This window comes from Nonomuraea thailandensis (genome assembly GCF_024172165.1).
GTDB classification, from domain to species: domain Bacteria; phylum Actinomycetota; class Actinomycetes; order Streptosporangiales; family Streptosporangiaceae; genus Nonomuraea; species Nonomuraea thailandensis.
Genome location: NZ_JAMZEB010000002.1, coordinates 1,733,610 through 1,791,008, shown reverse-complemented (window position 1 = coordinate 1,791,008; position 57,399 = coordinate 1,733,610). Strand labels below are relative to the sequence as shown.

The following is a 57,399-nucleotide window of genomic DNA, read 5'->3' as shown; positions in this document are numbered from 1 at the left end:
CCCGTGGGACGGCGACGTGCGGCTCACGGTCGAGCGCGCGCCGGACGGCCCGTACGGGCTCCTCCTGCGCGTCCCGGGCTGGGCCCGCGGCGCGACGGTCACGGTCAACGGCCGCCCGCACGAGGCGGAGACGACGGCCAAGGCCGGCGGCGGACCGCGCGAGGCCGGGCCGCGGGACGGCTGGCTGGGCGTCGAGCGCCGCTGGCAGGTGGGCGACGAGGTGCGGCTCACGCTGCCGATGCCCGTCAGGGCGCACGGCTCGCACCCCCACCTCGACGCCACCAGGGGCGCGGTCAGCCTGGCGCGCGGCCCGCTGGTCTACTGCGTGGAGCAGCAGGACAGCCCGGACGCCGCCGTGGACGACCTGCTGATCGGCGTGCCCGAGATTGTTAACGCGAACATCGAGCGGCGGGACGACGCCGTGGTGCTGACCCTCACCACCGCCGCCGCTCCCCCGCCCTCCCCCGAGCTCTACCCCGAGCTCCCGCTGGAGCAGGCACTCCCGGAGACGACGGTCACGGCGACCTTCGTCCCCTACTTCCTCTGGGGCAACCGCGACCCCGAAGCCATGCGGGTCTGGGTCAGGACCCTCGACGCAACCAACGGAAAGAAGGCGAAATGAGGAGATCGGCGGCGCTCACGAGCGTCACGATGACCGCCGTGCTGGCACTGTCGGCGTGCGGCGGTGGTGGCGGCGCGGCCCAGGGCCCAGGCACCGGCACCGGCACCGGCGCGTCCGGCTCGTCGGCGGCCCCCGCGACGGGCGGCACGGTGCGCATCCTGGCCAACGCGGACTTCTCCCACCTGGACCCGGTGCGCGGCTTCGACGGCGGCGTGAACAACTTCTACCGGCTCATCTACCGGGGGCTGACGACGTTCGGCGCCGGGCCGGGCGCCGAGGGCACGAAGATCGTGCCCGACCTCGCGACCGACACGGGCACGCCGTCCAACGACGCCAAGACGTGGACGTTCACGCTGAAGGACAACCTCTTCTTCGAGGACGGCACGCCGATCACCAGCGAGGCGGTCAAGTTCGGCTTCTCGCGGGCCTTCGACCCGGAGGCGGGCATCGGCTCGCCGTACGGCAAGCTGCTGCTCGACGCGCCCAAGGACTACAAGGGCCCGTACCTGTCGGGCGACCTGGACACGATCGAGACGCCGGACGACAAGACGGTCGTCATCCACCTCAAGAAGCCGTTCGCCGACTTCCCGAGCGCGCTGGCGCTGGCGAACTTCACCCCGTTCCCCAAGGGCACCGGGGCGGGCGCGGCGTTCGACAGCAAGCCGATCGCGAGCGGGCCGTACAAGGTGGCCTCCTACCAGCGCAACGCGTCGCTGAAGCTGGAGCGCAACCCGCAGTGGAAGCAGGAGACCGACCAGGTGCGCACGGCCAAGCCGGACGCGTTCGAGTGGACGTTCGGCCTGGCCGCGGCCACGATCGACGAGCGCATGCTGGCCGGGCAGGGCACCGACGCCGACGCGCTCGGCCAGAGCATCCAGGCGGCGACCGTGGCCCGGGTGCAGACGCCGCAGATCAAGGCGCGCACGCTGTCCGGGCTCAACGGCTGCACGACCTACATGGGCCTGAACACCACCAAGAAGCCCCTGAACGACGTGCGCGTGCGCCAGGCGATCAACCACGCGATCGACAAGGACACCATCGTGGCGGCGATGGGCGGGTCGCTGCTGGCGCAGAAGGGCACCTCGATCCAGCCGCCCACGGTCGCCGGCCGGGTGGACTACGACCCGTACCCGCACAACGTCGAGCAGGCCAGGAAGCTGCTGGCCGAGGCGGGCCTGTCGGGCGGGTTCTCGCTGACGCTGGACACCAGGGCGCAGCCGAAGATGGCGGCGGTCTCGGTCGCCGTCCAGGAGGCGCTCAAGCAGGTCGGCATCGAGGTCAAGATCAACAACATCGACGCCTCGACGTACTACGAGGTCATCGGCACCCCGGCCAAGCAGAACGACATGGCCGTCACCGGCTGGTGCCCCGACTGGGCCTCCGGCGCGACGTTCCTGCCGCCGCTGTTCGACGGCCGCAACATCACCGCCAAGGGCAACTCCAACCTCGCCCAGCTCAACGACGAGGACGTCAACGCCAAGATCGACGAGATCGCCGCGATGACCGACGTCGAGCAGGCCAACGCGGCCTACGGCGAGCTGGACAAGCAGATCATGGAGCTGGCGCCGGTCGTGCCGCTGGCCTACGAGAAGCTGATCCTGGTCAACGGCGCGAACATCGCGGGCGCCTACCAGTCCGACTCCTACTCCGGCGGCGTCGACCTGGTCTCCGTCGGGCTGGCGAAGCCGACGAAGTAGATGACGGTCGCAGCGCATCCAGAGCAGGTGGCGGGCGGCGCGCCCGCCACCTCGGGCCGGCGCGTTCTCCGCGTGCTGCTGCGTGATCGGGGCGCCGTGGTCAGCGGCGCCTACCTCGCGCTGATCGTGCTGATGGCGATCGGCGCACCGCTGATCAGCGCGCTCACCGGGCACGGCCCCAACGACTTCGACACGGCCGCGGTCAACACCGACCTGGGCGGGGTGCCCTACGGTTCGCTCGGCGGGATCAGCGCCGACCACCTGCTGGGCGTCGAGCCGCAGAACGGCCGCGACATCCTGGCCCGCATCGCGTACGGCGCCCGGGTCTCCCTGATCATCGCGCTGTCCGCCACGGCACTCACCACGCTGCTCGGGGTGGTGCTGGGCATGCTGGCCGGGTTCTACCAGGGCTGGGTGGACCAGGTGATCTGCCGGGTCATGGACTTCCTGATGGCGTTCCCCGCGCTCATCTTCATGATCGCGATCCTGTCCGCGCTGCCGCAGGGCAACCGGCCGGTGCTGCTGGTCGTGGTGATCAGCGTGTTCGGCTGGCCGTACCTGGCCCGGGTGGTGCGCGGGCAGACGCTCACGCTGGTGAACCGGGAGTTCGTGGAGGCCGCGCGGGCCTCGGGCGCCTCGACGGGCCAGCTCGTGTTCAAGGAGATCCTGCCGAACCTGCGCAGCTCCCTGATCGTGATGACCACCCTGGCCGTGCCCGGCTACGTCGGGACCGAGGCGGGGCTGTCGTTCCTGGGCGTCGGCGTCACGCCGCCCACCCCGTCGTGGGGCCAGATGATCTCCAGCTCGGTCGGATGGTACGCCGTCGACCCGATGTACTTCGTCATCCCCGGCGCGTTCCTGTTCCTCACGGTGCTGTCGCTGACGGTGCTGGGCGACAGGATCCGGGCCGCCTTCGACGCGGGGGACGCCTCATGATGGCGCGCTACGTGATCGGACGCCTGGCCGGCGTCGTGGTGATCCTCTTCCTGGTGTGCCTGTTCACGTTCGTGCTGTTCTTCACCCTGCAGCCGGACCCTGCGGTGATGATCTGCGGGAAGACGTGCACGCCGGAGCGCATCGACCAGATCCGCGACATGCTGGGGCTCAACCAGCCGTTCCTGACGCAGTTCTTCGGCTTCCTCGGCGGCATCTTCGCCGGGCGCGACTACGGCGAGGGCGCGAACCTCGTGCACTGCGCGGCGCCGTGCCTGGGCTACAGCTTCCAGACCAACCAGTCCGTGATGGACATGGTGGTGGAGCGGCTGCCGGTCAGCGCGACGGTCGCGATCGGCGCTGCCGTGCTGTGGCTGCTCGTCGGGATCGCCGCGGGGCTGCTCAGCGCCGTCAAGGAGGGCACCTGGTGGGACCGCACCGCGATGGGGCTGGCCCTCGGCGGCTCCAGCATCCCCAACTACGTGCTGGCGCTGGCCCTGCAGTACGTGCTCGTCGTGCAGCTCCAGGTGCTGCCGTTCCCGCAGGCCGTGGCGTTCTCCGACGACCCGGTGCTGTGGTTCCAGTCGTACCTGATGCCGTGGATCGTGCTCGCCACCGGCTACGCGTGCCTGTACGCCCGGCTCACCCGCGCCAACGTGATCGACACCCTGGCGGAGAACTTCATGCGCACGGCCAGGTCGAAGGGCCTCAGCCCGGCGCTGACCATGCGCAGGCACGCGCTGCGCCCGGCCCTGACGCCGATCGCGACGATCTTCGGCATGGACTTCGCCGCGCTGCTCGGCGGCGCGCTGATCACCGAGACCGTGTTCGGGCTGAACGGCGTCGGCAAGATGGCCGCCGACTCGATCGCCAAGAACGACCAGCCGGTCATCATGGCGGTCACGTTGCTGGCGGCGTTCTTCGTGGTGATCGGCAACGTGGTGGTGGACCTCGTCTACACCAGACTGGACCCGAGAGTGAGGATCACGTCGCCATGAGCGAGTTGCTTGTCGTGGAGGACCTCACCGTCACCTTCCCGACCACCCGCGGCCCCGTGGACGTGGTCAAGGGCGTGTCGTTCACGGTCGGCAGGGACGAGACGGTCGGCATCGTCGGCGAGTCGGGCTCCGGCAAGTCGATGACCAGCCTGGCGGTCATGGGCCTGCTGCCCAAGGGCGCGCGGACCAGCGGCAGCATCCGGCTGGACGGCGCCGAGCTGCTCGGCCGCTCCGACCGGGAGCTGCGGAGGCTGCGCGGCGACCGGATGTCGATGGTCTTCCAGGACCCGCTGTCGTCGCTGAACCCGTACTACACGGTGGGCCTGCAGATCGAGGAGATGTACCGGGCGCACCGCGGCGGCTCCCGCAGGGCCGCGCGCCAGGTCGCCGTCGAGGTGCTCGGGCACGTCGGCCTGCCCGAGCCGGAGCGCCGCGTGAACTACTACCCGCACCAGTTCTCCGGCGGCCAGCGGCAGCGCGTCATGATCGCGATGGCGCTGGTGTGCGAGCCGGCGCTGCTGATCGCCGACGAGCCGACCACGGCGCTGGACGTGACCGTGCAGGCGCAGATCCTGCGCCTGCTGGCCTCCCTGCAACGGGAGAGCGGCACCGGCATGGTGTTCATCACCCACGACCTGGCCGTGATCAGCTCGATCGCGACCCGCGTCCTGGTGATGCGGCGCGGCGAGCAGGTCGAGTACGGCACCGCCGAGCAGGTCTTCGCCGAGCCGGAGCACGAGTACACCCGGATGTTGCTGGAGAGCATCCCGCGCATCGACGATGAGGTGGTCCTATGACGTTGCTGCGCGCCGAGGGCCTGACCAAGCGGTTCGTCTCGCGCGGCCCGCTGGGCGCCAGGGCCGAGTTCACCGCGGTGGACCAGGTCGGCTTCGAGGTGAGCCTGGGCGAGACGCTGGCCGTCGTCGGCGAGTCCGGCAGCGGCAAGTCCACCACCGCCCGTATGATCGCCAAGCTGATGGACCCGAGCGGGGGCACCCTGGAGTTCGAGGGCGAGGACGTCACGCACGCCACGGGCGCGGCGCTGGCCCGCTTCCGCGCGAACGTGCAGGTCGTCTTCCAGGACCCGTTCTCCTCGCTCAACCCCCGCCACACCGTGGAGCGCATCCTCATGGCGCCGCTGGTCTACCAGGGCATCGCGCCCAGGGGCAGCCGCCGCGAGCACGCCAAGGAGCTGATGGAGCGGGTCGGGCTCAACCCCGACCACTCGCTGCGCTACCCGGCGCAGTTCTCCGGCGGGCAGGCGCAGCGCATCGGCATCGCCCGCGCGCTGGCCGTCAACCCCAAGCTGGTGATCTGCGACGAGGCCGTGTCGGCGCTGGACGTGTCGGTGCAGGCCCAGGTGATCGAGCTGCTGCGGCGGCTGCAGCGCGAGAGCGGCTTCAGCTACGTGTTCATCGCCCACGACCTGGCCGTGGTGCGGCAGATCGCGCACCGGGTGGCGGTCATGAGCAAGGGGCGGATCGTCGAGCTCGGGCCCGCCGAGCAGGTCTTCCGCGATCCGCAGGACGAGTACACGCGCACGCTGCTGGCGGCCATCCCCCGGATCGATCCGGAGTGGGACCGCCGCAGGAGGGAGAGGTCTTGATCACCGCGACGTACACCATTCCCGGGATGCGGGTGCGCGACCACGTCGAACAGGTGCCCCTGGACTGGTCCGGCCCGGAGGCGACCATCACGGTGTTCGCCCGCGAGCTGGTGGACCCGGCCCGCGACGGGGAGGACCTGCCGTGCCTGCTCTACCTTCAGGGCGGGCCCGGCGGCAAGGGGCCCCGCCCGGTCGGCATGTCCGGCTGGCTGGGGCGGGCGCTGGAGACGTACCGGGTGGTCCTGCTCGACCAGCGGGGCACGGGCCGCAGCTCGCGCATCGACGGCCGGGTGATGAGCGCGCTCGGCGCGCGGGAGGGCGCCGACTACCTGGCGCGCTTCCGCGCCGACTCGATCGTGGCCGACGCCGAGCACCTGCGCACGACCGTCTTCGGCGGGCGGCGCTGGTCGACGCTGGGGCAGAGCTACGGGGGTTTCCTGACGCTCACGTACCTGTCGAACGCGCCCGAGGGGCTCAGCGCCTGCTACGTGGCGGGCGGCCTGCCGTCGCTCGACCCGGACGCCGCCGAGGTCTACCGGCGCACGTACCCGCGGGTGGCGGCCAAGAACGCCGAGTTCTACCGCCGCTACCCGCACCACGCCGAGACGACGGCGCGGCTGGCCGACCGGCTGGCCGAGGGCGACGTGCTGCTGCCCGACGGCGACACGCTGACCGTTCGCCGGCTGCAGTCGCTGGGCATCGACTTCGGCATGAAGCCCGGCTACGAGCGCATGCACTGGCTGCTGGACGAGGCCCGGCCGGACGACGGCGGGGGGTTGCCCGAGACGTTCCTGCACCAGGTGCTGGCCCGCTCCTCCTACGCCGACAACCCGCTGTTCGCCGCGCTGCAGGAGAGCATCTACGGGCACGGGGCCGGCGCGACCGCGTGGGCGGCGCAGCGCGAGCGCGCCTGCCACCCCGCCTTCGCCGAGGACGCCAGGCCGCTGCTGTTCACCGGAGAGATGATCTATCCCTGGATGTTCGAGGAGATCCGCGCCCTGCGCCCCTTCCGCGGCGCCGTCGAGCTGCTCGCCGAGCGGGACGACTGGCCGCCGCTGTACGACCTGGACCGGCTGGCCGCCAACGACGTGCCGGTGGCGGCCGCCGTCTACTTCGACGACATGTACGTCGACTCGGGCCTGCAACTGGACACCGCCTCCCGGGTGGGGAACGCGCAGGCCTGGGTCACCAACGAGTACGAGCACGACGGCATCGGCGAGGAACGCGTCTTCGCCCGCCTGACACAGCTGGTCCGCGACCTTGGAGGAGGACTCACCGATGGGTGACGGCAAGCTGCCCAAGCTGATCGACATCCCCGCGTTCACCCAGTACATCGCCCAGGGCTGGGACTCCCCCGCCCGCACCCCCGACCTGGTCCCGGGCGCGGCGGAGGCCGCCGCCGCCCACCGGGCCAGGCTCGCCGGGGCGCTGCCCGGCCGGACCGTCGTGGTGAGGGCCGGCCACGCGCCCACCCGCAGCAACGACACCGCCTACGACTTCCGCGTGGACAGCGACTTCTACTGGCTGACCGGCTGCGCGGTGGAGCACGCGGTGGCCGTCGTCCGTGACGGCGCGGCCACCCTGTACCTGCCGCCGCCCGCCCGCCCCGGCGAGACCGGCTTCTTCGCCGACGCCGCCTACGGCGAGCTGTGGGTCGGCCCGTCGCCGTCGCTCGCCGAGTGGTCGGCCGCGCTCGGCGTCGAGGTGCTGCCGCTGGCGGACTTCACCGACCCCGGCGTGCCCGGCGACGACGTCGGCCGGGTGCTGGCCGAGCTGCGCATGATCAAGGACGCGTGGGAGGTCGGGCAGCTCCGCGAGGCCGTGGACCGCACGGTCGAGGGCTTCGCCGCCGTGCTCGCCGAGGTGCCCGCCGCCGTGGCGGGCGGGGGCGAGCGGTGGCTGCAGGGCACGTTCGACCGGTACGCCAGGACGTACGGCAACGGCCCCGGCTACGCCTCCATCGTGGGCAGCGGCCCGCACGCCCCCACCCTGCACTGGGTGCGCTGCGACGGGCCCGTCCGCGAGGGCGACGCGCTGCTGCTCGACATGGGCGTGGAGACGCGCTCCCACTACACCGCCGACGTCACCCGCACCTTCCCCGTCTCCGGCGCGTTCAGCCCGGCGCAGCGGCAGGTGCACGACCTGGTGGAGCGGGCGCACCGGGCCGGGCTCGCGCAGGTCGCGCCGGGCCGCCCGTTCACCGCCTTCCACCACGCGGCCATGGAGGTCGTCGCGCGTGGCCTGCACGACTGGGGGCTGCTGCCGGTGTCGGTGGACGAGGCCCTGTCGGACGCCGGCCAGCACCACCGCCGCTACCTGATCTGCGGCATCGGCCACCATCTGGGCCTGGACGTGCACGACTGCGCGCGCTCGCGCCCGGAGGCGTACCACGGGGCGCGGATGGCGCCCGGCATGGTGCTGACCGTGGAGCCCGGGCTGTACTTCCACGCCCATGACCGCACGGTTCCGCCGGAGCTGCGCGGCATCGGCGTGCGTATCGAGGACGACCTGCTGGTGACGGAGGACGGCGCGGAGAACCTGTCCGCCGCGCTGCCCCTCGACGCGAGCGGGCTGGAGAACTGGACCAAGGAGAAGAACGTATGACCGCCCCTGTGTGGCACGGCGTGCACGTCGCGACCGCCCTCCCCTTCCACGACGACCTGTCGGTCGACTACGACGCCTACGCCGAGCACGTGCGCTTCCTGGCCGAGGGCGGCTGCCACGGCGTGTGCCCCAACGGCTCGCTCGGCGAGTACCAGACGCTGACCGACGAGGAGCGCGCCCGCGTGGTGCGCACCGCCGTCGAGGCCGCGCCCGACGGCTTCCACGTCATGCCCGGCGTGGCCGCGTACGGGGCCGCCGAGTCGCGGCGCTGGGCCGAGCAGGCGGCCGAGGCGGGGGCGTCGTCGGTGCTGCTGCTGCCGCCGAACGCCTACCGTGCCGACCGCGCGGCCGTCGTCGCCCACTACCGCGAGGTGGCCAAGGCGGGGCTGCCGGTGGTGGCCTACAACAACCCGATCGACACCAAGGTGGACCTGACCCCCTCGCTGCTGGCCGAGCTGCACCAGGAGGGGCTGATCGTGGGGGTGAAGGAGTTCACCGGGGACGTGCGCAGGGCGTACGAGATCGCCGAGCTCGCACCCGGGCTGGACGTGCTGATCGGGTCGGACGACGTGCTGCTGGAGCTGGGCATCGCCGGCGCGGTCGGCTGGATCGCCGGCTACCCGAACATGATCCCCCGCGCCACCGTGGAGCTCTACCACCTGGCGGTGGCGGGCGACGTGGCCAAGGCCCTGCCCATCTACCGGGACCTGCACCCGCTGCTGCGGTGGGACTCCAAGACCGAGTTCGTGCAGTCGATCAAGCTGTCGATGGACCTGGCCGGGCGCAAGGGCGGCGCCTGCCGGCCGCCGCGCCTCGCCCTCGCGCCCGAGCTCGCGGACCGGATCACCCGTGACACGGAGGCGGTCCTGGCCAAGGGCTACCGCTGATCACCGGCCCGCCGGCGGCATCGTCCCAGGCGCGGGCGCGCTTGTCGCCGGGCCTCCCCTCCCCTGAAAGGGACCCCGGCCGAGGTACGGCCGGGTAGGGGCGGTCAGGGTGCGGTGTAGCGGGCGTGGGTGGCGGCGGCCGTCAGGGCCGCCGCCCGGGCCGCCTCCGTCGGGGTGAACGCAAGCTCGGGCCGCCGCACGAGCAGCGCCCGGTCCGGGTTCACCGAGACGACCATGGTGGTGTTGAGCTCGGCGCCCTCGTCCACGGTGTCGCCGGGCCGGCGCCACTCGACGTGCGGGACCCGCAGCAGTTCGGCCATCGCCTCGGGCAGCCGGTCCGGGTCGTCGCTGACGCGCTGCGCCAGCACCAGAGCCTGGACGCCGGGGTCGGTGAGATCCTTCACCCGCGCGGGCACGATCACCACGTCCTGCCCGCCGGCCTCGGCCAGCGCCCCGGCCAGCACGTCCAGCGCGAGCTCGCGGGGCGCCTCGATGACGAACTCGTCGAGCGCGTCGCACCCGGCCGGGGTGATGGCGCTGCCGCCGGTCGGCGCGATGTGCAGCGCCAGGATGTTGCACCCCAGCCGCCCGAACGCCCCCGCCACGGTGGCGAGCCGGCCCGGCCGCTCCACCACCCGCATGCGGATCCGCCACAACGCCATGGGCCCGCCCGCCCCGCCCTCGACAGGCAGCGGCGCCGTCTCACGACCGGCACGGGCCCAGGGGCGGAACCGGCCCGGCAGACCACCCCTGCCCCCGGCACCGGAACGGCGGCCGGAGCCCGCGGGGCGGCGGCCGAGCCGCTTGTGGATCGCGGCGCCGGCGATCAGCGCCACCCCCAGCCCGATCAGGACGACAGGTCCGGGCTCCTGGTGGCCGAGCAGGGTCGCGAGCAGGTGCGCCAAGCCGACCGCGAGGAACAGCGCGGCGAGCTCGCCGGCCTCCCGCCCCCAGGAACGGCCGTGTCCGGTACGTGCGTCAACTACCTTCGGTGCATCGCTCATGACCCCCAGTCTGCGCGAGCAGTGTTTCGTGATCCCCGTTCTCAGGGTTGCGGCGGCATTAAACCCGGTTCACCACCCGGCCCGAATCTGCCGCCGTCTTACCGCCGGTTGTCCTGCCTGCGTCAGGCGACCCTGGCGGAGGAGGCCGTCCAGGTGTTGCACGCCGCGGGCGAGACGGCCTCGAAGCCCCTGTCCAGCCAGGCATACTAGGACAGCTCGGCCCGCTCCGGGAGCTCCGGAAAGCCCTGCTGATCTCGGGGTTCGCCTGCCGTGGGAGACTGCCCCGGTCGTGAAGCCGAGTCGTGGAGTGCCCTCCCCCGTGCGTATCAGCGTTGCCGTCGCCGTCCCGCTCCTGCTCTGCCTGGCCGCCTGCGGCCCCGCGCCGCTCGCCCCGCCGCCGGCGCCGCCCACCTCTCCCGCCGCTCCGGAGCCCTCCCCCGCCGCTCCGGAGCCCTCTGCCGGCGCCCCGGGGCCCAGTGCCGCTCCGAAGCGGTCCGCGAGCAGCGGCAGCCGCCTGGCGGGTCCGGGGACGGTGTGCGGGGAGGCCGAGGCCGCGAACGGGTCCCTGGCGGCCGTCGCCGTGCATCGGGGGCGCGCCGACTGCGCGCAGGCCCTGCGCGTGCTGCGCGCCTACTACCGGCCGCAGACCCCCAAGCAGGGCAGCGCCGGGGTCGCCACGGTCGCGGGCTGGGAGTGCGTCAGCAACACGGCGGCCGAGAGCATGCGGACGGGCAGGCTGACGTCGTGCCGCAAGGGCGGCGCCACGATCGTGGCCGACGTCATCCCGTAGCGCCGCACGCGCCGCCTTGAACGCCCAGGTCGCGCACGGGGCGCCCGAGGAGAGAGGCCGATTCTCGGGCGGCCGGTCGTGAACGGCGAATGAATTCTGCCGTACGTTCGCCTTCTCCCCCGCGCGGCCCCCGCTGATGCCATCCCATAATTCCGCCATGGGGGTTATTTCAAGAAACGGGATGCAATGAAGCGGTGGGTCGGCGTCATTCTGGCGGCGGTTCTGGCCGGGGTGGCGGTGGTCGCGATCGTCACCGGGAACCAGGGGGGCGACGAGCCCGAGGTGGCGGTCGTCCGGGGGGTCATCGGGTCGGAGAAGAAGCCGTTCTTCGACGACCCGCGCGTCAAGGCGGCCCTCGCCGGGCACGGGCTGCGCGTCGAGGTGGACACCGCCGGCTCCCGGCAGATCGTCACCGACGTGGACCTGAGCCGGTACGCCTTCGCCTTCCCCTCCAGCGTTCCGGCCGCCGAGCGGATCAAGCGCGACCGCGGCGCGACCGTGACGTACTCGCCGTTCTACTCGCCGATGGCGGTGGCCACGTTCGAGCCGATCGCGGAGCTGCTGACGAAGGCCGGCGTCCTCAGCAATTCCGGCAAAGGCCACCAAATCTTCGATATTAAGAAATATCTGGATCTAGTAGCCAAGGGCACCCGCTGGGACGAAATTCCGGATAATTCGACTTATAAGGCGCGTAAGCGGGTGCTGCTGACGACGACCGACATCCGCACCTCGAACTCCGCCGCCATGTACCTGTCGGCGATCGGTTACGTGGCCAACGGCGAGGACGTCATCACCTCCGACGCCCAGGTCGCCGAGATCGCGCCCGTCCTCGCGCCTACCGTCCTCGACCAGGGCTTCTCCGAGTCCACCAGCGAGGCGTCCTTCGACGACTACCTCGCGCTGGGCGCCGGCAAGACGCCGATGCTGGTCGTCTACGAGGCGCAGTACCTGGCGCACGTCTTCGCCGGCGACGGCGCGATCAAGCCTGACATGCGGCTGGTCTACCCGTCGCCCACCGTGCTCAGCAAGCACACCCTCGTCCCCCTGTCGGCGGACGGCAACCGGGTCGGCGAGCTGCTCACCAAGGACCCGCGGCTGCAGTCGCTGGCCGCGCAGTACGGCTTCCGCACCACCGACCCGCAGGCGTTCGCCGGCCTCGTCGCCAGGACGCAGGCGCCGGCCGCCGCCGACCTGGTGGACGTCGTCGAACCGCCCACGTACGAGCGGCTGGACCGGCTCATCACCACCATCGACGCCGCACGGCCCTAGCAAGGAGATCCCGCACGTGTCCGATCTGGTGCTCACGCCGCCCGCGCCGGTCACCCCGGTCCCGGCCGAGACGGCGGCCACCATGCTGCCGATGACCGACGAGCGCGCGGCCGAGCTGGCCGCCAAGGCGCGCGAGTTCGCCGGCGAGCTGGGCGGCATCGACCCGCGCTCGCCGGAGTTCACCCGCAAGGTCCATGACATCGCCTCGATGGGCGACACCGAGATCAGGTCCGCCTCGCAGGTGGCCAACCGCATGCTGAAGCGGCCGGTCGCGGCGCTCGACGCGGCCAGGGGCGAGGGCGCCGACGCCCAGGGCCGGGTGGCGAGCGGCCTGGTCGCGCTGCGCCGTACCGTGGTGGACCTGGACCCGAAGCAGGCGGCGAGCGGGCCGCGCAGGCTGCTCGGGCTCATCCCGTTCGGCGACCGGCTGCGCGACTACTTCGCCAGGTTCCACTCCGCGCAGAAGCACCTCGACGACATCATCCGCGCGCTCAGGTCCGGCCAGGACGAGCTGCTGCGCGACAACGCCGCCATCGAGGGCGAGAAGGCGAACCTGTGGGAGGCGATGACGCGGCTGCAGGAGTACGCGGTCATGGCCAAGGCCATGGACGCGGCCCTGGAGGAGCGCATCGCGGTGGCCGACGAGACGCAGGCCACGGTGCTGCGCTCGGACGCGCTGTTCGCCGTCCGCCAGAAGCACCAGGACCTGCTCACCCAGCTGGCCGTGTCCGCCCAGGGCTACCTGGCCCTCGACCTGGTACGCAAGAACAACCTGGAGCTCAGCAAGGGCGTGGACCGCGCCACCACGACCACCGTCGCCGCCCTGCGCACGGCGGTGACGGTCGCGCAGGCGCTGGCGAACCAGAAGCTCGTGCTCGACCAGATCACCGCGCTGAACGCGACGACCAGCGACCTCATCCTGGCCACCAGCGAGATGCTGCGCACGCAGGCCGGCGCCATCCAGAACCAGGCCGCCGCCACGACCGTGGACCTGGACACGCTGCGCCAGGCGTTCGACAACGTCTACGCCACGATGGACCTGATCGACTCCTTCCGCGCCAAGGCCGTGGACAACATGGCCGTCACGGTGGACAGCCTGTCCTCGGAGCTGGAGCACGCCAGGACCTACCTGGACCGCGCCAAGGAGGCCTCCGCATGAGACGACGCCTCCCGGCCGCGCTCCTGCTGCCCGTCCTGCTGCCCGCCCTGCTCCTGACGGCCGCCTGCGCGGGCGACAGCGACGGGCTCACCGACGGGCCCGACGTGCTGCGCGTCCTGGCCGGCAGCGAGATCAGGGACCTGGAGCCGCTGCTCGAACGGGCCGGGAGCGAGGCCGGGGTCCAGGTGAAGCTCACCTACACCGGCACGCTCGACGGCGCCGACCAGGTCGCGAGCGGCCGCGCCGACGGCAGGCTGGACGCCATCTGGTTCTCCTCCAACCGCTACCTGTCCCTGCTGGACGGCGCCCAGGCCAAGCTGTCCACCCAGACCAAGATCATGGTCTCGCCGGTGGTGCTCGGGCTCAAGCCCGCCAAGGCCGCCGAGCTCGGCTGGGACGGCAGGCAGGTCACGTGGGCCGACATCGCCGCCGCGGCCAGGGACGGCAGGTTCGGCTTCGGCATGACCAACCCCGCCTCCTCCAACTCCGGCTTCTCCGCGCTGGTCGGCGTGGCCGCCGCGCTGTCGGACGCCGACGGGGCGCTCAGCGCCGAGCAGGTCGCCGCGGTGACGCCCCGGCTGAAGGAGTTCTTCTCCGCGCAGCGGCTGACGGCCGGCTCGTCGGGCTGGCTGGCCGACGCCTACGCCCGCAACCCCGGCGTGGACGGCATGGTCAACTACGAGTCGGTGCTGCTGGGCGCCCGCGAGCCGCTCACGATCGTCTATCCGGGCGACGGCGTGGTCAGCGCCGACTACCCGCTCACGCTGCTGGCCTCCGCCCCGGAGGAGAAGAAGGTCCTGTACGGCAAGCTCGCCGCCTGGCTGCGCACCCCGGCCGTGCAGAAGGAGATCATGACGGGCACGCACCGCCGGCCGATCACGGGCGGCGTCCCGCTCGACTCCCGGTTCGGCCCCCGCTCAGGCGCCGCGCAGCTCATCGAGCTGCCCTTCCCCAACCGGCGCAGCACGGCCGACGAGCTGATCGCCACCTACCTCAACCAGGTGCGCGTCCCGGCGCAGGCCACGTTCGTGCTGGACACGTCCGGCTCGATGAAGGGCGGCAGGATCGACGCGCTGCGGCAGGCGCTGGTGGCGCTGACCGGCGCGGACACCACCGCCTCCGGCGCCTTCACCCGCTTCAGCAACCGCGAGACCGTGACGATGATCCCGTTCAGCGGCTCGCCGCGGCAGCCGGTGCCGTTCACCGTCCCCGAGCGGAACCCCGAGACCGTGCTCGCCGGGATCAGGAGCTTCGCCGAGGGGCTGAGCGCCGCCGGCGGCACCGCGATCTACGACAGCCTCAAGGCCGCCTACGACCGCCCGGCCGAGGCCGGGCACTACGGCTCGATCGTGCTCATGACGGACGGCGAGAACACCGACGGCTCCGACTACGCCGCCTTCGAGAGCCACTACCGGTCCCTGCCGGAGGACAGGCGCCGCGTGCCGACGTTCGTGGTGCTGTTCGGGGAGAGCGACGCCGAGGAGATGCGCCAGGTGGCCGAGCTGACCGGCGGAGCCGTGTTCGACGCCCGCGAGACGTCGCTGACCAGCGCGTTCAAGGAGATCCGTGGCTACCAGTGAGCGGGCCCTGCGGTATCTGGGCTCGACCAGGAACATCGTCGGCTCCTGCCTGGCGCTGCTCGGCCTGGTGGCCCACTTCCTGGGGCTCGCGGGCGCGTACTGGCCGGTCGTGGTGGTCGCGCTGTACGGGGCGGGCGCGCTGCTCGCCCCGCCCGACCGGGTCCGGCTGACGATCTCCCACGCCGAGGTCGAGACGCGGGCGCTGCGCGCGGACCTGGACGGGCTGCTGGGCCGCGTGGACCGGCGCTTCCCCGAGGACGTGCGGGCCGCCGTGCACGCGCTGGCCGAGGTGATCGGCGGCGTGCTGGCCAGGGCCGAGCAGCTCACCGCCTCCCCCGACCAGCTCCACGTGGTCTCGCAGACCGTCCGCCGCTACCTGCCCGCCAGCCTGGAGGCGTACGCGAACCTGCCCCGCCGCTACGCCCTGGCCCGGCGGGCCGGGCGGGAGCGCAGCGCCCACGAGGAGCTGCTGGAACAGCTCGCCCTGCTCGACGCCCAGATGGGCAAGGTCGCCGAGGCGATGCACCGGGGCGACGAGCAGGCGCTGCGCGACCAGGGGCGGTTCCTGCGCGACCGGTTCGGCGGCTCGGACCTCGATCTGGGCTGACCGGTTCGAGCTCCCGCGATCAGCGCGGACGCGGGGGCTAGACCCGTTCGAGCTCCACGATCAGCGCGGACGCGGGCCGCAGCGCCGGGGCGGGCAGCCCCAGCTCGCCCAGCACGGCGCCGGGCAGCCGCACCGGCTCGGCCGTCCACTGCGGCATCGCCGCGCCCTCGGGGGCGGGCCCGGCGACGCGCACCTCGTACACGGCCTCCGGGTCGAGGCCGGGCAGCCGCAGCGGGCCGGGCGCGATCTCAAGCCTGGAGCTGAGCTGCGCGTACGCGTACACGGCCCGCTCGGGCAGCACCACGCCGTGCAGCAGCGCCGACGGGTCCGGGTGGTCGGCGCGCACCACGCGCCCGGCGTGCAGCACGGGCCGCAGCCGCTTGTGCAGCGCGATCCACGTGGCCAGCTCGTCCAGCTCCTCCTGGCTCGCCGCGGTCAGGTCCCACTCCACGCCCATGTGGCCGAACAGCGCGGTCGCGGCGCGGAAGGCCAGCGGCAGCGCGCGGCCGGTGACGTGGTCGCGCGGCGCGCCGACGTGGCAGCCCATCCGCTCCGGCGGCACCAGCAGCCCCGTCCAGCGCTGGATCTGCTGCCGGTCGAGCGCGTCGTTGCTGTCGGAGGTCCACACCCGGTCGGTGCGGGCCAGGATGCCGTAGTCGACACGCGCGCCGCCCGACGAGCACGACTCGATCTCCAGCCCGGGGTGGCGGGCGCGCAGCTCGTCCAGCAGCCGGTACGTGGCCAGCGTCTGCGCGTGCACGCCCGGCACGCCGTCGTGCACCGGCTCGGCGATGTCGCGGTTGTGGTCCCACTTGATGTAGTCCAGCGCGTACTCGCCGACCAGCGTGTCCAGCCGTTCCAGCAGGTACGCGTACGCCTCCGGTCTGGCCAGGTCGAGGACCTGCTGGTGACGCTGCGGCGGCGGCAGGCGCTCGGCGTGCCCCAGGATCCAGTCGGGGTGCTCGCGGGCCAGGTCGGAGTCGGGGTTGACCATCTCGGGCTCGAACCAGAGGCCGAACTGCATGCCCAGCTTGCGCACGCGGTCGGCCAGCGGGTGCAGGCCGTCCGGCCAGACGCCCTCGTCCACGTACCAGTCGCCGAGGCCGGCCCGGTCGTGGCGGCGGTGGCGGAACCAGCCGTCGTCGAGCACGAACCGCTCGATCCCGGCCGCGGCGGCCCGCTCGGCCAGCTCCAGCAGCCGGTCCAGGCCGTGGTCGAAGTAGGTGGCCTCCCAGTTGTTCAGCGTGACGGGACGCACCGGCAGCGGGCGTGAGCGCAGGTGCGCGTGCAGCCGCGCGCTCACCTCGTCCAGGCCGCCGCCCGACCAGGCGAAGTACACCCACGGCGTGCTGTAGCCCGCCCCCTCGGCCAGCACGACCTCGCCGGGTTCGAGCAGCTCGCCCGCGCCCAGCAGCGCCACGCCCTCGGCCAGCCGCTCGGCGTAGTGCACGTGGCCGCCGCTCCAGCCCGCGTGCACCGCCCACACCTCGCCGCGGCCGAACCCGAACCCCGGCGTGCCGGCGGCCAGCAGCCCGGTGGCGTCGTGCCCGGTGCGGCCCCGGCGGTTCTCCCTCGACCACGCGCCCTGCCCGAACGCGGCTCGCTGCGGCACCTTCTCCAGCGCCCACCGGCCGGTGAAGTCCAGCAGCTCGCCGGCCCGTGCCGGCACGGGCAGCACGCACACCAGCCCCGCCACCCGATAGGGCGATATTTCGGCGTTCGCCACCGTGTGCCGCATCCGCACCAGCCCGCCGCCGTCCATGACCAGCTCGCTCACCAGCCGCAGGCCCGCCCTGGCATCGGACGCCGTCACGGTCACCGACCCGCCGGAGCCCGGCTCGGCCGACACGTCGATCCCGTCCACCGTCCACCGGACCGGCCAGTGCTCGCCGTCCCTGCCACCTGACAGGCCGGGGCGGCCGTACCAGCCGTCACCCTGGGCGGGCAGCAACGGCGGGGCCGGGGCCGCCAGCGCCGGCAGCAGGCCGGGCCCGGCCACGGGCCCGAGCCCGGCGCCGAAGTGCCGCACCCGCGGCAGGCCGGGGCCGGAGTCGTCGAGCACCAGCGCGACGCCCGCCGCGGAGAGGATCACAGGAGACAAGTCGGGCTCCTTAGTCAGGGAGGGGGACACCTGTTCAGCGCTACGACGCTACCTCCCCCGCTTGCGCCGGCGCACGACGAGGCCCCTCCGGCGGGCGGGCGCCGGAGGGGCCGGGGAGAAGGCCTCAGACGGAGATGCGCCCGGCGCCCGCGCCCGCCGTCACGATCGACTTGACGCCGGAGGCGCTGTCGAGCGAGTACGAGTACGGGATGGAGGCGACGCTGCCGCCGCTCTGCCCGCTGCCGGAGTTGACGAAGTGGTTGTTGCGCGCGACCAGGGTGCCCGGCCCCGAGTCACCCTCGCCGAGGTGGAACGGGTCGTCGGTGTTCTCGAAGTAGTTGCCCTCCACGAGCACGCCCGCGCCCTCGGTGGAGGCCACGCCGTAGCCGCCGACGCTGCCGTAGTAGTTGTTGTAGACGTGCACCGGGTTGCCGAACCGCACGCGCGGGTGGCGCTGGTTGGTGCCGTCGAACCAGTTGTGGTGGTAGGTCACGCGCAGGTGGCCGCGGTCCTCGCTGCCGTTGCCGTCGTCGTGGCCGAGCAGCATGACCTTGTCGTGGCCGGTGACCTTGTTCCAGGAGATGGTGACGTAGTCGCTGGCCCGCTTGACGTCCACGGCGCCGTCGTAGCCGTCGGTGAAGGTGTTGTGGTCGATGAAGACGCGGGTCGAGTACTGCACGTTGATCGCGTCGTCGTTCCAGCCGCGGAAGGTGAGGTTGCGCACGATCACGTTCGAGGCCTCGGAGATGTTGAACCCGCAGCCGGAGATCACCGCGCCCGAGTTGCCCAGCACGGTCTTGTTGGAGGCCACGCGCAGCATGCCGGAGCAGGAGATCGTGCCCGACACCCTGATCACCGCGGCGCTGCTGGACGACAGCGCGCTGGTCAGGGCCGAGGCGCTGGTGACGGTGGTCGGCGAGGCGTTGCCGCCGCCGGTGGTGCCGCCGCCCTGGGTGGCCCAGCCGACCATGCCGGTCGGGGGGTTGGGAGGAGGCGTGGTGGGCGGGTCGGTCGGGTCCGGCGGGTCGGTGGGGTCGCCGCCGGCCGGGACGAGCCGCCACTGCTTGGTCGCGACGGAGTCGCACGAGTTCTGCTGCACCAGGGCGCCGGACGCGGTCGAGTTGTCCTTGGTGTTGAGGCACTTGCCGCCGTTGGCGTTGACGACCCGGACGGTGGAGCCCGACTCGGGCAGCGTCCACGTCTGGGACGAGGCGCCGGTGCAGCTCTCCTGCTGAACGGCCTTGCCCGCCGAGGTGCTGGCGTCCCTGACGCCCGCGCACTTGCCGCTGTGGGCGGCCCTGAGCGTGTAGCCGCCGCCGCTCGCCGCCAGCGTCCAGGTCTGCGCGGCGCCGCCGCAGCCGGTCTGCGTGAGCTGCACGGCGTCCGACGTGCTGGCCCCCGGCACGGTGAGGCACAGGCCGCTGCCGTTGTTCACCACCGTGTACGTCCCCGGCGCCGGTGCGGCGGCGGCCGACGAGGCGGCTGCGACGCCGGCCACCGTGACGCCGGCCAGGGACAGGACGATCGCGGTGAGAGCAGCAGCGCTGCCGTTGATTCTCTGTCGCACGATCCACGCTCCTTGCTGTGGCCTCGAGCAGGTCCTGTGCGGCCTGCTGCCTGGTGTCCCCCCAGCGAGCATTCGTCCACGTATGTGACAGCCGTACGTGTGAGCGAACAGCCCACAACATAGGTAAGCGCTTTCCCGCTGTCAATCGACCGTGAAACTTTCATCACACCGCCCATTTCGCGCTGTGCGCACCGTCGCGACCTGCGCACATCCACCCATCGCGACATGCCGATCACCAAGGGCGATCGATCGCGAGTGGCATGAATCGTCACGATCGTTTAGGTTAGGCTCACCTAATCTAGATCGGAGATCTCGGGGATGAGCGAGCCCTATCACATGTTCCACGTACGGGTGGACCGGCTCGAACGGCTGAGCCCGTCGTTCCTGCGGGTGACCTTCACCGGCGAGGACCTGCACCACTTCGCGGACAACGGCTTCGACCAGCGGCTCAAGCTCCTCCTCCCGGTCCCCGAGCACGGCATGGCCCACCTGCCCACCGGCCAGGACTGGTTCCTGCGCTGGCGCGAGCTGGACGAGGCCAGGCGCAACCCGATGCGCACGTACACGGCCAGGCTGGTCCGCCCCGAAGCCGGCGAGGTCGACGTGGACGTCGTCATGCACCCCGACGGCGGCCCCGTCGCGCGCTGGGCCGAAGGCGTGCGGCCCGGCGACGTCGCCGCCCTCTACGGCCCGACCTCCCGCTTCGAAGGCCGCCACGGCGGGCTGGAGTTCCATCCGCCCGCCGGCACGGGCTGCGTGCTCATCGCCGGCGACGAGACCGCCGTCCCCGCCATCTGCGGCATCCTGGAGCGCCTGCCCGCCCACCTGAACGGCGAGGTGCTCATGGAGGTGCCCTGCGACGACGACGCCCTGCCCGTCGAGACCCCCGCCTCGGTCAAGGTCACCTGGCTGGCCAGGAACGGCGGCGAGCGCGGCGCCCGGCTCGTCCCCGCCGTCCGCGCCGCCGCCGGCCGCCTGCTCCCCTCCTCCCCCGCCGCCTCACCCGCTCCGGCGTCCGCCGACTTCGTGGACGTGGACGTGGACGCCGAGGAGCTGTGGGAGGTGCCGCCGGAGGAGGACGTCGACTACGGGCCGCTGTACGCGTGGCTGGCCGGCGAGGCGTCCGTGATCAAGACGCTCCGCCGGCACCTCGTCGCCGAGCGCGGCATGGACCGGCGCTCGGTGGCGTTCATGGGCTACTGGCGCAACGGCCGCGCGGAGAACTAGCCCGTCACGGCGTGCGCGACGGCGCCGGGGACGACTCCACGGCCGGCCCGCTGGGCAGCGGCGCGATCACGTTGCTGACCAGCGCGGTCGCCGCCGTCGTCGCGATGGCGATGGCCACCGCGGCCAGCGGCGCGGCCAGGGCGCGCAGCGTGCGCACGTCCCTGATGCGGCCCCACGGCTCGCCCGCCAGCCACATGAGCCGCCACTCCCACCACAGGCCCAGCCCGATGCTGACCACGGCGATGTTGCCCACCGCCACGAGCACGCCGACGAGCGCCTCGTCGGTGGTGGGCAGCTCCAGCACCGGCAGGTCGCTCTGCGCGATGGTGGCCATGACGAGCGTGTACCCGTACGTGGGCAGCTCGACGAGCAGAGCCGTCAGGAAGAACGCCAGGGACTTGGCGATCGGATGCGTGCCGCGCACGCGCGGGTAGAAGTAGCCGAACACCATGCTCAGCACGGGCAGCGACAGCAGCGCCAGCACGGCGGCGGCCAGCTCGGTGGCGCTGCTCTGCTGGCCGCGCACCGATTCCGCGATCCGCACCACCGAGTACGGCAGCGACAGCACCGCCCCCACCCCCAGCGAGGCCAGCCCGTTCTGCCAGGGGGTGCGCCCGGCCAGGGTGGTGAGCGCGAGGTCGGGGTCGAGCGGCCCGTCGCGCTCGTCGCCCGCCTGCTCCAGCGCCTGCCGCCGCTGCTCGAAGTCGTCGCCCTCACCCGGATCCCGCAGCAGCGCCGTCAGCGCGGCGCGGGCCGACCGGCGTTTGATCAGATCGCGGACGAGCAGCCGGTGCTCCTCCGGCTGGACCGGCCGCAGCAGCTCCGCCCGCGGCGGCGGCAGCAGGACGAACACGCCCGCCCACACCAGCAGCACCAGCAGGCCCGAGGCGGGGCCGCCGGCCTGGACGCGCATGAGCAGCAGGAAGAACATCGCCGTGTGGAAGGCGGCCGGCTCGGTGAGGCCGGCGGGGCCCTGGCCGAGGCGGCGCACGCGTACGACGAGCATCACCAGCGCCAGCAGGGGCACGCCCATGAACGCCACCGTCCCGGCGACGCCCAGCAGGTCGTCCCACTCCAGGGTCATCCAGCTGCTGCGCGAGTCCAGCATGATCGTGGCGTAGACCTGCACGCCCAGCACCACCGACGCCGCCACCACCCACCGGACCGCGCTCGCCGCCGACCACCGGTGACTCGCCTCGCTCACCCAGCCGAACACCAGGGCGGCCCAGCCGAGCACCAGCAGCCCCTGCCACAGGAGATGCGGCGGGGTGAGCCCCGACAGCACCGCCATGCCGGACAGCATCGCCCCGGCGGCCAGCAGCGTCAGGCCGGCCAGGGGCAGGCGGCGGCGCTGCCCGGGCACGGCGACCGTCACCCCCGCGGCCCCCGCCGCGACGGCCAGCACCCCGGCCGCGGGCCAGGCGCCGAAGGAGGCCGCCAGCGGCCACGCCGCCAGGACGAGGCCCGCCAGCGCCCCGAACAACGCCGCCGCCTGCACCGGCAGGTCACTGTGCCCCCGCGCGGCGCGGTACGTCGAGTGCAGGGCCAGCGCCGGGACGCCCGCCACGATCGCCAGTGCCGCACCCTCCACGCTCACGGCCTCGGAGCCGAACCAGGACACGCCGGACCCGCCCACCACCAGGGCCGCGAGCACCCCGTTGCGGGGGCGGCGCCACCACGCGCCACCGAGCGCGCGGGCCAGGGAGTAGAGGAGGGTCAGCCCGGCCGCAACCAGCCCCACCGTGAGCAACGCCTTCCAGACCCGGCCCAGGAAGGTGAAGGGCTCCTCCGTCCACCAGTCGTCCGGCGCGGGCGCGTCATGGAGCTCGGCCTCGTACTCCTCCGAGTCGCTGCCTTCCAGGTGCGCGGCGATCCCCCCGTCCTGCGTGACGTAGTGGGCCACGGACGCGTTCCGCCCGTCCTCGGCGAAGGCCACCTTGATGTGACTGTCGCCACCGTTGAGACGCAGCAGGTGCGCGTCCTGCGCCAGCGGAGGCGGGCCGCTCACCCCCGCCACCGTCCAGCCGGTGGCGGTCAGGACGATCTCGTGGGCGGTCGGCCGGGGAGCGGTCCCGCCTTCTGGCGGCCGGTACTCGACGCCGACGGCGCGGTTGGTGTTGGCGGACAGGGCACCGTAGTAGAGGCCGGTGTAGGTGATGACCGCCTCGCGCGAGCCGCTCTCCGTCCTGACGACCGGTGTGGCGTACGCCAGTTGCAGCAGGAACTCGGACGCCACCACCTCGAAGACGCCCAGCCGCTCGGCGACGAACCAGCCCGGGTCACGACCGGCCGCGCCCGCGCGCACGGCCGCCACCTCGGGATCGTCGGCGGGCACCCGCACCTCGTGGGTGATCTGGACCCGCACGAGGGTCGAGCCCGGATCGAGCGGGGTGCCGGCCGGCTCGCCGTCCGGGTGGTCGCGCCAGTCCCCCGGACGGGCCGGGGCGAGCGCGATCCGCGTCGTGGCGGAGCGCTCCGGCCCCGAGCGCTCCGGACGGCCCCGGCCCGGTGAGATCTCCAGCTCGGCGGCGCCGAACCGGGTGCCGCACCTGGCGAACACGTGATGCCTGCCGGGCGGGAGCGCGGGATCCAGCGTCGCGTCGGCGGACATGGCCGCGCCCGACGGGCTCCGGGCGAAGCCCCGGATGTCGGCGAAGGCGCCGGACTGGGCGGCGACCTCGCCGGCGGGCGCGGTGCACATGGCTGTCACCCGCACCTCCCGCGTCCCGGCGGGCACGCGGCGCGGCTCGACGGTGACCTGGAGCGGCTCCTCCTCCGGGGTCTCCCCGGCGGGCTCGGCAGTGGGCTCCGCCCGCGGCGGGGCGGTGGCCGGGTCGATCCGCGAGACCGTCCACAGCCCCGCCCCGAAGACCGCCAGCATGGCCACCGCGGCCAGCGAGCCGCGCAGCACCCGTGAACTCCGCCCGGCCATCAGCGCAGCTCCGGTGTGCTCCCCAGCACGGTGCGCAGCTCACCCGGTCCCGGCGGTCTCGTCCAGGTCACGCCGGGGCCGGAGGAGGCGATCAGCCGGGGGACGGTCTCGCGCAGCAGCGTCTGCGCCTCGGCGTCCGGCCGCTGGGCGCGGGCCTCCTGGTAGAGGTCGAGCACCCGGGCCAGGTCCAGCATCAGCGTGTTCGCCTCGTGGACGCTCCTCCCGGTGACGCTCTCCTCGGTGGCACCTCCCTCGCCGGCCTTCGCGTCGCCGACCCCCGCGCCGCCGTCCGGCGCACTGGCGTCCTGCACACCGCCGTCCTGCACACCGCCGTCCTGCACACCGCCGTCCTGCACACCGCCGTCCGGCGCACTGGCGTCCGGCGCACTGGCGTCCGGCGCACTGGCGTCCGGCGCCTTGCCGCCCGCCTTCGTGGCGGCGGCCTTGGTGGCGGCGAGTTGCTTGATCGGCGTGCCGTTGACGTGCGTGAGCGCCCTGTCACCGCTTCCCGGCCCGGCCTCCCCGGCCGTTGCGTCCTCGCCGGCGTCCCCCGTGCTCGCTCCGGCCTCGTCGCCGGGCACGGTGATCTGCAACGCTCCAAGGCGCGCGTCGGCCGTCCAGCCGCCCGGTCGTACGGCCTCGCCCACGGCCGCGGCGAAGCGGACGGCGTCCATGCCGTCCACCTCCCCCTCCAGCCATCCGGCCCGCAGGTGCAGCACCCCCGGCCGCTCGGCGGCGGCCAGCCGCTCCAGCAGCGTCTCCACCGTCCCCTGCGGGTCGTGCAGGGCCGCGTCCCCCCGGGCGGCGAAGGCGTCGGCGAGCAGGTGCAGGGAGATGAGCCGCGGCGGCTCGTACGTGCTGAGCACCCCCTGCTCCGCGCCCACCCGCAACGCCCCTCCCGCCTCGTGGTAGGCCCGCAGGCCCTCCATGAACGCCGCCTCGGCCTCGGATGTCAGCAGCAGCTCCCATCCCCGTCTCGGCCCTGGCTCGGGCGTGCCCGGGCCCTCACCGCTCGCCGGGTCCCCGTCGGAGGCCCCGTTCCGGCGGAGCCACCAGGCCACCGCGCCCACCACGGCGGCGGCCAGTACTGCGACTGCGATTAACACGATCTTGGTTCGCTTTCCCCTCGTATTCCGACAGGGCTAGCAGCGTAGTGATCGCTCCCGACAAATACCGATATTTCCGTGAATTGAGATCAGCGTGGCGGCGCTGTTCACATCCGGCCGGACCACAGCACGGAGGGCCGATCCGTCCGTCCCATGTCCAAAGGATGAACTTTCTTCTATCTGGTAACCGGAATTGTTTTCCTGAGGAATTCTCCTGTCTACCCGAATCGCAGCCGCCCTCTCGACGTGCGCGTACAGGCATGTACACTCCAAACCGGAAGCACACAGTCGCTCTATGTGACGTATTCATGACATCTGGTGCCAAAGGGCGGGTCCGCGCTACCGACGGGATGATCCCGGCCCTGAGAGAGCGCGGAGCCGGATATGGATCCACTACACCTGACCACCAGCCGCCGCAAGGGGACTCTCACCGTGAGCGTGGCCGGTGAGCTCGACATCGCCACCACCGAGCAGTTCCGCAGCCACCTGCTCGCGCTGCTGCAGGAGGCGGGCCGCTCGCGCCGCGCCGACACCGAGCTGGTCATCGAGATGAGCCGCCTGTCGTTCATCGACGCGGCCGGGCTCGGCATCCTCGTCTCCGTCCAGAACCAGGCCGTCAACCAGCGCACCCGGCTGCACATCCAGGGCGTGCCGCCGAACATGCGCCGCCTGCTCCGCATCACCGGCCTGGACCAGCACCTCAGCTGACCCCTCCGCTCGCGCGCCTGTAGGTTGTCACGCGTGCCTACGATTCAGGTTCCCGATCAGATACCCCTCAAGCTGGAGGACGGGTTCGAAAGGATCAGGCGGGAGCTGAAGCTGCCCGGCGGCTTCCCCCGCGCCGTGCTCGACGAGGCCGCCTGGGTGGCCAAGGTGCCGCGGCTGGACGCCGAGGACATGACGGACGTCCCGTTCGTGACCATCGACCCGCCCGGCTCGATGGACCTCGACCAGGCCGTGCACCTGGAGCGGCTGCGTGCCGGCTACCGCGTCTGGTACGCCATCGCCGACGTCGGCGCGTTCCTGCGCCCGGGCGGCGTGCTCGACGCCGAGGCCCGCACCCGGGGCGAGACCGTCTACCTGCCGGCGGGCAAGGTGCCGCTGCACCCGCCGGCGCTGTCGGAGGACGCGGCCAGCCTGCTGCCCGGCGCGCTGCGGCCCGCGGTGGTGTGGCGGATCGACCTCGACTCCGACGGCCGCACCGTGGGCGCCGACGTCCAGCGCGCCCTCGTCCGCAGCCGCGAGCGCTACGACTACGACTACGTGCAGGCGGTCCACGACACCGGCACCGCCGACGGCGTCCTGGAGCTGCTGGCCGAGATCGGCGAGCTGCGGCTGGCGCTGGAACGCGAGCGCGGCGGCGTCACCCTGCCCACGCCCGACCAGGAGGTGGTGCACGACGACGGCGGCTACCGCCTGGAGTTCCGGCTGCCGCTGCCCGCCGAGGCGTGGAACGCGCAGATCTCCCTGCTGACCGGCATGGCGGCGGCCACGATGATGCTCGACGCCGAGATCGGCGTGCTGCGCGTGCTGCCGGGCCCGCAGCGGGGCGACCTGGCCAAGGTGCGCCGCGTGGCGCAGGCGCTCGACGTGCCGTGGCCGGAGGGAGCCGGGTACGGCGCCGTCGTGCACGGGCTGGACCCGAAGGCGGGGCGGCACGCGGCGTTCCTGCACGAGTCGAAGGTGCTGCTGCGCGGGGCCGCCTACGTGGCCTTCGACGGCGCGCCGCCCCGGCTGGCCGAGCACTCGGCGGTCGCGGCCCCGTACGCGCACGTCACGGCCCCGCTGCGGCGCCTGGTCGACCGGTACGCGACCGAGGTGTGCCTGGCGGTCGCGGCGGGCGAGCCGGTCCCGGCCTCCGTGCGGGCCGCGCTCCCGCTCCTACCGGACCTCATGGCGGCTTCCGGGCGGCGCGCGGGGGCGGTGGAACGGGCGTGCGTGGACCTCGTGGAGGCGTTCCTGCTGCGCGATCGGATCGGGCAGGCGTTCGAGGCGGTGGTGATCGACGTGGACGAACGGCGCGGCGGCGGGCAGGTGCAGCTCGTGGACCCGGCGGTCATCGCCCGCTGCGACGGCGCGCTCCCGCTCGGCGAGCAGGTCACGGTACGGCTCACCCAGTCCGACCCGTCCACCCGCGAGGTCCGCTTCACCCTCGCCCCCTGACCCGCCCCGGCTCGCGATCAGAAGGTCGGCGGCGGTGAGGAGGACTTCGCGCGCATGCCCTCGCAGATGACCTCCGCCATCCGCACCGCCCCGCCCCTGGCGCGGGCGCGGCGCTCGGCGGCCAGGCAGCCGCGCAGCAGGTCGTGGACGTCCCGCGCCTGCAGGTCGCCCCGCACCGCCCCGACCCGCTGGGCCCGGGCCAGCAGCCTGGCCAGCGCCGCGGCGAAGTCGTCGGCCAGCGTGGAGCCCGGCCGCAGCGCCATCCCGGAGCCGCTCTCCAGCATGTCGCACAGCGCCTGGTTGGCCGCGGCCTGCTCGACCACGGTCGTGAACCAGCCGAAGAACGCCCGCCCCGCGTCCTCGGCGGTGGCCAGCGCCCTGGCGTCGGCCACGAACCGTTCGATCCGCCCCAGCAGCACCGCCTCGACCAGCGCCTCCTTGGTGGGGAAGTGCCGGTAGACCGTGCCGACCCCGAACCCGGCCCGCCTGGCGATCTCGTCGAAGGAGATGGTCAGCCCGTCGCTGGCCAGGGCCTCCTGCGCGATCTGCAGGACCCGCTCGCGGTTGCGGCGGGCGTCGGCGCGCAGCGGCCTGGCGGCGCTGTGATCGTCGCCCATGACCTCGACCTGCCTTCACGACAAACGGAGAGAGCTCTCCGATTCTACCGAGGACCTTCCCACCCATACCACCCAGGAACCCCGCTTCCCGCGACCTCCACCACCCAAGCCCGCCCACCCCTGGCCACCACCTGTGCCGCTTGCCTGCGCCCCCTGTGCCGGCCACCTCTGACCGCTCGCCTGTGCCCGCCGACCGACAAACCGCCCGCACCCGTCCCTCACAGGACGGCGCCCGCCCCACCGCAGTGGGACGGGCGCCGCGCGTGACAGGCGATGCGTCACGAGGGCCCGGGTGACGCCGACGCTCCCTCGCAACCGGACGCCGCCGAGCAGCCGGATGTCTCCGAACGACCGGAAGCCGCCGAACGAGCGGCAGCGGCCGAACGACCGGAAGCCGCAGGCCGGCCGGGTACCGCCAGCCGTTGAGGCACCACCGGACGGCCGGATGCGCCCGAGCTGTCGGATGCCGCCGGGCGGTCGGATGCCGCCGGACGGTCGGGCGCCGGGGAGCGGGGCCCGCGGGGCGGCATGCCGACCCGCTTGAGCCGGATCCGCTCCTCCCGAGGCACCGGCTCCAGCGCCACCACGCGCGCCCTGTCCGGCAGATGCCGCAGGTCGTGCGTGATGAGCAGCGTCGTCCGCCCGGCCATGAGCCGCTCCAGCGGCCGCATCACCTGGGCGGCCGTGGCGTCGTCGAGCCCGCTGGTGGGCTCGTCGAGCACCAGCACCGGCGTGTCGCGCAGGATGGCCCTGGCGATCGCGATCCGCTGCCGCTGCCCGCCGGACAGCAGGCGGCCCCGCTGCCCGACCGGCGTGTCGTACCCGTGGGGCAGCACCTTGACGAAGTCGTGCACCCCGGCCGCCTCCGCCGCCCTGATCACCTCGTCGAGCGTGGCTCCTGGCCGGCCGTAGGCGATGTTCTCGCGTACGGAGCCGGAGAACAGCAGCGTCTCCTGGTGCAGGATCGTCACGTTGTCCCGCAGCGACTCCCGCGTCAGGCACCGCAGGTCGGTGCCGTCGAGCAGGATGCGTCCCTCGTCCGGGTCGTAGAAGCGCAGCAGCAGCTTGGCCACGGTGGACTTGCCCGCCCCGCTGGGCCCGGCCAGGACGACGACGTCGCCGGGCTCGGCGGCGAACGACAGGTCGCGCAGCACCGGCCGCCCGCGGCCCGGGTAGGCGAAGCCGACCCGCTCGAAGGCGATGCGGCCCCGGCCGCGGCCGGCGGGCGCGGCGTCGCGCGCGTCGGTCACGGCCGGCCCGGTCCGCAGGATCTCGATGACCCTGTCGGAGCCGGCCGCCGCCTCCGAGACCGTCAGGGCCAGCTCTCCCAGGCTCTGGACTGCCGGGTAGAGCAGGGCCAGGTAGGCCGCGAAGGCGAGCAGCCCGCCGAGGGTCAGCCGGCCGGCGGCGATCTCCCACGCGCCGAACCCGAGGATGACGATCAGGCAGACGGTCTCGATGACCTGGACGACCGGGCTGTAGAGGCCGGCCAGCCAGGCCTGGGCCATGTTGGCGCGCAGCCAGCCGCGGCCCTCGCGGTGCAGCCGGCGGGACTCGGCGTCCTGCCGGTTGTAGGCCTGCACGAGCGGCTGGTTGGCCAGCCCCTCCTCCAGGACGCTGTTCATCGCGCCGTTGCTGGCGCGCTCGAGCGCCGCCGCGGACCTGAACCGGCCCGCGAACACCTTCGAGACCACCAGGAACAGCGGGATCAGCGCCATGGTCAGCAGCGCGAGGTCCCATCGGATGAGGAACGCCGCCCCGGCGAAGAAGATCACGCCGGCGACCGTGGTGATGAGCTTCACGAGCCCGGACCCGACGAGCTCCTCGATGGCCTCGATGTCGTCCGTCAGGCGGGCCATCAGGTCGCCCAGCCGCCGCTTCTCGGAGAAGTCGGGGGCGAGCGTCTGCACGTGCGCGTAGACGCGGTCGCGCAGGGCCAGCAGGAAGCGTTCGGCGCCCAGCGCGGTGGCGTAGGCCCCCGCGAAGGACGTCACCCCGGCGAGCGCCGCGAGCCCGAGCCACCAGATGGCGGGCACCCAGAAGGCGCCCAGCTCGCGGGTCGTCAGCACTTCGTCGGTGATGTGCCCGAACAGGCGGATCGCGGCTACCTCGCAGAGCGCGGCCAGAATGGCGAACACCACCCCGGCCGCGAACAGCTTCCGCAATCCGCGGGTGTCCGGCCAGAATTCGCGAAAGGTGCGGCGAATGGAAATCGCCGGCGCGAGCTCACGGCCGGAGGCGCGCAATGAGAGCCGGCGGCTGAGCCGCCGGCTCTCAACGGGGCGCTCTAGCACCCCCACCACCGGCGGCGGTTGCAGCAGTTCCACCTGCGGTAGCAGCGGCGCCTACGACGGCAGCCCCAGCCTTGCCGGTATCCGGCCTGAGACAGTTGCGTGTTCGCCATGATTCCTCCCCCGTTGGCTGAACACTGACAAATCGGACGCTAGCACCCGAAATGCGATAAATCAGCAGAAATTCGGCGATTTCAAGCAGTCTTGACTGGTAAAACCAGGCCGGAAAGGCGCTCGCGACAGCGACGTAAAGCCGCCCGCCGACAGGTAAAACGGCAACGCAGCGGCAAAGCCGCAACAAAAGATGCTCCCGAGAACCAGTTCTCGGGAGCATCCTCGAAGGGGTCGGATCAGGTGAGCGACGAGTACGCCACCACACCCCGCCGCATCGCGTCCATCGCCTTCACCGCGGTCTGCTTGATCTTGCTCCCGGGCGGCGCCGCGTTCCCCAGCTGGCCGAGCAGGTCCATCAGCTGCTTGATCCACCGCACGAAGTCACCGGCGGCCAGCTCGTTGCCGTTGACGCCCTCCATCAGCACCGCGTCGAGGCTGTGCCCCTTCGTCCACCGGAACGCCGCCCACGCGAACCCCAGATCGGGCTCCCTGATCGTGGACAGCCCGTGGTCGGACTCGATGCCCTCCAGCTCGCCCCACAGCCGGATCATCGCCGACAGCGCGTCCTGGGCCCGCCCCGCCGGGATCTTCGGCCGGCGGGTGTCGTCGGAGGCCCGCGACTCGAACACCAGCGCCGACACGCACGCCGCCAGCTCCGCCGGGTCCAGCTCCTCCCACAGCCCCTTGCGCAGCGACTCCGCGGTCAGCAGGTCCAGCTCGGTGTAGAGGCGGCCCAGCCGCCGCCCCTCGTCGGTGACGGCCTCGCCGTCGAGGTAACCGAGCTGCTCCAGCACCGAGCAGATGCGGTCGAACGTGCGCGAGATGACGTGCGAGCGCCCCTCGACCCTGCGCCGCAGACCCTCGGTCTCCCGCAGCAGCTTGTAGTACCGCTCGGCCCAGCGCGCGTGGTCCTCGCGCTCGTCGCAGCCGTGGCACGGATGCTGGCGGATGCGCCGGCGCAGCTCGTTGACCTCGTCGTCCTCCACCGTGTGGTCGCGCGCCCTGACCGGCTTGCCCAGGTCGCGGTCGCCGATCTTGGCCAGCAGCGTGGAGACGAGGTTGGCCCGCTCCTTCGGCGAGCGGCCGTTGAAGTTCTTCGGGATGCGCAGCTTCTCCAGCGGCTCCACCGGCACCGGGAAGTCGGCCGGGTCGAGCTTCTTGATCTGCTTGCCGATCGTCAGCACCAGCGGGCTCGGACCGGTGCCGCGCGGGTTGCGGCCCGGGTCCAGCACGATCGCCAGCCCCGCCCGCCGCCCTCCCGGCACCCGGATGACGTCACCGGGCTGCAGCGCCTCCAGCGACCGCACCGCCGCCGCCCGGCGCGCGGCGCCCCGCTGGCGCGACAGCTCCGCCTCCCGGTCCGACAGGCGCCGCCGCAGCGCCGCGTACTCGGGGAAGTCGCCCAGGTGGCACGTCATCGCCTCCTGGTAGCCCTCCAGCGCCTCCTCGTGCTTGCGCAGCTGCTTGGCCAGCCCCACGACCGCCCGGTCCGCCTGGAACTGGGCGAACGACTCCTCCAGCAGCGTCCTGGCACGCTCCCGGCCGAACTGGCCGACCAGGTTGACCGCCATGTTGTACGACGGCTGGAAGCTGGAGCGCAGCGGATACGTACGGGTGCCCGCGAGCCCTGCCACCGACAGCGGATCCATGCCCGGCTGCCACAGCACCACCGCGTGGCCCTCGACGTCGATGCCGCGCCGCCCGGCCCGGCCGGTGAGCTGGGTGTACTCCCCCGGCGTGAGATCGGCGTGGGTCTCGCCGTTCCACTTGTCGAGCTTCTCGATCACCACGCTGCGGGCCGGCATGTTGATGCCCAGCGCCAGCGTCTCGGTGGCGAACACCGCCTTGACCAGGCCGCGCGTGAACAGCTCCTCCACGACCTCCTTGAACGCCGGCAGCATGCCCGCGTGATGGGCCGCCAGCCCCCGCTCCAGGCAGTCGCGCCACTCCAGGTAGCCCAGCACCGCCAGGTCCTCGTCGGGCAGGTGCGCGGTGCGCTCGTCCACGAGCTGCCTGATCTCGTGCCGCTCGCGGTCGGTGGTCAGCCGGATGCCCGCGTACAGGCACTGCTGCACCGCCGCCTGGCAGCCCGCCCGCGAGAAGATGAACGTGATCGCCGGCAGCAGCCCCTCGGAGTCCAGCTTCTCGATCACCTGCACCCGGTCCGGCGGGCGCGAGCGCTGCGGCCTGCCGTAGCCCCGCCGGCCCCGTCCCGCCGTCAGCCGCTCGGCGTCACGCGTCACCCGCATCAGCGTCGGGTTGATGCGCGGCGTCAGGTCGTCGGTCATGAACAGGTCGTAGACGCGGTTGCCGACCATCATGTGCTGCCACAGCGGCACCGGCCGGTGCTCGTCGACGATCACCGTGGTGTCGCCGCGCACCTCGCCCATCCACTCGCCGAACTCCTCGGCGTTGCTCACCGTCGCCGACAGCGCCACCAGCCGCACCGAGTCGGGCAGGTGGATGATGACCTCTTCCCACACCGCGCCCCTGAACCGGTCGGCCAGGTAGTGCACCTCGTCCATCACGGCGAACCCGAGCCCGGCCAGCGTCGCCGAGCCGGCGTAGAGCATGTTGCGCAGCACCTCGGTCGTCATGACCACGATGGGCGCCTCGCCGTTGACGCTGTTGTCGCCGGTCAGCAGGCCGACCTTGGCGGTGCCGTACCGCTTGACCAGGTCGTTGTACTTCTGGTTGGACAGCGCCTTGATCGGCGTCGTGTAGAAGCACTTGCGGCCCTGCTCCAGGGCGAGGTGGACGGCGAACTCCCCGACGACCGTCTTGCCCGAGCCCGTGGGCGCCGCCACCAGGACCCCGTCTCCGGCCTCCAGGGCCCGGCAGGCGTCCAGCTGGAAGTCGTCCAGCTCGAAGTCGTAGAGACCTCGGAACGATCTCAGAGCGGCCCCGTCGTCCCCGTGCTTCTGACGGAAGGCCGCGTAGCGTTCCGCTGGCGTTGTCATACCCGTCAGCCTACCGAAATCGCCATTCCGGTCCGTCCCGCCTGTTACGGCCCTCGCGGCGCCCGCGGGTGTGTTCATCGCCGGCGCCGCGCCGTTCAGGCCAAGCGCCTTTACAAAGTAGATCTCATACGATGACGCGCAGCGCCCCTGGCCGGACCTCGCACTCCACCGGCACTGCTCCCACCCGTTCGCCGTCGGCGTAGGCGATCAGGTCCTCGGCCTCGACCCGCACGCTGCGCACGCGCCACACCGACACGGCGGGATGCGTCACGTGCCTGCCCCGGTACACGCCGGGGAACACCCGCAGGAACTCCCCCTTGGTCACGGCGCCGATCATCACCACGTCCAGCAGCCCGTCGTCGGGCCGGGCGTCCGGGCAGACCCGCATGCCCGCCCCGTACGAGCGCGTGTTGGCGATCGCCACCAGCATGGCCTCCCGCTCGACCACCTCGCCGCCGTCCAGCGTGAGGCGGAAGGGGACCGGCCGGAACGAGCGCAGCTCGCGCGCCGTGGCCACCATGTACCGGGCCATCCCCGGCGGCCAGGTGAGCCGGTTGGCCCGTTCGTTGACGCGGGAGTCGAACCCGCAGCACGCGACCCCGGCGAACAGTTCCTCGGCCGTCCCCGCGCGGATGCGGGCGGCGTCGACGCGGCGCGACTTCATGCGCAGCACGGTGCCCGCGGCGGCGACGAGGTCGTGGCGGGGCAGGCCGAGCGCGGCGGCGAAGTCGTTGCCGGTGCCCGCGGGGATGATGCCGAGCGGCACGTCCGTGCCGGCCACCGCCTGCACGGCCAGGTGCACCAGGCCGTCGCCGCCGAAGGCCACCAGGGCGTCGGGGCGCTCGGACACGGCGGTGCAGGCACGCTCCAGCGCGTCGGTGGCGTCGTCACCGACGATCACCGTCAGCTCGGCCCCTCCGGCACGCAGCCGGCGCGCCACGGGCTCGAGCAGGCGCAGCGTACGCCCGCCGCGCGCGGCGGGGTTGACCAGCAGGGCGAGTTGCGGGGAGGAGGACACGCCCGGAATGTATCGCCTGACGGGCGAGACCGGAATGCCCTCAACGCTTGTCCGCCGCGGGCGGCTCCTCGTCGAGAGGCGTGGGGTCGTCGTCAAGGGACGAGGTGTCCTCGGCCAGCGGCGAGGCCTCGTCGTCGGACAGGTGGGAGAAGTTCTCCGTGTTCGGCATGCGCCGCTCGCGGAGGTACATGACGCCCTCGGCCACGAAGTAGAGCACGACCATCGGCATGGCCAGCGCCATCATCGTCAGCGGGTCTCCGCCCGGCGTGATGACCGCGCCGAAGATGAACATGACGAAGATGACGGTGCGGCGGTGCTTCTTGACCGTGGCGTGGGACAGGACGCCGACGATGTTCAGGAACACCAGCAGCAGCGGCAGCTCGAACGAGATGCCGAAGATCACCAGCATGATGAGCACGTAGCTCACGTACTCGTCGATCTGGATGGCCGCCACGGAGTCGGTCGGCGCGAACCCCAGCAGGATCGCCAGGCTGGTGTCCATGATGAAGTACGCCAGCGCGGTGCCGAGCAGGAACAGCGGGACCGCGATCCCGAGGAAGGCGAAGGAGTACCGCTTCTCGTTGCGGTAGAGCGCGGGCGTGACGAACGCCCAGATCTGGTACAGCCAGACCGGTGAGGACACCACGATGCCGACCAGCGCCGACACCTTCAGCGTCAGGAAGAACGACTGGAAGATGCCGCCGAAGATCAGCGTGCACTCGCCGGGGCGGAGCTGACCGGCCTGTGGCGTCTCACAGAACGGTTCCTTGATGAACGCCCACACCGGGTCGAAGACGATGAAGCCCACCACGACGCCGACGAGCACGGCGGCCAGCGCGATCACCAGGCGGTTGCGCAGCTCCCGCAGATGCTCCATCAGCGGCATGCGACCCTCGGGGTCGGGTGCCGTATTGCTCGACCGTTTGAGCAGCGCCATCTAGCAGTCCAGGTGACGAGGAGGGATGGGGATCAGGCGTGCTTGTCGGCCTGCGAGGCGGCGCCCGCGCGCAACCTGGCGGCCTGCTCCTCGAGCTGGCGGGCCTGCTCCTCGGCCGACAGCGGCGCGGCAGGGGCCGGGGCGGGCGCCGGGGCCGGGATCTGCTGGGGCTGCACGGGCTGAGGCTGCGGCTGGGCCTGAGCCTGCGTCGGGGCCTGCTGCACCGTGTGCTGAGGCTCGTCGTCGTCATCGCGCAGCTTGGCGGTCTCCGACTTGAAGATCCGCAGCGACCGGCCGATGCCGCGAGCCATGTCAGGCAGCTTCTTGGCACCGAACAGCAGCACGAGCGCCAGGAGGATGATCAGGAGTTCGGGCACTCCGAGGTTCGGCATGAAACGCCCTTTCTAGCGAGTTGCCTGTTTCAGCCACGATCGTACGCTGCCTGGGGCGCGGTCTCACCCCCCTGGCCCGCCAATCTGGCCCGCCTCGGCTCAAGCTGCGCATGTGCCGCGGCGATTTCCCTTCTCAGAGTACGTGCCGCCGACACGACACGGGCACCTGCGATGCCGAGCACGACCAGCCCGGCCACGCCCAGCCCCACCGACAGGAAGATCCAGGTCATGAGTGGTGAGCGTACAGGGACAGGGCCCGCTCGGCCTCCTGGCGCACGGTCTCGGCCATGTCGGGCGGCGAGACCACCCGGCCGGTGTCGCCCAGGCGCAGCGCCAGCTTGAGTATCCAGTCCTCGTCGCGGGCCCGCAGCGCCACCCGCAGCCGCCCCTCGCCGAGCTCGGTGACCTGCTCGCACGGGTAGTACTCGGCCACCCACCGCCCGGCCGCGCTCAGCTCCAGCTCGACCAGCTCGTCGGTCGGGGACGGGCGGAACACGCCGGCGGTGACGTCGCGCGGCTCGGCCTCGGCGGGCGGGTCGGCGGGCACGTCGAGCACGTCCACGCCGAGCACCCGGTCGAGCCGGAACAGCCGCATCGCCTCAGCCCGGTAGCACCAGCCCTCCAGGTAGGCGCGGCCGTCCACGACCACGACCCGCATCGGGTCCACCTCGCGCGGCGTCACCTCGTCGCGGCCCTGCACGTAGTAGCGCAGCGACAGCCGCCGGCCCCTGGTCAGGCCCTCGCGCACGCGCGGCAGCGCGTCGGGGGCGGCGTCGACGTCCACGGCGACCTGGGTGCTGACGGTGGCGGCGCCCTCGCCCGCGGCCCGCTCCAGCTTGGCCGTCACGCGCGGCAGCGCGTCACCCGGCACCCCGGTGATCGGCAGGGCCAGCTCGGGGGTGGCCGCCAGCATGCGCAGCGCGACCAGCAGGGCACTGGCCTCGTCGATGCCCAGCCGCAGCGGCCTGGCGATGGTGTCGGCGTTGTCGATGAGGATCTCGCCGCCGTCCCAGGAGACGTCGATGAGGTCGCCGGGGGTGTGCCCGGGCAGGCCGCACATCCAGACGAGCTGCAGGTCGTCGATGAGCTGCTTCTCGCTCAGCCCGAACACCGCGGCCACCTCGCCGACCTGCGCCCCCGGATGGGACATCAGGTACGGCACCAGCGCCAGCAGCCTCGGCAGCCTGTCAGCCGACCCGCTCATGCGCCCTCCTTCGCCGGCCGCGTGCGCGGACCGCTGCTGCGTCCGACGGTTGGCTCGCTACGGTCCCTCACGCAATGGCCCCCTTCAAACGCCTGATGACGGCCTCGCGGGCGTCCGGCGGCTCGACCACCTCGACGTCGGCGCCGAGGCTGGCCATCCACCCGGCCAGCCGCTCGGGGTCGGTGAAGGCCAGCTCGGCCTCGTCCCACCCGTCGGTGCCGGGGTGCACGGCCCTGGCGAGCTGCCGCAGCCCCTCGCACGCCCCCTGGCGCACGCGGACGACGGCGACCCGCTCGTCGGTCGTCTCGTCGGGGAAGCCCACCATGGCCCGCAGGTCGATGCCCTCGGGCACCTCGACGGCGCCCGGCCTGCCGACCGTGGCGACCTGCCCGGTGATGCGGCTCAGCCGGAAGGCGCGCGGCGCGTCCCTGTCGCGATCGTACCCGGCCAGGTACCAGCGGCCGCGCCGGCTGACCACGCCCCACGGCTCCACGGTGCGGCTGCGGACGCTCTCGCTGCCGGCGCCGCGGTAGTCGAAGCGGACCACGCGCCGGTCGCGCACAGCGTCCCACAGCGCGGGGAAGGCCGGGTCGCGGGTGTCGACCCGCAGCTCCAGCGCGCCCGTGCCGACGGGCTGGTCGGTGGCCACGCCGCCGGCCCGCAGCTTCAGCAGCGCCCCGGAGGCGGCCTCGGCCAGGCTGGCGCGCTGCCACACCTGGGCGGCCAGGCCCAGCACGGCGGCCTCGTCGGGCTCCAGGGTGATCTCGGGCAGCTCGTACGACTCCCGCTCGATCCGGTAGCCCGGCTCGTCCTCCCACGGGTCGCGCACGACGTCGATGGGGATACCGATCTCACGCAGCTCGTTCTTGTCCCGCTCGAACATCCGCTGGAACGCCTCGTCGCCGTCGCGGTCGTAACCGGGGACGGCCTGGCGGATCTGCTCTGCCGACAGCGGGCGCCGGGTGGCGAGCAGGCAGATCACCAGATTGAGCAACCGTTCTGTCTTCCGGCGCGACATCTGCCTCACTCCTCCTTCATCGACGCTACCCTGCCCCCGTGATCAGATGGCGCAAGGGCGAGGTCGTACGGATCCGACGCGAGTGGCCGGGAGCGGTGGAGCTGGACGTCACCGTCCCCGAGGGGGAGTGCCGGGCGCTGGCGTATCCACCGTTGGTGGGGCGCCCGGAACCCGGCGATGAGGTGCTGCTCAACACGACCGCGCTCGCGATGGGTCTCGGTACGGGAGGTTACGCCATGGTGGTGGCCGTCCCGAACCGTTTGCCGGAAGATCCCGAGGGTCCGGGCCACCTGGTGAAGGCCAGGTACACGCCGCTGCAGGCCACGGTGCAGGGCGCCGACGAGCAGGATTCCCCGCATCACGGGAAATTGCAGGAGGCCGACTCCCTCGACGGCATGCCGGTGATCGTGGCCGATCTGCACTCGGCGCTCGCGCCGATCCTGTGCGGCCTGTACGCCGCTGGGCAGGGCGTGCGGGTGGCGTACGTGATGCAGGACGGCGGGGCGCTGCCCGTCTGGTTCTCGATGGCGGCGGCCCGGCTGCGGGAGGTCGGCTGGCTGGCCGGCGTGGTGACGGTGGGCCAGTCGTTCGGCGGCGACCTGGAGGCGGTCACCGTGCACACGGGGCTGCTGGCGGCCAGGCACGTGCTGGAGGCCGAGGTGGCGATCGTCACGCAGGGGCCTGGCAACCTGGGCACGGGCACCCGGTGGGGCTTCTCGGGTGTGGCGGCGGGCGAGGCGGTCAACGCGGCGGGCGTGCTGCGGGGGGTGCCGGTGGCGGCGCTGCGGGTCAGCGAGGGCGACCGGCGCGAGCGCCACTACGGCGTCTCGCACCACTCGCTGACCGCCTACGGCCGGGTCGCGCTGTCGCCCGCGCAGGTGCCGGTGCCGGACCTGCCGGGCGAGTTCGGGGTGCGGGTCAGGGACCAGGCCGAGCTGCTGGCCGTACGGCACCGGCTGGTCTCCGTCCCCGTGGACGGCCTGCGCCAGGCGCTGGAGACGTCGCCGGTGCGGCTGTCGACGATGGGCCGGGGGCTGGAGGAGGACCTGGCCTACTTCCTGGCCTCGGCGGCGGCGGGCAGGCTGGCGGCCTCGCTGCTGTCGTAGGCGTCCTTGAACGTGAACGCCTCGGGGCTCGGGCCCTGGCTCCTGAGGCGTTCCAGCCGCCGCATCCCCTCGGCCAGCGTGGGGATCTCACCGGCGGGCACCCACCACATCACCATGTAGGGCTCCATCATGCGCAGGAACCACTCCCTGCGCCGCCGCAGCACGGCCAGGTGCTCGCTGCGGTAGGTGAAGTTCCACAGCGACTCCAGCGACTCCCACACCGAGAAGTTGGTCACCAGATGGTCGCCGTAGTCGTGCACGACGAGGGCGGTGGGGTCGCTCTCGCTCTCCTTCAGCCGCCACACGAACCCCGGCGCCGTGTCGGCGACGGCGTTGACGGGCTCCAGCAGGGCGATGAACTCGGCGAGCTCGGGGCTGTCGGCGGGCGCGCGCAGGTGGGCGATGTTGAGCTCGGCGAGATGCAGGGCAGGCGGGTTCATGGGAGCCAGCACACCATCACCCGCCTTCTATGTCAATATCCGTTTGCTTTAGAGAGACGCAGCACTCCCCCGGCCGCGGATCCAGCGCGGCCCGCCCGGGATCGTCGCCGAGCCCCTCCAGCAGCCCCTGGCACAGCGCCAGGTTCATGGAGCACACCAGCAGCGGCTGCTCCTCGGCCAGCACGTGGAACGGGCAGTTGCGCAGCCGCACCCTGCCGCCCTCGGCGTACGGCTCGTAGCCGCGCTCGCTCAGCACCCGCTCCACCGGCTCGCCCCGGTGGCTCCTGGCGATCCTGGCCCCCGCGCCGCGCGCCACCTGCTCGGCCTGCTCCTCGGCACCGAGCACCTCCACCACGTCGGCCAGCACCGAGGCGAGCGTGGCGTAGTCGCGCGGCGGCAGGCTCACCGACCGCTCGCCCCTGGCCCGGCGGTAGACCTTCGCCGGCCGGCCGCTGCCCGGCCCCTTCTTCTCCTGCTGCCGGAACCCGCTCTCCAGCAGCCCCGCCTCCACCAGCTTGTCGAGGTGGTGCCCGGCCAGCGTCCTGGACACGCCCGCCGCCTCGGCGGCCTCCCCCCGGCCGACGTCGCCGCCCCGGGAGGCGACGACGTCGTACAGGCTGCGGCGGACGGGGTCGTGCAACAGGGCCAGCGCCTCGAGGTCGTCGCTACTCACAGCGGGAGTCTATGAAAGCTCGCGCTCCACTCGCTTGTACGTGCAGGCGCTGCTCGCCTCCACCTTGCCCGAGCCGTACCTGCGCCAGCACGCCCCCTTCCTGACCACCCGGATGTCGATCCACTCCGGCGCCCCGTACTGCCGGTGCACGGCCTTGGCGTTGCGCAGCAGCCTGGCGGCCGTCCTGCGGGCCTTGGACGAGGAGGAGGCGGAGGCGAGCACCCAGGTGACACCGGCGTCGCCGCCGATCACGCAGGGCTTGACGCCCTTGCAGAACGGCGGGTTCGCACTCGCGGCGGGGCTCGCACTCGCGGTCGCGGCCGGCGCCCCCGCGGCCAGCACGGCCAGGGCGGACGTTGTGATGATTAATGCGCGGATCATGGCCTTCATCCTGCCTCAGTAGGCGGCGATGAGGTCCACGACGAAGACGAGCGTGTCCGAGCCCTTGATCCCGTACGCCGGGTTGCCGGCGCGGCCGTAGCCGTCGGCGGGCGGGACGATCATCAGCACGCGGCTCCCGGCGGGCACGCCGGCCAGCGCCTTGTCCCATGCCCTGATCACGGTGCCGTCGCCCAGCTTGAACGCCTTCGGCCCGCCGCTCGCCCAGGTCGCCTCGAAGACCCGGCGGCGGCTCCAGACGGCGGCCTCGTACTGGGTGACGACGAGCTGCCCCGGCCGCGCCGCGGGCCCCTCTCCCCTGGCCAGCACCTTGGCCGCGAACCTGGCCGGCGGCGGGCCCGCGGGCACGGCCAGCGCCGGCCTGGCGCCGCCGCCCACCCTCACCCCGGCCAGCGTGCCGCCCTCCGACTCGACCGAGGCGCCCCTGGGGTGCGCGCCGAGGATGTCGACGACGTAGAACAGCTCCTCGCCGGCGGCCACGCCCTGCGGCGGGTTCGCGCCGAACCCGTCCTGCGGCGGGATCGCGGCGATCACGCGGCTGCCCACCCTGCGGCCCTTCAGCGCCCGCTCCAGGCCGGGCAGCAGCTCCCCGACCGGGAACGCCGCCGGGGTGCCCCGGTTGAAGCTGGAGTCCACCAGGCGGTTGCCCCGGCCGTCCCACACGTGCGCGGTGTACTGGACGATCGCCACGTCGTCCGCGCCGAGCCGCTCGCCCTTGCCCGTGGCCAGCTCGTCCACCTGCAGCCCGGCCGCCGGCCCGCCGTCGGGGAAGTCGATCGTGGGGCGGGCGCCGAACGCGCCGCCCACCCGCAGGTCCAGGTCCCCGGCCGCCTCGCCGGTGCAGCCGGCCAGCAGCAGGGGCGCCAGCAGCAGTGCGGCGGCACGGCGCATCGGTCCTCCCAGCACGCGACGGCCCGGCGGATCGCCCGTGAAGGGGCGCGCCGCCGGGCTCGCGATGCTACCGCGACACGAGACCGCCCGTCAGCACACCGGCGGGCGGCCGGCGCTCATGTCAGTAGGCGCCCAGGACGTCCACCACGAACACCAGCGTGCTGTTGGCGGGAATGCCCTGCTGCGCCTGGCTGCCGTAACCGAGGTCCGGCGGGATGCTCATCACGACGCGGCTGCCGACCGGCACCCCGGCCAGGCCCTTCTGCCAGCCCTGGATCACCTGCGCGAGCGGGAACTCGGCCGGCTGGCCCCGCTCCCAGCTCGAGTCGAACTGCTGGTCGGTGCCCCAGATCTTGCCGGTGTAGTGGACCACGAGCGTCTGGTTGGCCTGCGCCTTCGCGCCGGTGCCCTGGATGATCGTCTTGACGACGAGCTCCTTGGACGCCTTCTCGTCCGTCTTCGTGGTCAGCGTGGGCGCCTTCTCACCGCCCGGGTTGTCCACCTTGACGCCCTTGATCGACTCGCCGGTCTCCTTGCCGGTGGCCGCCTTCAGCGCCGCGGGCTGGGTGCCGACCACGTCGAACACGAACACCTTGGTCGGCTCGGCCGGCGTCGTCGCCTGCTGCTGGGCGACGGAGTCGTTGGCCAGCACGGCCAGCAGCCTGCCGCCGTGCTTGACCTTGGTGAAGCCCTCCTGCAGCACCTGCGGCAGCTGCTCGTTGACCGCGATCGTCTCCGGCGCCTTGGTGTCGTAGGAGGAGCCCGCCACGGCGTTGCCCTTGCCGTCCCAGTTGTAGACGGTCAGGTTGACGATCACGCGGTCGCCGGCCTTGACGCCGGTGCCGTCGCCCGCCTGGATCACCTCGTAGGACGACTTCGTGGCGGGCGAGCCGGAGGGGAAGGTCACCGTGGGCTTGGCGCCCACGTTCCCGGTGACCTTGACGCCCGACGGCGCGCCGGCGGCGGTGCTCGCGGAGGCGCTGGTGGTGGCGCCGGTGGTGGCACCCGGGGTGGCGCCGTTGTCGGAGCCGCACGCTGCGGCGAACAAGATCAATGGCACGGCGGCCAGTACGGCCTGAGCGCGGCGCATGGATTTCCCTCGGAAAGACGTCAGATTCGCGCCACACTACCCGACATGCCGGTAGGGCCGAGGTAAACGGAGCCCCACGTTCCGCGTTACCCGGCCCCGCGCCGGGCCCCGCGGCCGGGCCCCGCGGCGATCCGCGGCCCGGCCGTCGTCTCCCCGCCTCACATGCCGGCGATCAGCTTGTCCACCCGCTCGTCCACGCTGCGGAACGGGTCTTTGCACAGCACCGTGCGCTGCGCCTGGTCGTTCAGCTTGAGGTGCACCCAGTCGACGGTGAAGTCGCGCCGCTTCTCCTGCGCCTTGCGGATGAACTCGCCGCGCAGCCGCGCCCTGGTCGTCTGCGGCGGCACCGACTTGGCCTCGAAGATCTTCAGGTCGGAGGCCACCCGCTCCACCGAGCCGCGCTTCTGCAGCAGGTAGTACAGGCCGCGCTTGCGGTGCACGTCGTGGTAGGCCAGGTCGAGCTGGGCCACCCGCGGCGAGGACAGCGGCAGGTCGTACTTCTTCCGGTAGCGCTCGATGAGCTGGTACTTCGTCACCCAGTCGATCTCCCGCGAGACCAGGTCGAGGTTGCCCGTGTCGACCGCGGTGAGCGTGCGCTCCCACAGCTCCAGCACCCGGTGGGCGATCTCGTCGCCGCCGCGGCGGTCCACGAAGTCCTTCGCCTTCGACAGGTACTCCTGCTGGATCTCCAGGCTCGACGCCTCGCGCCCGTTGGCCAGCCGCACCCGGCGGCGCCCGGTCATGTCGTGGGAGACCTCGCGGATCGCCCTGATCGGGTTCTCCAGCGACAGGTCGCGCATCACCGTGCCGGACTCGATCATGCGCAGCACCAGGTCGGTGGCGCCGACCTTGAGCAGCATCGTGGTCTCGCTCATGTTGGAGTCGCCCACGATGACGTGCAGGCGGCGGAACCGCTCCGCGTCGGCGTGCGGCTCGTCACGGGTGTTGATGATCGGCCGCGAGCGGGTGGTGGCGCTGGAGACGCCCTCCCAGATGTGCTCCGCTCGCTGCGAGACGCAGTAGACGGCACCGCGCGGCGTCTGCAGCACCTTGCCCGCCCCGCACACGATCTGCCGCGTCACCAGGAAGGGGATCAGCACGTCCGCCAGCCGGCCGAACTCCCCATGCCTGCCGACCAGGTAGTTCTCGTGGCAGCCGTAGGAGTTGCCGGCCGAGTCGGTGTTGTTCTTGAACAGGTAGATGTCACCCGCGATGCCCTCTTCGCGCAGCCGCTTCTCGGCGTCCACGAGCAGGCCCTCAAGGATGCGCTCGCCCGCCTTGTCGTGGGTGACGAGCTCGATGACGTTGTCACACTCGGGTGTTGCGTATTCAGGATGGCTGCCCACGTCCAGGTACAGACGCGCGCCGTTGCGGAGGAAGACGTTGCTCGATCGGCCCCAGGACACGACTCGCCGGAACAGGTAGCGCGCGACCTCGTCCGGGGACAACCTGCGCTGGCCCCTGAACGTGCAGGTCACACCGTACTCGTTCTCCAGCCCGAAGATGCGACGATCCATCACCTCACACTATGCCCACGGATCGGCGAGCGGGAGAGATCTTCGCAGGTGTTTTCCCTCCGGCACCGCCGATGTCCGCTTTCGCCCCGCTTCGACCCCCGTGCCCGCCCCCACGGGGCGCGGGTGCCGCGGCGCGCCGTCTCAGGGGGTGTAGATCTCCTGCACCTGGACGATCTTCCCCTTGTGGACGGTGATGAGGGCCGGGTGGCCCGCCTTGCCGTGCCGCTTGATCAGCGTCGCCCTGGAGCAGCGCTTGGCGCCCAGGCCCGTCTTGCGGCTGACGGTCAGGTCGGAGCCGGACGTCCTGCAGCCGTACGCCGACAGGAAGATCACGTCCTTGGCGATGGGCGAGGCGTACGCCCTGACGTCGCCCTCGGGCGGGCCCTCGAAGTTGCCCTCGGTGTGGGTGCCCTTCTTCCACCTGATCGGCTCGTACTCGGCCACGCCGTCCCGCACGTAGGTGAACCAGCCGCGCAGGATGCCGTCGTGGCGGGAGTGGATGCGCTTGGTGAAGTCGTGCTTCGGGTCCGCCTGGAACGTGGTGCCGAAGATCTTCGGCGCCTTGTACCTGGGGAACGCGGTGGCCGCCTCAGCCGCCACGCCGGAGGTGAGCATCACGGCCGTGGCGGCGCCCGCCGCGAGAAGGCCACGCAAGGGAGTGTTCACGGATCATAAGATCCGCGATCAGCGGGAGGAGTTCGGGCGCCTCCGAGTGAAACAGGTCACACCGGAACCTCTCCCCCTTTCCGCCCCACCACTTACTCCACCCGCCACCCGGCACCACCGGCCCCGCCGGTCCTACCTCGCCCGGCCGACACCACCGGCCGCCCGCGCCTTGCCCACCGGCCGCCCGCCCCTTGCCCATGGGCCGACGCCATCGACCCTGCCACCCGCTCAACCACCGACCGGCGCCCAGCCCGGCAGCACACGCCTGGCTCCGCAACCCGCCCTGGCCCCGCAACACCGGGCCGGGCAACATCCGGCTCAACGCCGGACGGCCGAGGCCGGGCAGCGCCGGCCCGGCCGCGAACGGCGACGGGGACCGCCGTGGCGGTCCCCGTCGTGATGTCCCGTGCCCGCCCTACAGCGGCGAGGAGCCGTCGTCCACGTCTCCCTCGGGCCCCGTGGGCGGCGGCGTGTCACCGGAGTCCTGAGGCGGCGTGGCGGGCGGTGCGGCGGGCGCGGACGGCGGGTTGCTGGTCTGGGCCAGCAGCCGCTCCAGCCGCGCCCCCGTCAGCCGCAGGAACTTGCGGTGCTCCCGGTTGCGGTCGAGCACCGCCACCTCGAGCTGCCCCACCGGCGGACGCTCCCCGCCCGGCTCGGTCAGCGCCGTCAGCGCCACCTCCAGCGCGTCGGCCAGCGACATCGACTCGCGGTAACGCTCCTTCAGCCGGCTCGCCACCGCCTCGGCCTGCCCGCCCATGGCCGCGAAGCCGTGCTCGTCGAAGACCGACCCGTCGAAGGTCAGCCGGTAGATGGCGTCGCCCTCCTTGGTGTCGCCCACCTCGGCGACGACGACCTCCACCTCCAGCGACTTGATCGACTCGGTGAAGATGCGGCCCAGGTTGGAGGCGTACAGGTTGGCCAGGCCTCGCCCGGTCACGTCGGAGCGGTCGTAGGTGTAGCCGTTGATGTCGGCGTAGCGGATGCCGCCGAGCCGCAGCTCCTCGAACTCGTTGTAGCGGCCCACGGCCGCGAAGCCGATGCGGTCGTAGATCTCGCTGATCTTGTGCAGCGCCCGGGACGGGTTGGGCGCGACGAACAGGATGCCGTCCACGTACTGCAGCACCACGACGGAACGGCCCCGCGCGATGCCCTTGCGGGCGTAGTCGGCCTTGTCCCGCATGATCTGCTCGGGGGAGGCATATCCGAAAGGCATGGACACGTGTGGAGGTCCTTTCTAGCGCAGCGGGGCGATGGGGCCGTCGGGCGAGATCAGGCGGGCGTCGAGCATCTGCTGGACGTAGCCGGAGACCTCCTCCTCCGACAGGCGGCGGAAACCGTCGGCGTCGATCACGGACACGATGGGCCAGATCTTCCTCGTCACGTCGGGCCCGCCGGTCGCCGAGTCGTCGTCGGCGGCGTCGTACAGCGCCTGGATCAGCGTCATCACCATGTCGTCGGCCGACGCGCCGTCGCGGTACAGCTTCTTCAGCGACCCGCGCGCGAAGATCGAGCCGGACCCGATCGCGTCGTACCTCTCCCGCTCGTACGGCCCGCCCGCCACGTCGTAGCTGAAGATGCGCCCCTCGTCCTTGTCAGGGTCGTAGGCGGCGAACAGCGGCACCACCACCAGCCCCTGCATCGCCATCGCGAGGTTGCCGCGGATCATGGTCGCGAGCCGGTTGGCCTTGCCCTGGACCGACATCGTGCGGCCCTCGAGCTTCTCGTAGTGCTCCAGCTCCACCCGGTACAGCCGGGCGAACTCGATGCCCGTGCTGGCCGTGCCCGCGATGCCCATGCAGGAGTAGTCGTCGGCGCGGAACACCTTCTGCACGTCACGCTGCGAGATGATGTTGCCCGACGTCGCCCGCCTGTCACCCGCCATGACCACGCCGCCGGCGAACGTGGCGGCCACGATCGTGGTCGCGTGCGGAACCTGGTCACCGATCGGCGTGGCCAGCACCTCACCCCGCCGCGGCAGCAACTCAGGCGCGTACGAGCCGACAAACTCCGTGAACGAGGAACTTCCGGTGTTCTGGAAGAGCTGGTTCACCAAGCCGACGGGCAGATCCCTGTGCGATGCCACGCGACTCCCTCCAAACGTTCAGTGTTCCTAGGGCGACCCTACTCATGTTGTGTTGCTGTCTGCACTTCCCACGATCAGCTCACGGCGAACCACCCGTCACAGGGCGCCGGAAAGGCCCTATAAGCCACTCCGAGCGCCAAAGGTCCGTGTTCGGATCGTTTCTTTACGGCCGCCACCGCCCATGCGACTGTCGGTATGTCTGCACGTCCTGAACAGGAGGCCGACAATGCGACTCCCCAGCCGACCCGCGCTGATCGGGATCATCGCCGCACTCGCCCTCACCTCCTGCGGCACCGGCGGCGGCTCCGACGAGAGCAGCGTCACCCTCACCATCGCCGCCAACTCCATCGAGGGCGGCAAGAACTCCGAATCCGCCCAGTGGATCAAGCAGTGGGTGATCCCCGAGTTCGAGAAGACCCACCCCAACGTCAAGGTCCTGTTCCAGCCCAGCGGCGTCGACGACGAACAGTACAAGACCAAGATCGCGCTCGACCTCAAGTCCAGGGCCGGCGCCGACGTGATCGACCTCGACGGCATCTGGGTCGGGGAGTTCGCCCAGGCCGGCTACGTCAAGCCGCTCACCGAGGTCGGCGGCGCCACCGTCGAGCAATGGGAGGGCTGGGCCCAGATCCCCCAGGCCGTGCAGGGCCTGGGCATCTTCGACGGCAAGAAGTACGGCCTGCCCCAGGGCACCGACGGCCGCGTCCTGTTCTACAACAGGACCCTCTTCGCCAAGGCCGGCCTGCCCGACCCCTGGCAGCCCGCGAGCTGGCAGGACATCATCGACGCCGGCGCCAAGCTCAAGGCCGCCGGCGTCCCCACCCCCATCCAGCTCAACGCCGGCACCGCCATGGGCGAGGCCACCACCATGCAGGGCCTGCTCCCCCTCCTCGCCGGCGCGGGAGCCGAGATCTACACCACCGGCAAGTGGACCGGCGCCTCACAACCCCTGAAGGACGCCCTCGGCCTCTACCAGCAGATCTACGGCGGCAGCGGCCTCGGCGACCCCAAGCTGCAGCAGGAGGCCAAGGGCCGCGACAAGTCCTTCGCCCAGTTCGCCGAAGGCAGGATCGGCATCCTCGCCGAGAGCGACTACTTCTGGCGCTCCGTCATCGAGCCCCAGGCCGGCGTCGCCCCCATGAAGGACCGCGACCAGGCCGTCGGCTACGCCAAGATCCCCGCCAAACAGCCCGGCGCCGGCATCCGCGGCCAGGACTTCGTCAGCATGTCGGGCGGCGCCGTACGCGTGCTCAACCCGTTCTCCAAGAACCCCGGGCTCGCCTGGGACCTGCTCGCCTTCATGCACTCCGCCGCCGCCACCAAGTCGCAGCTCGCCGGGCAGGTCCGCATCAGCGCCCGCACCGACGTCAACGACGAGGTGCTCACCACCGACCCCATGCTCAAGTACATCGCCGACGAGGTGCTCCCCCTGACCGCCTACCGGCCAGGCGTCGCGGTCTACCCGCAGGTCTCCACCGCCCTGCAGGAAGCCACCGCCGCCGTCGTCAGCGGCACGCCCGCCGACCAGGCCGCCACCGCCTACCAGAGCGCACTCGAGGACATCGTCGGTGGCGCGGCCAACATCAGCGGCTGACGCCGCCGGGCTCGGCACGGGCAGGGCGATCGCGTTCGTCCTGCCCGCCCTCACCCTCATCGCCGTCTTCCTCGTCTTCCCCGCCCTGTGGACCATCTACCTCGGCCTCACCGACTACCGCCTCACCGGCCTGGCCGCCGCCGACCCCCGGCTCGTCGGCGCCGACAACTACACCGGCGCCCTCACCGACCCCCGCTTCCTGTCCTCGTTGTGGCTGACCCTCCTGTACGTCGGCGGCTCCGCCATCCTCGGCCAGGCCGGGCTCGGCTTCACCCTCGCCTGGATCCTGCGCGGGCGCACCGGCCCCCTGCGCCGCACCGTCGAAGGCGTCGTCCTGCTGTCGTGGATCCTGCCCAGCACCGTCGTCGGCTTCCTCTGGTTCGCCCTGCTCGACCGCGACGACGGCACGCTCAACGCCCTCCTGCACACCCCCGGCTTCGCCTGGCTCCTCGACCACCCGCTGCTGTCGATCATCGTCTTCAACGTGTGGCGCGGCACCGCCTTCAGCATGATGCTCTACTCCGCCGCGCTGGAGAACGTGCCGCCCTCCCACCTCGAGACCGCCCGCCTCGCCGGCGCCGGAGTCCTGCAGCAGCTCCGCGACGTCGTCCTGCCCCTCATCCGCCGCCACATCCTGACGAACCTCCTGCTCATCAGCCTGTGGACGTTCAACGACTTCACGCCGTTCGTCCTGACCGGGGGCGGCCCTGAAGGCCGCTCGGAGATCCTGCCCGTGTACGTCTACCGCGTCGCGCTCAGAGACGGCCAGCTCGGCGCCGGAGCCGCCATCTCCTTCCTCATCCTGCTGATCAACCTGGTCTTCGCCCTGGCCTACCTGCGGCTCGTGCGCGGCCGTCGCCGCCACCAGGATCCCGCCGTCACCACAGGCCCGCCCGCATGACCACCCGCATGACCACCCGTATGACCACCCGCATGACCGCCCGCATGACCGCCGGCACCCGGGAGCCCGTCAGATGATCCGCCACACCGTCGGCCGGCTCGCCGCCACCGTCTTCATCGCCGTCGTCCTGGCCTTCTTCACCCTCCCCATGCTCTGGCTGGCCAGCGCCCCCTTCGACGACACCCCCGCCATCACCACCTCCATCCCCGAGTTCACCCTGCGCAACTTCTCCGCCATCCTCGACAACCCCTACGCCCTCGGCTCCATCCGCAACTCCCTCATCCAGGGCGGAGGCGCCGCCGTCCTCGTCGTCGTCCTCGCCGCGCTCGCCGCCTACGCGCTCTCCCGCGTCCGCGTGCCCGGCCGCGACGCCCTGCTCTACCTGCTCCTCCTGCTGTCATCCGTCGTCACCGGCACCGCCGCCATGGTGCCGATCTTCGAGCTCGCCACCCGCCTCGACCTCATCGACACCCACCTCGGCGTCATCCTCGTCGTCTCCGGCGGCCTGCTGCCCGCCGCCATCTTCATCCTCAAGGACTTCATGGACGACACCCCCACCTCCTACGAGGAGTCGGCCCGCGTCTTCGGCGCCACCCCCCTGCAGATCCTGCGCCACATCGTCGTCCCCCTCGTCAGGCCAGGGCTGGCCACCATCGCCGTCTGGGCCCTCGCCAGCGTCTGGGGCGGTTTCCTGTTCCAGTTCATCCTGCTGCGAGACCCCGGCAAGGCCCCCGGCTCCGTCATCCTCTACACCCTCTACACCGAGGGCGGCGCGCCCAGGCTCGACCTCATCTCCACCTTCTCCCTGCTCTACTCCCTGCCCGTCGTCGCCATGTACCTCTTCGTCTCCCAGCGCTACGGCTTCCGCTTCCACGGAGGGATCAAACGGTGATCACCCTGCACGCCCTCACCAAGATCTTCCCCGGCGGGGTCCACGCCCTCGACGCCATCGAGCTCACCATCGCCGACGGCGAGTTCTTCGCCCTCCTCGGCCCCTCCGGCTGCGGCAAGACCACCCTCCTGCGCACCATCGCCGGGCTCGAGACCCCCACCCGCGGAACCGTCCGCATCGACGGCAAGGACGTCACCGCCCTCCCCCCAGGAGAGCGCGACGTCGCCATGGTCTTCCAGGACTACGCGATCTTCCCCCACATGGACGTCACCGCCAACATCGCCTACCCCCTGCGGATCAGGAAGGTCCCCCGCGCCGAACGCACCGCCAAGGCCGCCGGCGTCGCCGCCCGCCTCAGCCTCACCGAACTCCTCCACCGCCGCCCCGCCGAGCTCTCCGGCGGCCAGCAACAACGCGTCGCGCTCGCCCGCGCCATCGCCTGCCACCCCGCCGCCTTCCTCTTCGACGAGCCCCTGTCCAACCTCGACGCCCGGCTCCGCCTCGAAGCCCGCACCTTCCTCAAACGGCTCCAGCGCGAGCTCGCCGTCACCACCGTCTTCGTCACCCACGACCAGGCGGAAGCCCTCGCACTCGCCGACCGCATCGCCGTCATGTCAGACGGCCGCATGATCCAGGTCGCCACCCCCGCCGAGATCTTCCACCGCCCCGCCACCACCTTCGTCGCCGCCTTCATCGGCTCCACCCCCATGAACCTCCTGCCCGCCCACGCCACCCCGGGCGGCCTCCACGTCGCCGGCGCCACCCTCCCCCTGCCCGGCGGCGTCACCCCCGGCGACCACCTCACCTACGGCGTACGCCCCGAGTACATGACCCTCTCCCCCGCCGAACGCCCCGACGCCTTCCCCGGCGCCGTCACCGTCCTGGAGAACCTCGGCACCCACACCCTCGTCACCCTCGAAACCCCCGGCGCCCTCATCCAGACCGTCGTCCCGGAAGGCCACGAACCACCCCTCGGCACCCCCGTCTGGGCCACCCCCCACCGCGCCCTCCTCTACCGCGGCGACACCCTCCTCACCACCCGGTAGGACCCCGCCATACTGGACACATGGCCACCAGGAACTGGATCCTGCACCTCGACCTCGACCAGTTCATCGCGGCCGTCGAGCTCCTGCGGCACCCCGAGCTCCGCGGCAGGCCCGTCGTCGTCGGCGGCACGGGCGACCCCACCCAGCCGCGCACCGTGGCCGCCACCGCCACCTACGAGGCCCGCGAGCACGGCGTCCACTCCGGCATGCCGCTCCGCACCGCCCTGCGCCGCTGCCCCGACGCCGTCTTCCTGCCCAGCGACCCGCCCGCCTACGAGGCCGCCTCGGAACGCGTCATGGCCGTCCTGCGCGAGTTCCCCGTCCTCGTCGAGATCTGGGGGTGGGACGAAGCCTTCCTCGGCGCCACCACCGACGACCCGGAAACCCTCGCCGCCGACCTCCAGCACGCCGTACGCACCCGCACCCGCCTCGACTGCTCCATCGGCATCGGCGACAACAAGCACCAGGCCAAACTCGCCTCAGCTCTCGCCAAGCCCGCCGGCGTCCGCCGCCTCACCACCGCGAACTGGGCCGAGACCATGAACCACCGCCCCACCGACGCGCTGTGGGGCATCGGCGCCCGGATCTCCAAGAGACTCGCCGCCCTCGGCTACCACACCGTCGCCCAGCTGGCCGCCGCCGACCCCGCCGAGCTGGCCCGCCACTTCGGCCCCACCAACGGCCCGTGGTACCGCTACCTCGCCCTCGGCAAGGGCGAAGCCGAGGTCGTCACCACACCCTGGATCGCCCGCGGCCACAGCCGCGAGACCACCTTCCCCCAGGACCTCACCGACAGAGCCGACCTCGCCCGCCACCTGACCGCCCTCGCCGGACACGTCACCCAGGACGCCGTCGACGCCGGTCGCGAGATCACCCGTGTCTCCGTCAAGGTCCGCACCACGCCGTTCCTGACCCGCACCCGCCAGTCGAAACTGCCCGCCCCCACCACCGACCCGGCTCTGGTCACCCGCACAGCCCTCGACATCCTCGACCGCCACGACCTCACCCACCCTGTCCGCCTCATCGGCGTGGCCGTCGAGTACACGATGCCGAAGGAGTAGAACTCACCCCACCCAGGTCACCGCCCCGTGGAACTCCCGCCGGAGCTCCTCCTCGCCCCGGCCGGCTCCGCCCGCCCCGCACCTGCCCGGTCGCGTGACAGTGATCCGCGAATGTGCCCGGGACGACCTGCCGGACGGCGCAGAGCCCGCCCTGACGGGCGAGCATGCGCGCGGAGCCGTCCTCTTCACATCGGCGGGCGATTCCACCCGATTCCCCTCGGCCGTTTTGCTCTACTCTCCGCCCTTCTGGACGTAGCTGCGCACGAACTCCTCCGCGTTCTCTTCGAGAACTTCGTCGATCTCGTCCAGAATCGCGTCGACATCGTCCGTGAGCTTCTCCTGCCGCTCCTGGACGTCCGGCGCCGCCGACGCCTCGGTCTCCTCGACTTCGGACTCGCGCCGCCCGGTCTGCTTCTGACCACCGGTGTCCTTGGTTGCCATGTCCTACCTCCGCTTGGGGGACTGCCTCTAGGCATATCTTCCCCGAACGAGCCGACATTTCGCGCCGAACGCCCAGCGATCTTGCGGGGTTGACTAGATAGCATTCCTATCTAACAATGAATCCCCGTACCCAGAGGAGGTTCAGATGTCCCCTTCGTCCTTGAGCACCGCGGGTGTGCTCCTCATCACAGTCCCCGGCGTGGCCTACGGCGGCGTGACGCTGCTGTCGGCCCTGATGAAGAACGTCCCCGGCTACCTGGACAACCCGGTCCGCCGCGGCCTGTGGCGGGCGGGGCACGCGCACGCGGGCGTGCTGGTGCTGTTCGCGCTGGTGGCGATGCTGTACGTGGATCAGTCGGGCCTGCCGGACGCGCTGAAGGCGCTCACGCGGACGCTGATCGTGGCGGCGCCGATCCTGATGCCGCTGGGCTTCTTCCTGTCGGTGGTACGCCCGGGTGACACGAAGCCGAACAAGCTCATCTACCTGACGGTGGCGGGCGGGGTCTGCCTGGCGGCGGGCACGCTGATGCTGGGGATCGGCCTCCTGTTGTGAGGGGCCGATCCCGCGCCTGCCAGGTGGGTCACTCGCCGCCGGTGAGCGCGGAGACGAGGTCCGCGGCGGTGTTGCAGCGGTCGAAGAGCTCGCCGACGTGGGCCTTGGTGCCGCGCAGCGGTTCGAGGGTCGGGACGCGCTGGAGCGATTCGCGGCCGGGGATGTCGAAGATGACGGAGTCCCAGGAGGCCGCGGCGACGGATTCGCTGTACTGGCTCAGGCAGCGTCCGCGGAAGTAGGCGCGGGTGTCGGTGGGCGGGCTCTCGACGGCGCGCTGGACTTCGTCCTCGGTGACGAGTCGTTGCATGCGTCCGCGGGCGACGAGGCGGTTGTAGAGGCCGCGGTCGGGGCGGATGTCGGAGTACTGCAGGTCGACGAGCTGGAGGCGGGGGTGGGACCAGGTGAGGCCGTCGCGGCTGCGGTAGCCCTCGAGCAGCTCGAGCTTGGCGACCCAGTCGAGCTCGCGGGCGAGCTGCATGGGGTCTTCCGCGAGGCGGGTGAGGACGGATTCCCAGCGGTCGAGGATGTCCTTGTTCATCTCGTCCTGGGCGGTGCCGCGCTCTTCGACGTACTTGCGGGCTTGCTCGAGGTATTCCATCTGGAGCTGGACGGCGGTGAGCTTACGGCCGTCGCGCATGGCGATCTCGTAGCGGCAGGAGGGGTCGTGGGAGACGGCCCGCAGGGCCTGCACGGGGTTCTCGACGGCCAGGTCGCGGGTCAGGAAGCCTTCTTCGATCATCGCCAGGACGAGAGCGGTGGTGCCGAGCTTCAGGTAGGTGGAGATCTCGGACATGTTGGCGTCGCCGATGATCACGTGGAGGCGGCGGTACTTCTCGGGGTCCGCGTGGGGTTCGTCGCGGGTGTTGATGATGGGCCGCTTGAGCGTGGTCTCCAGGCCTACTTCGACTTCGAAGAAGTCGGCGCGCTGGCTGATCTGGAAGCCTTCGCCGCGGGAGTCCTGGCCGATGCCGACCTTGCCGGCGCCGACGACGACCTGCCGCGAGACGAAGAAGGGGGTGAGGTGCCTGACGATGTCGGCGAAGGGGGTGGCGCGCCGCATGAGGTAGTTCTCGTGGCAGCCGTAGGAGGCGCCCTTGGCGTCGGTGTTGTTCTTGTAGAGCTGGATGGGGGCGTTGGAGGGGATGGCGGACGCGCGGGTGGCGGCGTCGTACATCACTCGTTCGCCGGCTTTGTCCCAGATGACGGCTGCCCGGGGGTTGGTGCACTCGGGCGAGCTGTATTCGGGGTGGGCGTGGTCGACGTAGAGCCTGGCTCCGTTGGTGAGGATGACGTTGGCCAGGCCGAGATCCTCGTCGGTGAGCTGGCTGGGGTCCGCCACCTCCCTGGCCAGGTCGAAGCCGCGCGCGTCGCGGAGCGGGTTCTCCTCCTCGAAGTCCCACCGTGCTCTGCGCGCGCGGGCCGCCGAGGCGGCCAGGTAGGCGTTCACGACCTGTGAGGAGGTCACCATCGCGTTGGCGCCTGGCTGGCCGGGTACGGAGATGCCGTACTCGGTCTCGATGCCCATCACCCGACGCACCGTCATGCAACACCCTCTGTTCGTCCGGGTCTGTCTATCCGCCGTTTATATGCCCGAGCCTATGCCCTTCACAGTGCCCCAGGGCCACAGAGTTATGGCACCGACGTCTTTTCCATCTGTACGGCGGGAGCTGATGTGGTTTGTGTAGGTCTGCGGGGCTTGAGTAGCCGCTGGATGGGGCGTTCGGCAAAGGAGTAGACCAAATACGACACGAGAATCGACACGAGTGTCGTGATCGTGGCGACGGCCCAGGGGGGCAGGTCGCCGGTGAGCAGCGGGATGAGGGCCACGGCGATGACGCTATGGAAGAGGTAAAGCGGGTATGTGGTGCCGCCGAGCGCGGTCAGGATCCGCGAGCTTCGCATCCGCAACATCCCGAGTGCCATGAGGGCCATCACGGCGAAGATCAGCGTCAGGGTGATGATCACGCTGAGGTCGGTGACGGGCATGTTCTTGAACCCGGCGAGCTCGATGCGGCCGTGCACGCGGCCGAGGGCCGAGTGGAGGGAAAGCCCGTAGGAGACGGCGATGTAGAGCCAGGGCAGCCAGCCGCCGCCGCGCTTGTGCACGAGGTAGAGGGCCATGCCGGCGACGAAGTACCCGGCGTAGCCGGGCATGACGATCTCGCGGACGAGCTCGGGCACGGCGAGGTCGTTGTCCTCGAGGAGTTTGACGCCGAGGGCGGCGGCGAGCCAGATACCGCAGAAGGTCAGGACGCGCCCGCGCGTGACGCCGATGATCACGAGGATGGCGATCAGCAGGTAGAAGCGGAGCTCCGCCCAGAGCGACCAGTAGACGCCGCTGGCGTCGGTGACCTTGAACAGCCGCTGGAACATGCTGGCGTTCAGCAGGTATTCACCTGGGGAAAGTTTTGGGTCGAGCGCCTTGGCGCCGGTGAGTGCGTAGAGGGCGGCGATGGCGGCCAGGCTGAGCCAGTACGCGGGGTAGAGGCGGACGAGCCGGGAGCGGGCGAACGCGCCGAGCCCGCGCCCCCACACGGTCATGAGGATGACGAAGCCGCTGATGATGAAGAACAGCTCGACGCCGAGGATGCCGAGCCCGGCGATGGGCGCCAGCGCGGGGAACAGCTCGGCGGGCCGGTCTCCCCAGACGGAGGCGTAGGCGACCAGGTAGTGGAAGGCCACGACGGCGAGGGCGGCGAGGAACCGCAGGAGGTCGAGCTCGGCCAACCGGCCGTCTCCGCGGGCGTGTCTGGATCGGGACCGGTTGGGTGGTTGCACGCCCCTTTGACGTCACTCTGATCACTTTGGTTCCACGGGTCCTTCTGTTCCCACGAGCAACACGCGTGCGGTGTGGTCGAGGCCGAGCCGTTCACGGGCGCCGGGGGTGAGGGCGAGCAGCCCGGCGGCTCCGGCGGCGCCGCAGTCGGACAGGCGGACGCCGTGGGCGGCGAGCAGGCTGGTGGCCGCGGCGGCCTGCTCGTCGCTGATGGTGAGGTAGAGGTCGGCCAGGTGGGACAGGAGGCGGTGGGCCAGGAGGGAGGGCTCGCGGCAGTCGAGCCGGCCGAGGGTGGTGGGGTGGCCGCTGACGCGGACGGGCCCGCCGGCGCGGGCGCTCTCGAGAAGGCAGGGGGCGCCGTCCGGCTCGACGACGACGATCCTGGGCCGCTCGCCCCACCGGTCGCGTACGTATCCGGCCGCGGCGGCGGCGAGCCCGCCGACGCCGGCCTGGACGAACACGTGGGTGGGCCCCGTCGCCTGATGCCCGCTATCAGCCTCTGTGGGCTCTTCTGCGGGCGGGAACGCGCCGGGGTCGGACAGTTCGTCGAACAGGACGCTGTAGCCGCGCATGACGTCCAGGGGGACGCCGGTATAGCCGTCCCACGAGGTGTCGGCCACCAGGCGCCAGCCGTGCTCCTGGGCGTCGGCCATCGCGGCGGTCATGCTCGCCTCGTAGTCGTGCCCGGCGCGCCGCACCTCGGCGCCGAGCGCGCGCAGCCGTTGCGCGAACGCCTCGGGCACGCCTTCGCTGAGGTGGACGACGCACGGCACGCCCACCTCCGCCGCGCCGGCGGCGACGGAGATGCCGTGGTTGCCGGCGCTGGCGCAGACGAACGGCGCGCCGCCGCCTTCGCGTTCGGCGAGCAGGTGCACGGCGTACGCGCCGCCGAGCGCCTTGAAGCTGCCCAGCCGCATGCGGCCGCTCTCGTCCTTGACGTAGGCGACGCCGGCCCCGCCGAGGCCGGGGACGGCGTGGACGGGCGTGGGCCGGTAGTCGGGGTGGCGCGCGAAGCGGGCGCGGGCCTGGCGGGCGTGCTCGACGCCGATGAGCGCGCGGTCGTGCTCGGTGTACGGGGTGCGGGCCGGGTTGAGGTATTCCATGATCGCCATGCTAGGCGCGGTCCTGCCGCCCACCGGGGACGGCGAACCGCAGCGCCGCACCGGGTCGCGCGGACGAGCGGGAGCGGCCACCGTCGCCACGCGCCATCCGCGCCGCACGCCATCCGCGCCACGCGGCAACCCGCACCACGTGAGCGACCTGCCACGTGAGCAATCTGCGCCACGCCCGCAAGGCGAGGGCCTCGCGCAGGGCCGCCTCGCTCGTGCGCACCGACGAGCCACCGCTCGGGGGCGAGCGAGGCGGTCGAGAGCAGGCCGGTGGCCTCGCCCCCGTCCGGAGGGCCGGGCCGTTACGTGCGGTCGCGGGTGGCCGCAGCGACGGAGGCCTGGCCGAGGCTGAGGCCGCCGTCGTTGGGCGGCACGCGTACGTGCTTGAGCACCCGGAAGCCGGCCGCGCGCAGCCGCTGGACGGTGCGGTCGAGCAGGAGGGCGTTCTGGAAGACGCCGCCCGAGAGGGCGACGGCGGTCAGGCCGGTGCTCTGCCGGAGGGCGACGCAGGTGCGGGTGATGGCGGCGGCGACGCCGTTGTGGAAGCGGCCGGCGATGACGCCGGGATCGGCGCCCGCGGAGAGGTCGGCGGCGGCGGCGCGGACGAGGTCGCCGCCTTCGACGATCAGGGGGCCGGAGGCGGGGGTGGTGACGGCGGCGGGGTAGGCGCCGGTTTCGGCGGGCTCGGCGCGCTGTTCGAGCTCGATGGCGGCCTGCCCGTCGTAGGTGATCTTGTCGCGGACGCCGAGCAGCGCCGC

52 protein-coding genes (2 of these 52 running past the window's edge) are annotated in these 57,399 nt (G+C 72.1%); 24 read left to right on the top strand and 28 right to left on the bottom strand.

Translation table 11 applies throughout. The annotated features are described in order from the left end of the window. The 9 genes in view from HD597_RS12260 to HD597_RS12225 are tightly spaced (each overlapping or abutting the next) and all read left to right on the top strand, a layout consistent with a single transcriptional unit that may run on beyond the window. On the top strand, positions 1–622 hold the final stretch of the coding sequence (locus tag HD597_RS12260) for a glycoside hydrolase family 127 protein (RefSeq protein WP_253742140.1). Its footprint begins 1,340 nt before the window's first position; the window shows 622 of its 1,962 coding nt (coding positions 1,341–1,962); the start codon falls outside the window, past its left edge; its stop codon occupies positions 620–622. Further along, positions 619–2,319, top strand: a complete 1,701-nt coding sequence (locus tag HD597_RS12255) for an ABC transporter substrate-binding protein (protein WP_253742139.1) — start codon at positions 619–621, stop codon at positions 2,317–2,319. The genes HD597_RS12260 and HD597_RS12255 overlap by 4 nt, the downstream gene beginning before the upstream one ends. Next, positions 2,320–3,255: an ABC transporter permease gene (locus HD597_RS12250; RefSeq protein ID WP_253742138.1), complete on the top strand. Its 936-nt coding sequence runs from the start codon at positions 2,320–2,322 to the stop codon at positions 3,253–3,255. Then, entirely contained in the window at positions 3,252–4,250 is a 999-nt protein-coding gene (locus HD597_RS12245; protein WP_253742137.1) for an ABC transporter permease, read from the top strand. Before HD597_RS12250 ends, HD597_RS12245 begins: the two co-directional genes overlap by 4 nt. Continuing rightward, entirely contained in the window at positions 4,247–5,047 is an 801-nt protein-coding gene (locus tag HD597_RS65770; protein ID WP_308210597.1) for an ABC transporter ATP-binding protein, read from the top strand. The genes HD597_RS12245 and HD597_RS65770 overlap by 4 nt, the downstream gene beginning before the upstream one ends. Continuing rightward, positions 5,044–5,856: an ATP-binding cassette domain-containing protein gene (locus HD597_RS65765; RefSeq protein WP_308210596.1), complete on the top strand. Its 813-nt coding sequence runs from the start codon at positions 5,044–5,046 to the stop codon at positions 5,854–5,856. The genes HD597_RS65770 and HD597_RS65765 overlap by 4 nt, the downstream gene beginning before the upstream one ends. Beyond that, complete coding sequence (locus HD597_RS12235) at positions 5,853–7,142, top strand: alpha/beta fold hydrolase (protein WP_253742136.1); 1,290 nt, start codon at positions 5,853–5,855, stop codon at positions 7,140–7,142. Before HD597_RS65765 ends, HD597_RS12235 begins: the two co-directional genes overlap by 4 nt. Then, the gene (locus tag HD597_RS12230) at positions 7,135–8,460 is read left to right on the top strand and encodes an aminopeptidase P family protein (RefSeq protein WP_253742135.1); all 1,326 of its coding nucleotides are present in this window, start codon (positions 7,135–7,137) and stop codon (positions 8,458–8,460) included. Before HD597_RS12235 ends, HD597_RS12230 begins: the two co-directional genes overlap by 8 nt. After that, the gene (locus tag HD597_RS12225) at positions 8,457–9,347 is read left to right on the top strand and encodes a dihydrodipicolinate synthase family protein (RefSeq protein WP_253742134.1); all 891 of its coding nucleotides are present in this window, start codon (positions 8,457–8,459) and stop codon (positions 9,345–9,347) included. The genes HD597_RS12230 and HD597_RS12225 overlap by 4 nt, the downstream gene beginning before the upstream one ends. Before the next feature lie 104 nt (positions 9,348–9,451). Here HD597_RS12225 and HD597_RS12220 read toward each other — a convergent pair whose 3' ends face one another. Then, positions 9,452–10,351, bottom strand: coding sequence for an ACT domain-containing protein (locus tag HD597_RS12220; protein WP_253742133.1), 900 nt, complete (start codon positions 10,349–10,351; stop codon positions 9,452–9,454). Between the two features lie 319 nt (positions 10,352–10,670). Here HD597_RS12220 and HD597_RS12215 point away from each other — a divergent pair, with 319 nt between their 5' ends. From HD597_RS12215 to HD597_RS12195, 5 genes are all read left to right on the top strand, one after another. Next, positions 10,671–11,141: a hypothetical protein gene (locus HD597_RS12215; RefSeq protein ID WP_253742132.1), complete on the top strand. Its 471-nt coding sequence runs from the start codon at positions 10,671–10,673 to the stop codon at positions 11,139–11,141. A gap of 186 nt (positions 11,142–11,327) precedes the next feature. Next, positions 11,328–12,410, top strand: a complete 1,083-nt coding sequence (locus tag HD597_RS12210; RefSeq protein ID WP_253742131.1) for a hypothetical protein — start codon at positions 11,328–11,330, stop codon at positions 12,408–12,410. A gap of 16 nt (positions 12,411–12,426) precedes the next feature. Beyond that, a complete protein-coding gene (locus tag HD597_RS12205) occupies positions 12,427–13,569 on the top strand; it encodes a toxic anion resistance protein (RefSeq protein WP_253742130.1) in 1,143 nt (380 codons plus the stop codon). Further along, a complete protein-coding gene (locus HD597_RS12200) occupies positions 13,566–15,149 on the top strand; it encodes a vWA domain-containing protein (protein WP_253742129.1) in 1,584 nt (527 codons plus the stop codon). Before HD597_RS12205 ends, HD597_RS12200 begins: the two co-directional genes overlap by 4 nt. Next, the gene (locus HD597_RS12195) at positions 15,136–15,756 is read left to right on the top strand and encodes a hypothetical protein (protein ID WP_253742128.1); all 621 of its coding nucleotides are present in this window, start codon (positions 15,136–15,138) and stop codon (positions 15,754–15,756) included. The genes HD597_RS12200 and HD597_RS12195 overlap by 14 nt, the downstream gene beginning before the upstream one ends. A 37-nt stretch (positions 15,757–15,793) precedes the next feature. On the opposite strand, the gene HD597_RS12190 is transcribed toward HD597_RS12195, so the two are convergent. Both HD597_RS12190 and HD597_RS12185 read right to left on the bottom strand, forming a co-directional pair. After that, positions 15,794–17,857: an alpha-galactosidase gene (locus HD597_RS12190; protein WP_253742127.1), complete on the bottom strand. Its 2,064-nt coding sequence runs from the start codon at positions 17,855–17,857 to the stop codon at positions 15,794–15,796. 124 nt (positions 17,858–17,981) lie between these two features. Beyond that, a complete protein-coding gene (locus HD597_RS12185; protein WP_253742126.1) occupies positions 17,982–19,424 on the bottom strand; it encodes a pectate lyase family protein in 1,443 nt (480 codons plus the stop codon). A gap of 318 nt (positions 19,425–19,742) precedes the next feature. Between HD597_RS12185 and HD597_RS12180 the strand changes: the two genes are divergently transcribed. Beyond that, positions 19,743–20,651 carry a siderophore-interacting protein gene (locus tag HD597_RS12180; RefSeq protein WP_253742125.1) on the top strand — a complete coding sequence of 303 codons (909 nt, stop codon included), beginning with the start codon at positions 19,743–19,745 and terminating at the stop codon, positions 20,649–20,651. A gap of 4 nt (positions 20,652–20,655) precedes the next feature. On the opposite strand, the gene HD597_RS12175 is transcribed toward HD597_RS12180, so the two are convergent. Together HD597_RS12175 and HD597_RS12170 are read right to left on the bottom strand one after the other, a co-directional pair. Continuing rightward, on the bottom strand, positions 20,656–23,583 hold the full coding sequence (locus tag HD597_RS12175) for a hypothetical protein (protein ID WP_253742124.1): 2,928 nt from the start codon (positions 23,581–23,583) through the stop codon (positions 20,656–20,658). Then, positions 23,583–24,689 (bottom strand): hypothetical protein, encoded by a 1,107-nt coding sequence (locus HD597_RS12170; protein ID WP_253742123.1) that lies wholly within the window; start codon positions 24,687–24,689, stop codon positions 23,583–23,585. Before HD597_RS12170 ends, HD597_RS12175 begins: the two co-directional genes overlap by 1 nt. Before the next feature lie 384 nt (positions 24,690–25,073). Between HD597_RS12170 and HD597_RS12165 the strand changes: the two genes are divergently transcribed. Continuing rightward, positions 25,074–25,397: an STAS domain-containing protein gene (locus HD597_RS12165; RefSeq protein ID WP_253742122.1), complete on the top strand. Its 324-nt coding sequence runs from the start codon at positions 25,074–25,076 to the stop codon at positions 25,395–25,397. Positions 25,398–25,430: 33 nt separating this feature from the next. Next, positions 25,431–26,852, top strand: coding sequence for an RNB domain-containing ribonuclease (locus tag HD597_RS12160; RefSeq protein ID WP_253742121.1), 1,422 nt, complete (start codon positions 25,431–25,433; stop codon positions 26,850–26,852). A 17-nt stretch (positions 26,853–26,869) separates the two neighbouring features. Here HD597_RS12160 and HD597_RS12155 read toward each other — a convergent pair whose 3' ends face one another. From HD597_RS12155 to HD597_RS12115, 9 genes are all read right to left on the bottom strand, one after another. Continuing rightward, complete coding sequence (locus tag HD597_RS12155; RefSeq protein ID WP_253742120.1) at positions 26,870–27,469, bottom strand: TetR/AcrR family transcriptional regulator; 600 nt, start codon at positions 27,467–27,469, stop codon at positions 26,870–26,872. A 278-nt stretch (positions 27,470–27,747) separates the two neighbouring features. Then, positions 27,748–29,634: an ABC transporter ATP-binding protein gene (locus tag HD597_RS12150; RefSeq protein WP_253742119.1), complete on the bottom strand. Its 1,887-nt coding sequence runs from the start codon at positions 29,632–29,634 to the stop codon at positions 27,748–27,750. 476 nt (positions 29,635–30,110) lie between these two features. Beyond that, positions 30,111–32,834: a DEAD/DEAH box helicase gene (locus HD597_RS12145; protein ID WP_253742118.1), complete on the bottom strand. Its 2,724-nt coding sequence runs from the start codon at positions 32,832–32,834 to the stop codon at positions 30,111–30,113. A 124-nt stretch (positions 32,835–32,958) separates the two neighbouring features. Continuing rightward, positions 32,959–33,852 carry a diacylglycerol/lipid kinase family protein gene (locus HD597_RS12140; protein WP_253742117.1) on the bottom strand — a complete coding sequence of 298 codons (894 nt, stop codon included), beginning with the start codon at positions 33,850–33,852 and terminating at the stop codon, positions 32,959–32,961. Positions 33,853–33,892: 40 nt separating this feature from the next. Further along, positions 33,893–34,729 carry a twin-arginine translocase subunit TatC gene (gene tatC, locus HD597_RS12135; RefSeq protein WP_253742116.1) on the bottom strand — a complete coding sequence of 279 codons (837 nt, stop codon included), beginning with the start codon at positions 34,727–34,729 and terminating at the stop codon, positions 33,893–33,895. 92 nt (positions 34,730–34,821) lie between these two features. Then, entirely contained in the window at positions 34,822–35,181 is a 360-nt protein-coding gene (gene tatA / locus HD597_RS12130) for a Sec-independent protein translocase subunit TatA (RefSeq protein WP_253742115.1), read from the bottom strand. Positions 35,182–35,210: 29 nt separating this feature from the next. Continuing rightward, on the bottom strand, positions 35,211–35,411 hold the full coding sequence (locus tag HD597_RS12125; RefSeq protein WP_253742114.1) for a hypothetical protein: 201 nt from the start codon (positions 35,409–35,411) through the stop codon (positions 35,211–35,213). Continuing rightward, positions 35,408–36,385, bottom strand: a complete 978-nt coding sequence (locus HD597_RS12120) for a helix-turn-helix transcriptional regulator (RefSeq protein ID WP_253742113.1) — start codon at positions 36,383–36,385, stop codon at positions 35,408–35,410. Before HD597_RS12120 ends, HD597_RS12125 begins: the two co-directional genes overlap by 4 nt. 67 nt (positions 36,386–36,452) lie before the next feature. Next, positions 36,453–37,403: a helix-turn-helix transcriptional regulator gene (locus tag HD597_RS12115; protein ID WP_253742112.1), complete on the bottom strand. Its 951-nt coding sequence runs from the start codon at positions 37,401–37,403 to the stop codon at positions 36,453–36,455. A 38-nt stretch (positions 37,404–37,441) separates the two neighbouring features. On the opposite strand from HD597_RS12115, the gene HD597_RS12110 reads away from it, so the two are divergent. Continuing rightward, positions 37,442–38,509, top strand: coding sequence for a DUF3866 family protein (locus HD597_RS12110; RefSeq protein ID WP_253742111.1), 1,068 nt, complete (start codon positions 37,442–37,444; stop codon positions 38,507–38,509). Here the strand turns inward: HD597_RS12110 and HD597_RS12105 are convergent. The 9 genes from HD597_RS12105 to prcB form a co-directional block, all read right to left on the bottom strand. Next, a complete protein-coding gene (locus tag HD597_RS12105; RefSeq protein WP_253742110.1) occupies positions 38,455–38,949 on the bottom strand; it encodes a DUF3291 domain-containing protein in 495 nt (164 codons plus the stop codon). The two genes, HD597_RS12110 and HD597_RS12105, sit on opposite strands and share 55 nt — an antisense overlap. A gap of 16 nt (positions 38,950–38,965) precedes the next feature. Further along, entirely contained in the window at positions 38,966–39,622 is a 657-nt protein-coding gene (locus tag HD597_RS12100; RefSeq protein ID WP_253742109.1) for a helix-turn-helix transcriptional regulator, read from the bottom strand. A gap of 9 nt (positions 39,623–39,631) precedes the next feature. Continuing rightward, positions 39,632–40,003 (bottom strand): hypothetical protein, encoded by a 372-nt coding sequence (locus HD597_RS12095; RefSeq protein ID WP_253742108.1) that lies wholly within the window; start codon positions 40,001–40,003, stop codon positions 39,632–39,634. A gap of 15 nt (positions 40,004–40,018) precedes the next feature. Further along, positions 40,019–40,912, bottom strand: a complete 894-nt coding sequence (locus tag HD597_RS12090; protein ID WP_253742107.1) for an FKBP-type peptidyl-prolyl cis-trans isomerase — start codon at positions 40,910–40,912, stop codon at positions 40,019–40,021. A 121-nt stretch (positions 40,913–41,033) separates the two neighbouring features. Further along, complete coding sequence (locus HD597_RS12085; protein WP_253742106.1) at positions 41,034–41,972, bottom strand: FKBP-type peptidyl-prolyl cis-trans isomerase; 939 nt, start codon at positions 41,970–41,972, stop codon at positions 41,034–41,036. A 188-nt stretch (positions 41,973–42,160) separates the two neighbouring features. Continuing rightward, the gene (pafA, locus tag HD597_RS12080) at positions 42,161–43,519 is read right to left on the bottom strand and encodes a Pup--protein ligase (RefSeq protein ID WP_253742105.1); all 1,359 of its coding nucleotides are present in this window, start codon (positions 43,517–43,519) and stop codon (positions 42,161–42,163) included. Between the two features lie 141 nt (positions 43,520–43,660). Beyond that, positions 43,661–44,185, bottom strand: a complete 525-nt coding sequence (locus HD597_RS12075; RefSeq protein ID WP_253742104.1) for a hypothetical protein — start codon at positions 44,183–44,185, stop codon at positions 43,661–43,663. A gap of 415 nt (positions 44,186–44,600) precedes the next feature. After that, the gene (gene prcA / locus HD597_RS12070; RefSeq protein ID WP_253759322.1) at positions 44,601–45,398 is read right to left on the bottom strand and encodes a proteasome subunit alpha; all 798 of its coding nucleotides are present in this window, start codon (positions 45,396–45,398) and stop codon (positions 44,601–44,603) included. A 21-nt stretch (positions 45,399–45,419) separates the two neighbouring features. After that, the gene (prcB, locus tag HD597_RS12065; protein WP_253742103.1) at positions 45,420–46,268 is read right to left on the bottom strand and encodes a proteasome subunit beta; all 849 of its coding nucleotides are present in this window, start codon (positions 46,266–46,268) and stop codon (positions 45,420–45,422) included. Positions 46,269–46,494: 226 nt separating this feature from the next. Between prcB and HD597_RS12060 the strand changes: the two genes are divergently transcribed. From HD597_RS12060 to HD597_RS12040, 5 genes are all read left to right on the top strand, one after another. Beyond that, positions 46,495–47,862, top strand: a complete 1,368-nt coding sequence (locus tag HD597_RS12060) for an extracellular solute-binding protein (protein ID WP_253742102.1) — start codon at positions 46,495–46,497, stop codon at positions 47,860–47,862. Beyond that, the gene (locus tag HD597_RS12055; protein WP_253742101.1) at positions 47,837–48,763 is read left to right on the top strand and encodes a carbohydrate ABC transporter permease; all 927 of its coding nucleotides are present in this window, start codon (positions 47,837–47,839) and stop codon (positions 48,761–48,763) included. The genes HD597_RS12060 and HD597_RS12055 overlap by 26 nt, the downstream gene beginning before the upstream one ends. A 73-nt stretch (positions 48,764–48,836) precedes the next feature. Continuing rightward, positions 48,837–49,655, top strand: coding sequence for a carbohydrate ABC transporter permease (locus HD597_RS12050; RefSeq protein ID WP_253742100.1), 819 nt, complete (start codon positions 48,837–48,839; stop codon positions 49,653–49,655). Further along, positions 49,652–50,701: an ABC transporter ATP-binding protein gene (locus HD597_RS12045; protein WP_253742099.1), complete on the top strand. Its 1,050-nt coding sequence runs from the start codon at positions 49,652–49,654 to the stop codon at positions 50,699–50,701. Before HD597_RS12050 ends, HD597_RS12045 begins: the two co-directional genes overlap by 4 nt. Positions 50,702–50,721: 20 nt before the next feature. Then, positions 50,722–51,762, top strand: coding sequence for a DNA polymerase IV (locus HD597_RS12040; protein WP_253742098.1), 1,041 nt, complete (start codon positions 50,722–50,724; stop codon positions 51,760–51,762). Between the two features lie 231 nt (positions 51,763–51,993). Here the strand turns inward: HD597_RS12040 and HD597_RS12035 are convergent, their stop codons facing one another. Further along, on the bottom strand, positions 51,994–52,203 hold the full coding sequence (locus tag HD597_RS12035) for a ubiquitin-like protein Pup (protein WP_148031422.1): 210 nt from the start codon (positions 52,201–52,203) through the stop codon (positions 51,994–51,996). Between the two features lie 145 nt (positions 52,204–52,348). Between HD597_RS12035 and HD597_RS12030 the strand changes: the two genes are divergently transcribed. Next, positions 52,349–52,756 carry a hypothetical protein gene (locus HD597_RS12030; protein WP_253742097.1) on the top strand — a complete coding sequence of 136 codons (408 nt, stop codon included), beginning with the start codon at positions 52,349–52,351 and terminating at the stop codon, positions 52,754–52,756. 28 nt (positions 52,757–52,784) lie between these two features. Here HD597_RS12030 and dop read toward each other — a convergent pair whose 3' ends face one another. The 4 genes from dop to hypF all read right to left on the bottom strand — a co-directional run. After that, positions 52,785–54,299 (bottom strand): depupylase/deamidase Dop, encoded by a 1,515-nt coding sequence (gene dop, locus HD597_RS12025; protein ID WP_276082892.1) that lies wholly within the window; start codon positions 54,297–54,299, stop codon positions 52,785–52,787. 86 nt (positions 54,300–54,385) lie between these two features. Further along, complete coding sequence (locus tag HD597_RS12020; RefSeq protein WP_253742096.1) at positions 54,386–55,483, bottom strand: acyltransferase family protein; 1,098 nt, start codon at positions 55,481–55,483, stop codon at positions 54,386–54,388. A 72-nt stretch (positions 55,484–55,555) separates the two neighbouring features. Then, entirely contained in the window at positions 55,556–56,635 is a 1,080-nt protein-coding gene (locus tag HD597_RS12015) for a pyridoxal-phosphate dependent enzyme (RefSeq protein WP_253742095.1), read from the bottom strand. Between the two features lie 308 nt (positions 56,636–56,943). After that, a protein-coding gene (gene hypF, locus HD597_RS12010) for a carbamoyltransferase HypF (RefSeq protein ID WP_253742094.1) crosses the window boundary here: on the bottom strand, positions 56,944–57,399 show its end. The gene runs 1,872 nt beyond the window's last position; only the last 456 of its 2,328 coding nucleotides appear in the window; the start codon falls outside the window, past its right edge; its stop codon occupies positions 56,944–56,946.

Bases quoted from the DNA above. Each gene is read 5' to 3' on its own strand.
- HD597_RS12105 (WP_253742110.1), bottom strand. From the start codon at position 38,949: ATGAACCCGCCTGCCCTGCATCTCGCCGAGCTCAACATCGCCCACCTG.
- prcA (WP_253759322.1), bottom strand. From the start codon at position 45,398: ATGCCTTTCGGATATGCCTCCCCCGAGCAGATCATGCGGGACAAGGCC.
- HD597_RS12115 (WP_253742112.1), bottom strand. From the start codon at position 37,403: ATGTCGCGCCGGAAGACAGAACGGTTGCTCAATCTGGTGATCTGCCTG.
- HD597_RS12040 (WP_253742098.1), top strand. From the start codon at position 50,722: ATGGCCACCAGGAACTGGATCCTGCACCTCGACCTCGACCAGTTCATC.
- HD597_RS12060 (WP_253742102.1), top strand. From the start codon at position 46,495: ATGCGACTCCCCAGCCGACCCGCGCTGATCGGGATCATCGCCGCACTC.
- pafA (WP_253742105.1), bottom strand. From the start codon at position 43,519: ATGGATCGTCGCATCTTCGGGCTGGAGAACGAGTACGGTGTGACCTGC.
- HD597_RS65770 (WP_308210597.1), top strand. From the start codon at position 4,247: ATGAGCGAGTTGCTTGTCGTGGAGGACCTCACCGTCACCTTCCCGACC.
- HD597_RS12175 (WP_253742124.1), bottom strand. From the start codon at position 23,583: ATGGCCGGGCGGAGTTCACGGGTGCTGCGCGGCTCGCTGGCCGCGGTG.
- HD597_RS12180 (WP_253742125.1), top strand. From the start codon at position 19,743: ATGAGCGAGCCCTATCACATGTTCCACGTACGGGTGGACCGGCTCGAA.
- HD597_RS12245 (WP_253742137.1), top strand. From the start codon at position 3,252: ATGATGGCGCGCTACGTGATCGGACGCCTGGCCGGCGTCGTGGTGATC.
- HD597_RS12015 (WP_253742095.1), bottom strand. From the start codon at position 56,635: ATGGAATACCTCAACCCGGCCCGCACCCCGTACACCGAGCACGACCGC.
- HD597_RS12255 (WP_253742139.1), top strand. From the start codon at position 619: ATGAGGAGATCGGCGGCGCTCACGAGCGTCACGATGACCGCCGTGCTG.
- HD597_RS12220 (WP_253742133.1), bottom strand. From the start codon at position 10,351: ATGAGCGATGCACCGAAGGTAGTTGACGCACGTACCGGACACGGCCGT.
- HD597_RS12200 (WP_253742129.1), top strand. From the start codon at position 13,566: ATGAGACGACGCCTCCCGGCCGCGCTCCTGCTGCCCGTCCTGCTGCCC.
- HD597_RS65765 (WP_308210596.1), top strand. From the start codon at position 5,044: ATGACGTTGCTGCGCGCCGAGGGCCTGACCAAGCGGTTCGTCTCGCGC.
- HD597_RS12050 (WP_253742100.1), top strand. From the start codon at position 48,837: ATGATCCGCCACACCGTCGGCCGGCTCGCCGCCACCGTCTTCATCGCC.
- HD597_RS12090 (WP_253742107.1), bottom strand. From the start codon at position 40,912: ATGCGCCGTGCCGCCGCACTGCTGCTGGCGCCCCTGCTGCTGGCCGGC.
- HD597_RS12250 (WP_253742138.1), top strand. From the start codon at position 2,320: ATGACGGTCGCAGCGCATCCAGAGCAGGTGGCGGGCGGCGCGCCCGCC.
- HD597_RS12210 (WP_253742131.1), top strand. From the start codon at position 11,328: ATGAAGCGGTGGGTCGGCGTCATTCTGGCGGCGGTTCTGGCCGGGGTG.
- HD597_RS12120 (WP_253742113.1), bottom strand. From the start codon at position 36,385: ATGAGCGGGTCGGCTGACAGGCTGCCGAGGCTGCTGGCGCTGGTGCCG.
- HD597_RS12230 (WP_253742135.1), top strand. From the start codon at position 7,135: ATGGGTGACGGCAAGCTGCCCAAGCTGATCGACATCCCCGCGTTCACC.
- dop (WP_276082892.1), bottom strand. From the start codon at position 54,299: ATGACGGTGCGTCGGGTGATGGGCATCGAGACCGAGTACGGCATCTCC.
- tatA (WP_253742115.1), bottom strand. From the start codon at position 35,181: ATGCCGAACCTCGGAGTGCCCGAACTCCTGATCATCCTCCTGGCGCTC.
- HD597_RS12095 (WP_253742108.1), bottom strand. From the start codon at position 40,003: ATGATCCGCGCATTAATCATCACAACGTCCGCCCTGGCCGTGCTGGCC.
- HD597_RS12165 (WP_253742122.1), top strand. From the start codon at position 25,074: ATGGATCCACTACACCTGACCACCAGCCGCCGCAAGGGGACTCTCACC.
- tatC (WP_253742116.1), bottom strand. From the start codon at position 34,729: ATGGAGCATCTGCGGGAGCTGCGCAACCGCCTGGTGATCGCGCTGGCC.
- HD597_RS12125 (WP_253742114.1), bottom strand. From the start codon at position 35,411: ATGACCTGGATCTTCCTGTCGGTGGGGCTGGGCGTGGCCGGGCTGGTC.
- HD597_RS12145 (WP_253742118.1), bottom strand. From the start codon at position 32,834: ATGACAACGCCAGCGGAACGCTACGCGGCCTTCCGTCAGAAGCACGGG.
- HD597_RS12225 (WP_253742134.1), top strand. From the start codon at position 8,457: ATGACCGCCCCTGTGTGGCACGGCGTGCACGTCGCGACCGCCCTCCCC.
- HD597_RS12155 (WP_253742120.1), bottom strand. From the start codon at position 27,469: ATGGGCGACGATCACAGCGCCGCCAGGCCGCTGCGCGCCGACGCCCGC.
- HD597_RS12035 (WP_148031422.1), bottom strand. From the start codon at position 52,203: ATGGCAACCAAGGACACCGGTGGTCAGAAGCAGACCGGGCGGCGCGAG.
- HD597_RS12030 (WP_253742097.1), top strand. From the start codon at position 52,349: ATGTCCCCTTCGTCCTTGAGCACCGCGGGTGTGCTCCTCATCACAGTC.